The following is a 48,889-nucleotide window of genomic DNA, read 5'->3' on the forward strand; positions in this document are numbered from 1 at the left end:
GCTCCCTCGCTTCATCTCATGCGCGCCAGCAAGCCCTTGGCATCAGTCATCTAGGCGCGTCACCTGCCAGTTCGTGCGTCCTTCAGCGGTGTGACTAATGTGTCGCGCGCCAGGCATATGCGTCCTGCCACGGGGGACCCGACCCTCCACTGAACGGGATGCATGGACCTTTGTCCTGGCAGAGCACGGTCCGGGCGAGTGGGTATGCGAGCAATCTGGTGATGCGCGAGCTGGACGAGACTGCCGCCGGCGGCCCGATTGGGGCCCGCCTGGCCACCTGGCGCCGCCACCGGGAACTGACTCGGGATGACCTTGCCTCCCGCACCGGCCTGGGGCTCGATTACCTCGCCGGACTGGAGACCGGCCGGGGGTGGGTGGACCGCCGTGGCCCACTGGCGGTACTGGCCAACGCCTTGCGGCTGGATGTCGCGGACCTGACCGGACAGCCCTACCCGCCACACGGTCAGGAGCACGCGGCGGTGCGGGCGGTCGCCTTCCACCTGCGGCGCAGCCTGGTCCGCCGGCAACCACCCACGGCCCCCGGCGTGCTGCTGGAGGAACTGGCGGAACGGACCCGGGCCGCCACACGGGCCGATACCGCGGGCGACGAGCATCATCTCGCGCTCGCGCTGCCGGAGTTGATCGAGGCGGCCGACCTCGCGCTGGCCACCGCTGCGGGGCCCGCGCGGGACGAGGCGGTGCGGCTGCGCGTGGACGCGCATGTGCTGGCCGCCGGGCTGCTGCGACGCCTGGGCTACAAGGACCTGGCGTGGATGCTGCTGCACCGGGCCCGTCCCGGCACCCGCGAACCGCTGCCGGTACTGGTCGAGGAGGTGCGGCTGCTGATCGACCTCGGCCTGCCGGAGTACGCGCTGGCCCGCGCCGAACGCGCCGAGGACGCCGGGGCCGACTGGGAGCTGCCGGCGCTGGCCGCCGTCGCCCAGGCCATGGCCGGACGCCGCCCGGAGGCCGAACGCCTCCTTACCACGGCCGCCGAACGGGCCGACGGCGCACGGGAGTCGGTCCTGGTAATCGCAGCCCGTGCCGCCGTCGCCGCAGAGGTGGGCGACGCGGCCGAAGCCGCCGACCATGCCCGCGCGGCGGATCATGCCGCACTCGACGGCGCCCCCCGCTCCAGTCTGCTGGTGGTCGCCGCGGCGGCCGAGGCCCGCCAGGACTGCGCCGACCAGGCCGCCGCCCGGCTCGTCGAGGCCGACGCGGCGGCACCCCTGCGGCTCCGGCTGGACCCCTTCGCCCGGGACCTGGTCGCGGCGCTCAACGACCGCACCACCGTTCACGCCTCGGCGGTGCGTGATCTGGCCGAGCGGGCCGGGCTGCGGTGATGCCGCCCGTCTGGCGGGAAAGACCCCTGGGGGCAACAGGCTCGCCCTACGCTACGGCTGAGGCATGGGAGTTGAGGCGGGGGCGATGAACGAAGAGCAGGCTCGGAGGATCGGCGAGCGTCTGCGGTCGGCGCGCCGCCAGCGCGGGATGAGTCTGCGCAACCTCGCGGGCATGGCCGGGGTGTCGGTCGGCTACCTGTCGATGGTGGAGAACGGCCAGCGGCTGCTGGACCGCTCCAGCCTCATCACCTCCTTCGCCGAGGTGTTGCAGATCGCCCCGTCCGAGCTGACGGGCCAGCCCTTCGCCCCAGTGGACCCGCACACCAGCGCGGCTCACGAGGCGATCCCCGCTCTGCGGCTGACGCTGATGGGCCTGACCATGGCCACCCCACCGGACCGTCGCCCGCCTCAGGTTCCGGCGGTGGTGCTGACCGAACGGGTGGCGAAGGCCAACCAGCTCTATCACGGGGCCGAATACGGCACCCTCGCCGCCGGTCTTCCGACGCTGCTGGCCGACCTGCACGCCGCCACCGAGGCCGCCGACGGCGCCGCCCGCCGCGAGCTGCTGAAACTGCTGGCGGACGCCTACCATCCGGCCTGCACCCTGCTGTTGAAGAACCTCGGCTACACCGACTTGGCGTTCATCGCGGTGACCCGTGCCGCCGAGGCGATCGGGGAGCTGGACGACCCGGTCTACTCCGCTCTGTCAGGCTTCTTCCACACCCATGTGCTGATGGCGGCCGGCAGTCCCACCCAGGCCCTGGCACAGGCCACCGCCGCCGCCAATACCCTCGAAGCGCACCTGACGAGCCCTGATGCCCATGCGCTGCTCGGCGAACTCCACCTGATCTCCGCCACCTCGCTGACCCAGGACCGGCAGCGACCCGGCAACACCCGCGCCGAGGATGTCTGCGGCCATCTGGCGGAGGCCGCCAAGCTGGCCGGCCGCACCGGCGAGACGCGGGCCTGGCACCTGAACTTCGGCCCCACCAACGTCGGCATCCACAAGGTGAGCCTGAACACCGACCTCGGTCAGCACGGAGCGGCCGTCACCGCCGGGAACGGGGTCCATCCCGAGACGCTGGCGGAGGCTCCCGGACGACAGGCCGCCTTCCACGCCGACCTGGGCCGGTCGCTGGCTCATCTGCGGGGCCAGGAGGCCCAGGGGGTCGCGGCGCTGCTGAAGGCCGAGGAGATCGCACCGCAGCGCATCCACGCCAACGCACCGGTGAGGAACACCGTCGAGTTCCTCACCGACCGGCAGTTGCCCGCCCACGCCGCGCGGGACCTGCGCGGTCTGGCCCACCGCATCGGCCTGCCGCTCTGACCGGCAACATCTCCCTGCCCCGGCTGAGCACATAGGTCCGTACGCGGTTGAGCACGTTGGTCTGTACGCAACACCCCGCACCCGAGCGGGCGTTCCCCACCGACCGACTCTGATACGGGCTCAGTGTCGTGGGTTCACCGTCGTGAACACCCTTGCGTGCTGGAGCGCTTACCTTCGGTCACGGTCCGGGCTGCTGCCGCTCGGAGAGAGGGTGAGCCCCGCGATGTCCAGCACTGTAATGCGCCACGACTTCCAGGTGATCTCCGAGGCTGAGTACGTCCCGCTGGCCCGCCGTGAGACCGCCAAGGTCCTTGCCGACTGGGGGATGTCCGAGGAGGTCGTGGGCACCGCCTGCCTGATCATCAGTGAGCTGGTGACGAACGTGGTGCGGCACGCGGCCGTGCTCTCGCCCACCGCCGCGGTCACCCTCGCTGTCGAGGAGCAGCCCGCGCTGGTGCTGGCCGTCGCGGATGCCCACCCGCTCAAGCCGAAGCCGCTGCCCGCCGCGCACGACCTCGGTGGCCGCGGCCTGTTCCTTGTCGACGCCTTGGTGAGGGAAGTCCACGGCAGAGCCGAGGTCCTCCCGGAGACCGCCACGGGCGGCAAGCGGATCACCATCCGTTTTCCCCTGGCCCCCGATGCGGCCTGATCCACAGCACGGCACCAGCATCAGGCGGCGGCTACAGAGCCGTTGACGACCTGCACCTCGTTTGCACACGAAACAAACCCGCTGTCGGTCACCGCTCCCCGAGCGGTTTCATCGAGCTCACGCCGGCGCCGACCAGCGCCGGTGTACCTGGCGACACTCACGGCCCCGAGGCCCCACGGCTCCACGAGACTCACCCGCTGCCGGACCGCCCGCGACGCGAGGACGACAGCGGTACCCGAACAGCACCCCGAAAACCCCAAGAGACAGGAGGTTCCGCGTGTTCATCGACATCCCGAGCGAACTCGAAGCCGCTCTGATCGACCTTCCTCTCCCTACGTGGGAACTGGACGGTTCGTTCCTGGCGAAGTCCACCATGGAGCGGTACCGGACCGAGTTGACGGCCAACCCGCGGTTCGAGGAGACCGCCGCGACACTGCGCCACGCGCTGACCAGGGAGGGCGGCGGATACGCCGTGCTGCGTCTGGGGAACCTCGCCAAGGCGCTGGGGACCGGCGACCGGTTCCGGCGGCTGGTGACTGGCTTCGCGGCCGAGGTGGCGGTCCCCTTCTCGCCCTTCCCGCGGTGGCCCCTGTGGAAGGACATCGGGGTCAAGGTCGACAAGGACCCCGGCAAGTCCAGCGGCATCGGGTACAACGCCTTCCACCTTGCTTCCGGGCAGGGTGCTTGGCCCTTCAGGGCCGGGGTGAATGCCCGCTCCCGCGTAGCGGGGCAGGAATAGCCGAATCGCCGTCAGGGCGATTCGGCATTTCGGAGGCGACGGCGTCGAGGCCGGCCTCAAGCAGGTGCAGCATCTCTGAGTTGAGGGACCGCCGGTCGGTGGCCGCTTGGCCGGTCAGCCGCTGGTGCAGTTCCTCGGGGAGGCGAAGCGTGAACTTGAGCATGCCGTCATTGTGCCGCTACTGTGACGGCATGTCACGTTTCCGGATGTACCCGACGAGCGCGCAGGCGAGCACCATGCTCGGCCACTGCGCGCACGCCCGGTACGTGTGGAACCTCGCCGTCGAGCAGCATTCGCACTGGTATAAGGGCCGAAAGGCCGCGCCCGGGTTCGCCGAGCAGTGCCGCCAGCTCACCGAGGCCCGGCATGACAACGAATGGCTGGCGGCCGGGAACGCCGATGTACAGCAGCAGGCCCTCAAGGACTTCGCCAAGGCCAAGGACGCCAAGTTCACCTCCGGCTTCGGTGAGCCGACCTGGCGGAAGAAGTTCATGCATGAAGGCTTCCGGGTCATCGGAACCGGCCGCGTTCCGGAGTTCGATGCGGACGGCTCGCCGAAGCTGAACCCGAAGACCGGCAAGCACGTCATGGGCCGCTCGGTTGTGGTGCAGAAGCTCAACCGGCGGTGGGCCCAGGTGAAGGTGCCCGGCTGTGGCTGGGTCAGGTTCCGGCTCAGCGTCAAGGGCAAGGGCGCCGTGCTGCCGGAGGCGAAGACATTCCGGGTCACCTTCAAGAACGGGCAGTGGCACATCGCGTTCGCCGTCATCCCCGAGCCGGTCGATGCGCCCGGCACGGGAGAGGTCATCGGCATCGACCGGGGCGTGAAGATCACAGCCGCCTTGTCGGACGGACGGAAGCTGAACTGCCCGCAGCTCACAGCGAAGGAACGGGCGCAGATCCGCAAGCACCAGCGCCGCGCCGCCCGCGCACCCAGGGGCAGCGACCGCAAGACGGCCGGGCACGCGAAGGTTGCCCGGCTCAGGGCGAAGGAGGCGAACCGGCGCAAGGACTGGTGCGAGAAGACCAGCACCATGCTCGCCCGCGCCTACGACCTGATCCGGTTCGAGAAGCTGAACATCAGGAATATGACCGCCTCCGCCAGGGGAACGGTCGAGCAGCCCGGAAAGAACGTACGCCAGAAGGCCGGGCTGAACCGGGCGATCCTCGCCCAGGGCTGGGGACTGCTCCGTCGGCGCACCGGACACAAGGCCCCCCGCCGGGTCGAAGACGTACCCGCACCCTTCACGTCCTTGCGGTGCAGTGCCTGCGGATGGATCGAGAAGAACTCGCGCAAGAGCCAAGCCGAGTTCGTCTGTGTGTCCTGTGGGTTCACCTGCAATGCGGATGAGAACGCCTCAATGAATGTCGCGGCAGGACAGGGCGGGATTCCCCGCCCCCGGCGATCAGCCGGTGCCGGAGGGGTGACAACGGCTACCGGCCGTTCGAACACCCGTGAACCTCAACCCACCCGGGTTGGAATCCCCCTCTTTTAAGAGGGGGAGGATGTCAAATGGACCTGGTGAACGCGAGCCTGCCGCCGGACTACACCACGCTCCTGTGCGTTCGCCCCGACCCGCTCGGCGGCGGCCTCAGCATCCTCTCCGACGCCCACGCGGCGGTGGCGCGGCTGTCGGAGGGCTGCCGCGCCCTGCTGGCCGAGTCGGCCTACCACTACGGGACCTTCTTCGACCTGTTCGGCGTGGGCGAGGAGTACAAGCCGTTCCCGATCCTGGACGGCTCCGACCCTGTCGAGGGGTTCGTCCGGTTCACCGCCAAGATGCTGGCGAGGTCCGAACTCAGCCAGGCGCACGCCGAATCCGCCAGGGAACTCGCCGAGGAACTTGTCCGGGGGCAGGTCTCCTTCATGCTCCAGCCCGGGGACTACCTCATCGTGGCCCAGCGCCGTTTCCTGCACGGCCGGGAAGCGCTCCACAGCGGTCAGGAGACCATCCCGGCCGCCGACCGCCGGTTGCTCCTCCAGTTGTTCCTGCGCGCGGGGGCCGGCGCCGGCTCGGCCGCGTAGCCGGCCGACGCCACCGGTGACCCTCCGAGTCCCGCTCCTGGGTCCAGCCCCCGAGCACGCAGCTCGGCTACGGGGCGGGGCCTGGTCGGGCACACCCAGAAACGGCTGCGTACCGGGTTCCCCGGGCCCGCGCGCGTTAGATGCGCGAGTTGCGCAGGGACTGCCAGACAGCGCCGGCCAGCGCCCGCGTCGCCTGCGGGACCGACAGATCCTCGTGCTCGCGGTACAGCGACCAGTTGTACTTGACCAAGGACATCTTGTTGGAGGACAGCGATCCCGTCTGGCCCGCTCGGTACACGGCGAGCGGTTCGGCCAGTCCGCGAGCGTCGGCGCCGTCTCGCATGATGCTCAGCCACAGCGCGTAGTCCTGGCGCTTGCGCATTTCCGGCATCAGCCGGGTGCCCAGGGCGTTGCGGTCGTACATGGCAGTGAGGGCGCCGATGTAGTCCCGGCGCAGCATCGCGCGGTAGTCCACGTGCCCGCGCGCGCGGATCACCCGCCCGTTGGGGACCCAGTCGATGCTCTCGCCGTCGTAGTCGGCGTCCATCTTGTAATAGCTGGTGAACGTCAGCGGCGCATCGCCCTCGGCGGCGAAGGCGAGCTGCTTCTCGGTTTTCTCCGGCAGCCACAGGTCGTCGGAGTCGAGGAACGCGACGTAGTCCCCGCGGGCCCGCTCGATCGCGAGGTTGCGGGCCCGGCCCGCACCGCCCCGCTCGGGCGCTGTCTTGGGCAGTACGCGCTCGTCCTGGGCGGCGAACTCCATCAGCAGGTCCATGGAGCTGTCGGAGGACTGGTCGTCGGTGACCAGCAGCTCTACGTCAGCGTGCGTCTGCGTGAGCACCGATCGGACGGCCGCGCCGAGGGTGGCTGCCGAGTTGTAGACGGGCATCACGACAGACACCAGGGGCACAGCACTTCTCCTTGCCAGACCAGGAACGACGGTCCATTCAAACACCGCAATCGAGTAGGAGCTGCCATGCAGATAGTTGTCGCTGGTCAGGGCTACGTAGGGCTTCCCCTGGCCGTACGCGCCGCAGAGGTGGGGCACCGTGTCGTCGGCTACGACGTGGACCCGCACCGCGTCCAGCAGCTCGCCGCCGGCCAGTCCTGCGTGCCCGACCTGACCTACATCGAGTCCTGCGCCCGGACACTGAGTGAGCACCTGCGCCACGGCGCGACGGTGGTCCTGGAGTCCACGAGCTATCCCGGCACCACCGAGGAGCTGCTGCTGCCGATCTTGGAAGAGACCTCGGGCCTCAAGGGCGGGGCAGACTTCCTGGCCGGCTTCAGCCCCGAGCGGATCGGAAACAAGCGGTGGTCGTTCGACGGGACGCCGAAGCTGGTGTCCGGAATCGACGCCAAATCGCTCGACGTGATCAAGGACTTCTACGACGGCATCTTCCAGACCACGGTGCCGGTGTCAGGGCCGAAGGTCGCCGAGCTGGCCAAGCTGCTGGAGAACACCTTCCGGTTCGTCAACATCTCCATGATCAACGAGATGGCGATGCTGGCCGATGCCCTCGGCGTGAACATCTGGGAGGCGATCGACGCCGCCGCGACCAAGCCGTTCGGATTCACGAAGTTCACCCCGGGGCCGGGGGTCGGCGGGCACTGCCTGCCCGTCGACCCGATGTTCCTCTCGTGGAAGGCCCAGCGGGAGCTTGGCATCCCGGTGTTTCGATACCGGCCTCGGGACTGGTGAGGTCGCGTCCTGTGATGATTCACGATGCCAGGACGTAGATAAGCTGTGAGACACCTCGGCGTTGAGACAGGTTGACAGATCGCATAAGGCCAAGTACGCGGTCACTGGCTCCGGTCTCAAGCTCCGCATCCACCCGCTGGCCGCAGCCCTTGCGCACGACCAGCTCGGCCGGCTCGACGGCTACCTCGTCGGCAGGGCCGAGATTGCCGACTACCTCACCGCCGAGTTCGCCCGCATCCCCGGCTTTGAGGTCACGCCGATGCCCGATGGGGTGGTCCCGTCCTGGTATGGGTTGACGCTCACCTACCACCCCGGCGAGCTCGACGGCTTGAGCGCTGAACGTTTCCACCAGGCCCTGATCGCCGAGGGCGCGACCGAGTTCGACCGGCCCGGCTCCACCTGTCCGATGAACCAACTGCCGCTCTACCAGCGCCCGGCGATGCTGTTCCCCAGCCACCCGCGCTCCCACCGCCACTACAAGGCCGGGGACTTTCCCGTCGCCGAGCATGCCTACGCGCACACGATCAAGCTCCCGGTCTGGCACCGTGAACAGGATTGTCCGCTGGCCGAGCAGTACGTCCGCGCGGCCTTCAAGGTGAGCGACCACCACACGGAGCTGTTGCAGTGACGTCCCCCTTCGCCGATCCTTCGTTCGCTCCGAGCTTGCTCTTCGACGCCAAGGAGGCCGGCGTCACCCGGTTCGTCGTCGCCGCGGCTATCACGGACGGGGACCGCGTTCTCCTCCTCCGTCGACCGGAAGACGACTTCATGCCGGGCCTGTGGGAGCTGCCGTCCGGGAAGGCCGAGCCGGGCGAGGAGTTCGAGAAGGCCCTGCTGCGAGAGACCTGCGAGGAGACGGGCCTGACGATCGACCAGGTAGCCGCATACGCAGGGCAGTTCGACTACACCTCAAAGAGCGGTGCCCTCACCCGCCAGCTCACCTTCGAGGTCACCGTCGAGAAGACCGCGCCGATCACCCTCACCGAACACGACGACCACACCTGGGCCGACCGCAGCGAACTGCCTGGCGTCAGCGACGCTGTCCAGGGACTGATCGCCCGCTGACCAGCCGGCCACCGACCATGCACAACGACAGCGACCTCATCACCCAGGTCCGCGCCGACGAGCTCTTCGCCGAAGAGGGGCTGAGGCCCGTGGCCGGGCGGCCCGGAGCGGACGCTGCTGCGCTCCTCCGGGCCGCCCGGACACAGGCACCCCGCCATACCCTCACCAAGCCCGCCCCCGGGCCCCCTTCGCGAACACCGGACTCGTCGCACCCGCCGGGGCTTCCCGCAGCGGCTCGGCGATCTCCTCCGCCGTCGGCCCCACCCGGGCCGCGATCCGGTCCAGCGACGTCAAGTCGAAGCCGTACACCCGCGCCGCGTTGCCGCCCGTCATCGCCGCCACCTCCTCGCGCGGCAGGCCCGCGTACGCGGCGCGCAACCCCTCCCTGGTGTGCGGATATGTGCCCTCGTCATGTGGGTAGTCGCTGCCCCACATGATCTTGTCGAGGCCGATGCGATGGCGTAGCGGCACCTCGTGCGGGCGCATGAAGCTGGCCCCGACGAAGCAGTTGTCGCGCCAGTAGGCGCTCGGTGCGCGCACCGCCAGGCCCGTGCCGAACTTGGCCTCGGCCGAGTCGAGTTGCCCACGGGGAATACCCAGCCGCCCGTGGTAGTAGTCGAGGGTATCCAGCACTGCGGGGATCCATCCGGCACCCTGCTCGGTGAGGACCAGGCGCAGGCCGGGGTGGCGTTGGAAGGCGCCGCCGAAGGCCAGGTGCCACAGGGCGCGGTGGGAGAACCAGGTGGTCTCCACCATGAAGACCGCCCGGGCGGCCGGTTCGCCGCCCAGCGGCGGGGAGGCGGAGCCGCCATGGTGGTTGACGGGGACGCCGAGTTCGGCACAGACCGCCCAGAGCGGATCGTAGACGGCGGAGTGCAGCTCGGGGAGGCCGCTGCCGGGCGGGGTGCCGGGCAGCAGGATGCCGCCGGTGAGCCCGGCGGCCTTGGCGCGCCGTACCTCGCGTACGGCCTCGTCCACGTCGTTGAGCAGGATCTGGGCGACCCCGGCCCGGCGGTCCGGCGCGAGCGAACAGAAGTCGGCGAGCCAGCGGTTGTGGGCGCGCAGGCCCGCCCAGCGCAGGGTGTGCTCCTCGTGGGTGGGCGCGGGGGCGAGGAGGGCGGCGCTGGGGAAGAAGGGCGGGATGGTGTTGGGGTAGACCACCTCGGCGACGATGCCGTCGGCCTCGAGTTCGGTGAGGCGGCGGTCGGAGTTCCAGTTGCGGTCGGCGGTGTCGGCCAGCAGGTCCTCGTACGGGTTGACGTAGGTGGCCGCCCAGGCGTCGAAGGCGTCGTGGTGCCGGTGCTCCAAGTAGGGCCGGTAGTCCAGGAGATCGGCCCCGGCATGGCAGTCCGCGGAGATGACGGTATATCGGGGGCTGCTCACGGCTCCGTCCCGATGCGCGGGAAGTCATGGCCGGTGAGCCAGTGCCTGCCGGTTTCGCGTGACCGGCCCCAGGACGCCTCCACCGCCGACTGGTCGGCGCTCTGGCCGAGTTCGGCCGGGGTGGGGCCGATGCGGCGGGCCAGCGGCGCCAGTGCGGCCGTGTCGAAGCCGAAGGCCTCGGCAGCGGACAGGCCCAGCATCCGGCGGGTTTCGGCGACCGGTATGTCGTGGAAGGTGTTGCGCAGCCACTCCCGGGTGGCGGGCCAAGTGCCCTCCGGATGGGGGAAGTCGGAGCCCCAGAGGATGTTGCCGACGCCGATCTCATAGCGCTGGGCCAGCTCGCGCCGCTTGGTGTTGGTGGCGCAGATGAAGACATTGCGGTCCAGGTACTCATGTGGCGGGCGGTCCAGCCCGGCGAAGGGCGAGAGCTTCTTGCCGCCGTGCGCACCGAGGTAGAGGCGGTCCATGAACCACAGCAGATTGGGCAGCCACCAGCAGCCGGACTCGGCGATGCCGAAGCGCAGCGCCGGGTGGCGTTCGAAGACTCCGGACCAGAGCAGGAACCACAGCGGCCGGGCGGGCCACCAGGTGACCTCGGTGACATAGATGCCGAGGTGATCGCCGTACTCGTGGCGGGGCGTGGCGCCGGAGTGGGTGAGCAGCGGCAGGCCCGCCTCGGCGGCGGCCGCCCACACCGGGTCGTAACTCCGGTCGTGGTAGGGCGCGTTGGCGCACCACATGGCCGGGATCAGCAACGCGCCGAGACCGGACTCCTTGGCGTGCTGGATCTCGGCGATGACCTCGGCCGGCTCGGCGGTGACCGGTAACAGTGCGACGCCGCAATGCCGCTCGGGGTGCTGCGCACAGAACTGGGCCAGCCAGCGGTTGTGCGCCCGGGCGCCCGCCATGCCCAGTTCGGGGTCGTGGTCGCCGGAGAGGCCGAGGCCGACCCCGAAGGGCGCGGCGGTCCGGCTGTCCACGGCGTCGGCGTCCGGGAAGACGACCTCGGCGGCCACTCCGTCCCCGTCCAGCTCCTTGATCCGCTGTGCCGGGTCCCAGCCGCCGCGCAGCCCCTCTTCGTGATCCTCGAACCACTTGGCGGCGAAGGCCTCGTTGCGCACGCCCAGCCGGGTCATCTCGGCGCGCCTGGCGGCTCGTTGGCCCAGGAAGTCGTCGAAGGCCCGGTGGAAGCGGCGCTCCAGATACGGGCGGTACTCCTCGGTGGGCAGCCCCGCGTGGCAGTCGGAGGAGATGACCAGATAGGGATCGTCGTGGGCGGTCATCGTGGGTCTCCTTCCGGCGGCCGGTCGAGGATCTGGCGCACATCGTCATAGCGCTGGTGGATGTAGGGGAGGAGAGCCCGGGCGCTCACCTTGGCGACGACGCGCCCCCGCTGCGCGGTCGTCCGCTCCCCCAGGGTGATCCGCACCAGGTGCCGCACCGGCAGGTCGGCGACCGGGTCGTACATCGACTCGCGCAGCACCACATCGCCGGTGACCGACTCCAGGCTGCGCACCTTCTCGGTGCGGGTGCAGTAGACGAGCAGCGGGTCGGCGTCAAAACCGTCCCCGTCCACGCCGGGCAGGAACTTGAAGTAGAAGTCGAGCCGTTCGCTCTCCGGCGGCAGCGGGAGCGTCCCGCCGACCGCGCCGCGCACCTCGACGAAGGCGATGCCGTGCCGGGCGAGGTGCGCTCGTACGACCAGGCCGTCGCGCCGGACGACGACCTCGCCCAGCTTCTTCGGCTCCCCGAACACCTCGCGCCCGCCGGTCAGTGCCCGCTCCTGGGTCATCGGCATCACCAGCGGATACCAGCCGTCGTGGCCGTCGTGCCGGGCGGCCACCGCCACCGAACCGGCGCCCAGCGGCTGTCCGTGCAGGCCGACCGTGCTGATGGCGGCCCTTACCAGGGGGCGGGCGGCGGGCTCGAGCGGCGGCGGCAGTACGGCCGCCACCGCGTCCGGGTCGCTCTCCCACAGCGCCACCACGCCCGTGGACCAGATGTCGGGCACCGCCGCTTCCCGCTCCGCCCGGATCTCGCCCGGGTCGTGAGGGCCGTACCGTACGCGTGTCATGCCGTACCTCCTTTGTCCCTGTAACAGGGTTACAGGGACTGACGGGTAGGGTAAAGAGGGCTGCACGGACCGGAGTTGGGGGTGGGTGGCGATGACCCGGGAGGAGGTGCTGGACGCCGCCGCCCGGCTGGTGCGCGAACACGGGCCGCGCGCGCTGACGATGCGTCGGCTGGCCGAGGAGCTGGGCGCCGCCGTCACCGCGATCTACTGGCATGTGGGCAACCGCGAGGCGCTGCTGGACGCCCTCGCCGAGCGCACTCTCCAGGAATTCGCCACCATCCACCCCACCGGGCGCACCCCTCGCGCCCGCATCATCTCCATCGCCCGGGCGCTCCGCCGGGAGTTGCGTGCCCGCCCTCATCTGATCGCGATGGTCCATGAACGCGGCCTCACCGAGCGGCTGTTCCTGCCCGCGCGGCAGGCCCTGATCCGCGAGGTCCACGCGGCCGGGCTGCGCGGAGCGCGGGCCGCGCAGGTCGTCCAGGCCGTGCAGTTCCAGGTGGTGGGGTATGTGCTGGTGGAGCGCGCGGCGGCCCGGGGGCCCGATCCGCTGCCCGTCGGTTCCGGGGAGGGCACGGGCGAGCGCGACCCTGCCCTGCAGCGCGCCCTGGCCCGACCGCCGGATCCCGGGCGGCTGTTCGAGGTGTCGGTGCGGGCACTGGTGGACGGGCTGCTGGGCGGCTGATCCACGGCGGACGATCCGGCGCCGGAGCGTATGCCATCCAATGTATTCAGATGTATTCTCGCCTGGTGACCGACACCACGATCAAGATCACCAGCGAGATCAGGGACCGGCTGCGGATACTGGCCGAGGAACGGGGCACCAGCACGCGCAGCCTGATGGAACGGCTGATCGCCGAGATTCCCACCGAGGCCGAGCGTGCGGAGCGCACCGCACGGGCTCTGGCCTATGTCCGCGCGAACCTGTGCCCGGACCTCACCGACGACGAGGTGCGGCAGGCTCAGCAGTGGCGGGCCGACATCGCAGCCGGTCGCACCGGGGATCGTAGGTGATCATTCTCGACCACACGGCGGTCCTGGCCCTGTGCCGAGGACATCGCCTGCTGTCCGGCCTCGCGGTCGTCGAGATGGATGATCCCGTCCAGCGGGCGTACGTTCCCGCACTGTGCTTGATCTCCGCGAGCCTTGAACTGCCCCGAGCGACGGCTCATCTCGGGGCGCTGCCGGGCCTCGAGTTCCTTCCGCTGGACTTCGCCGCTTCCGCGGCCGTCGAACAGGCCGTCTCCTCGGGCGTCGACTGGCGCCACGCGCACGCCGTCTGCGCGGCCGTCTCCGGCACCGTTGACGGACACGTACTCACCGCCGCACCCGAGGCGTACGACGGAACCGGAGTGTGGGTGGTCGACATCGGCAAACCCTGAGACAGGGGTGCATGGTGGACCGATGTCCACCTTCCGAGTGGTTCGGGGTTCCATGACGCCCTGCGGCTCGGTCCGGCGGGTCGCGGCCGTGAACTCCTGGCGCAGTCGGCCTGATCCGGGATCGGGGAGACGGTCCGATCACGCGCTGTCAGTGGCGGCCCGTAAGCTTTGTGACCATGCTCGAAGACCGCATCGCAGCCGCACCGCCCACTGAGTGGCCGGCCGCGTATCCCGAGGGATACGCGGTCGTCGACGTGGAGACCACCGGGCTCGCCCGGGACGACCGGATAGTGTCTGCCGCGGTGTACCGGCTGGACACCCGGGGCCGGGTGGAGGACCAGTGGTACACGCTGGTCAACCCCGAGCGTGACCCCGGGCCGGTGTGGATCCACGGCCTCACCTCCGAAGTCCTCGCCGGCGCACCGCTGTTCAAGGACATCGCCGAGGAGTTCGCCGACCGGCTGGCCGGGCGGGTGCTCGTCGCGCACAACGCGGCCTTCGACTGGTCGATGATCGCCCGTGAGTACGCCCGCGCGCGGGCCGAGGTCCCGGTGCGCCAGCGGCTGTGCACCATCGCGCTCTCCAAGGAGCTGGGGCTGCCGCTGCCCAACCACAAGCTGGAGTCCCTGGCCGCGCACTACGGCGTGGTGCAGCAGCGTGCGCACCATGCGCTGGACGATGCCCGGGTGCTCGCCGAGGCGTTCCGGCCCAGCCTGGAGCGGGCGGCCCGGGCGGGGCTTCGGCTGCCGCTGCTGGCCTGCCAGCCGCTGACCGAGTGGTCGGACGGCCCCTCGGCCACCCGTTCGGCGAGCATCGGCTATCAGCCTTCCTACCGGTCCGCCAGCTGGCGGCCCAGCCGCAGGCGGCCCGCCTGCCCCTATCCCAACCCCGGCCGCTATAAACCGGGTAATCAACTCATTCAGGGCATGCGGGTCGCATTCTCCGGTGACACCTCCATAGACCGGGAACTGCTGGAGGACCGGGCCATGGAGGCCGGGCTGCACATCGCGACCAGCGTCTCCCGCCTCACCAGCCTGCTGGTCACCAATGACCCCGGTTCTCTCACCTCCAAGGCCGCCAAGGCCCGTACCTTCGGGACACCGGTGGTCGACGAGGCCGCCTTCATACAGCTGCTCTCCCATGTGACCCCGGCGGCGGGGGGCGGCGCCTGAGGCGTGTCCCACCGGTCGGCGCGGGCGCCGGACACCCACCGGCCGGGGGGCGAGACCCACCAGGTACCGTCAGTCGCGTGTATCGCTTCCTGCTGACCCGGCAGTGGGTGATCCTCACCCTGGTGGGGCTCGTCCTGATTCCGGTGATGATCAAATTGGGCTTCTGGCAATTGCATCGCCACGAATCCCGGGTCGCGCGCAACCACCAGATCGGCCGCCAGCTCTCCGCTGCTCCCGTGCCCGTCACCGAACTGAGCACGCCCGGCCACGATGTGCCGCACCAGGACGTCTGGCGCAAGATCACCGCCACCGGCACCTATGACACCAAGGGCGAGGTCGCGGTCCGCTACCGGACCGACGACTCGGGCACCTCGGGCTTCTTCGTCGTCACCCCGCTGGTGCTGGACAACGGCCAGGCGGTGCTCGTCAACCGGGGCTGGATCCCGGCCGACAGCGGCCAGATGAAGTTCCCGGAGGTCCCGGCCGCGCCGTCCGGCAGAGTCAGCCTGACCGGGCGGCTGCGAGCCGACGAGACGACCGGCAGCAGCGGCATCCGGGACATCAAGGGCCTGCCACCGCGCCTGGTGATGCTCATCAACAGCAAGCAGCAGGCCGAGAAGCTGCACCGTACGCTGCTCGGCGGCTATATCGAGCTCGCCTCCCCCACCTCCGACAACCAGCCCAAGGCGGTTTCGCCCCCGGACCACAGCAGCATCGGCAACCACATGGCATATGCGGTGCAATGGTGGCTTTTCTCCGCCTTCGTACCGATCGGCTGGCTCATCCTGGTCCGCCGCGAGCGCCGCGATCAGCCGGCGGCGGCCGCCGCACCTGCCGAGGCGGCGCAGGAGGACGCTCCCGCCCCTGCCGTTTCCGGCCAGTCCACGGCAGACTGACCACATGGATCTTGGACTCAAGGACCGGGTGTACGTACTGACCGGCGCGAGCCGCGGGCTGGGCAATGCCACCGCCCGTGAACTCGTCACCGACGGAGCCCGCGTGGTGATCTCCGGGCGGGACGAGAAGGCCACCTCCGCCGCGGCGGCCGAACTCGGCCCCCAGGCCCTGGGCATGGCCGCGGACAATGCGGACCCCGCCACGGCCGGGCGGCTGATCGCCACCGCCCGGGATGCCTTCGGGCGCTTCGACGGCATTCTCATCAGCGTGGGCGGCCCACCGGCAGGATCGGCGGCCGACAACGACGACGAGCAGTGGCGCACGGCCTTTGAAACCGTCTATCTCGGCGCGGTCCGGCTGGCCCGGACGGCCGCCGCGGAGCTCTCCGAGGGCGGAGTGATCGGCTTTGTGCTGTCGGCCTCCGTCCATGAGCCCATCCCCGGGCTGACGATCTCCAACGGCCTGCGCCCCGGTCTCGCCGGGTTCGCGAAGTCGCTCTCGCTGGAGCTGGGGCCGCGCGGCATCCGCGTCGTGGGCCTGCTGCCGAGCCGCATCGACACGGACCGGGTGCGTGAACTCGACTCCCTCTCCGGGGACGCGGAGGCGATGCGGGCGCACCACTCGGCACAGATCCCACTGGGGCGCTATGGCACTCCGGCGGAGTTCGGCAAGTGCGCCGCGTTTCTGCTGTCGCCCGCGGCCTCCTATCTGACGGGTGTGATGCTGCCCGTCGACGGCGGTGCGCGGCACGGCTTTTGACGGACGGTCAGAGCACGCCCGAGCGGGCTTGCCGGAGTCCGGTGCGGTACCGCACCCTCCGAAGGGCGCGGAGTGCTCAGCCGACCCGCTCCGCGCGATGCCGCACCACCCGCAGCCGCACCACCGCCGGCAGCCGCTCGAGCCCCACCGAACTCCGTGCGTGCTCGAGCACCTCCGCACTCAGTGAGCGCAGCGCGGACGCGGGAGCCGCATGCGGGGCCAGGGTCAGCGTCACCCTGGCCTCGGGGGCCGTACCCCGCCCGGTCAGCACCACCTGCGCATGGTCGACCCCGGGCAGCGAGGCGGCCTCGGCGGTCAGCGCCTCCTCGAGCGCCGGGCCGCGCACCAGCACCACCCCTGCTCCGTCGTCACCACCCACGGTCACATCACGCGGCCTGCGCCGCCCCAGCTGGGCCGGCAGCCACCACAGAGCGAGCAGCATCAGCACGGCGAACACCGCGATCACCACCGGCCACCACCAGCCCCGGTCCCGCCACTTGCGCCGGTCGGCGGCGCTGAGCAGCACATCGTCGGGCCCGGCGAAGGGCCACCCGGAGGGCAGCGAGAAGTGCCAGCGCCGCTGCAGGTCCAGCGCCCCGACCAGCACGGCGGCGCCAAGAGCCACCAGCACCGCACCGGTCAGCCCGAGCAGCGCCCGGTTGACGGTCTTCAGCACCGTGCGCTCACCCGCCTCACCGCCGCGCCGCGCGGTGCACCCGCACCGCCAGGACCGGCTGCCGGGCGAGCCCCAACTCCCGTACCCCTTCGGCCAGTACGGCATCCACATCGGCGCGCACCTCGGCCAGGTCCCGGAAGTGCGACCGGGCGCGGATGCGGATCACCCGGCGGCCGGCGTCGGCCCGTACGGACTGCACTCCGGAGACCTCCATCACCCGGTCCCGGAGCACCAGCGCCGCGGCCCTGCGGTCGAGACCGGCCCGGGTCCCGGGCGTCTCGCGCCGCATCGGCAGCACTCCGCGCAGTCCCGGTGTGACGGCCAGCGCGATCAGCCAGAGGCCCAGCAGCAGGGCGGCCACCGCGGCGCCGATGATCCAGGCATCGCCCAGCGGACGGGTGGCCAGTTCCTGGGCGAGCCGGCGGCGCCAGCTCATGGCGGGCCACCCGGCCCGTACCGCCGCCACGTCATAGAGGAAGGCCGCGGCGGCGCCCAGCACGGCGGCCGCGAGCAGGGCGGCCGGCGCCCGCCGGGCCGACCAGAAGCGGCCGGGCCGTTCCGGTGCCGCCTGTCGGGGTCCCGCCTCCTTCGGCGCGCCCGCCTTCTCCGGGGCGCCCTCTTTCCCCGGGGCCTCCTTCCCCAGGGGTGTGGGACCGTCGTTCATCGCACCCGCTCCGCGCTTGCGCGGTCCGTGTGCGGCGAGTGCAGCCGCTCCACCGTGATCACCACCTCCGGCACCGCCATGCCCGCCAACGCCCTTACCCGTTCGATGACTTGGCGGCGCACCTCGCGGCACTTGGCGCCGATGTCGGCCGGATAGCCGAGCTCCAGAAAGAGACGTACCCGCGCGGAGTCCTCGCGCACGACCACGGACGCATGCGGTGGCGCATGGCTCTCCCGGGCCGTGTCGGCGAGCGCCTCGCGCGCCGCCTGGGCGGCGATCTTCGCCACCACACGGTCCGCGATACGGGTCGCCCCGCGCTCGGCCGACGCCACGGTGCGCCCGCCGCCCATCACCTACCGCCGCCGTCCGTCGCGGTCCCGGCCGCGGTCCCGCGGCCGGAAGAAGTCACCGGGCTCCAGGTCCCCGTCGAGAAACCGGCCGGCCACAAACCCGATGGCGCCCAACGCCGCCACCAGCAGAAAGGCCCCGAAGCCGCCGAAGTACCCGGCGAACCCGAGCGCCATGCCGGCGATCAAGCCGACCACGGCCATACTCATCGTGCGCTCCTCCACGGTCCGGCCCCGGCCCGGTCACTGGATCCTCGGTGCCGGTTCTTCCTCTTCCTCGTCCGGCAGCTTGACGTCGCTGACGGCGATGTTGACCTCGACGACCTCCAGGCCCGTCATGCGTTCCACCGCCGTGATGACGTTCTCCCGCACCGCGCGGGCCACATCGGCGATGGCCACCCCGTAGTCCACGACGATCTCCAGATCGAGCGCGGTCTGGACCTCGCCGACCTCCGCCTTCACTCCACGGGTCAGGGACCTGCCACCGGGCACCCGGTCACGCACGGCGCCGAAGGTGCGCGCGAGGCCACTGCCCATGGCGTGCACGCCGAGCACCTCACGGGCCGCCAGTCCGGCGATCTTCTCCACCACACCGTCGGCGATGGTGGTACGGCCACGGTCGGCCGCTGCGACGGGCGCTTCCTTGGCCGGGCCGTCCGGGCCCGCGGCGCCTTCGGTCCGGTTCCGCTGCGGGGTGTCGGTCATCGTCGATCGCCTCTCTTCCCGGGGAAGGAAAACGCACCGGTCCTTTTGCCACCTTAGGGGGTGTCCGATGGGTCGGCACGGGCTCGGGGAAGCCGACCGGGCGTGCGGACGGCGCCGTGACGCTACTCCCCCAGCCCCGCCAGATCCCGCAACCGCCGTGCCTGCGCAGCCCGCTCGGCGGCCCGCTGGGCCTCATACGTCCGGCCGGGGGCACCCCGCAGCAGGGCCTTGGTCTCGACCACCGCGTCCCGCGGCGCGGCCAGCAGTGCGGCGGTCAAGTCGTCGGTGGCCGCGGCGAGTTCGGCGACCGGGACCACCACATTGGCCAGCCCGATCCGCTCGGCCTCGGTCGCGTGCACAAAGCGGCCGGTGGCGCAGATCTCCAGGGCCCGGGCATAGCCGACCAGCCCGACCAGGGGATGGGTTCCGGTGAGATCGGGGACCAGTCCCAGGCTGGTCTCGCGCATCGCGAACTGCGCATCGTCCGCGCACACCCGCAGGTCGCAGGCGAGGGCGAGCTGGAAGCCCGCACCGATGGCATGGCCCTGCACCGCGGCTATGGAGACGATGTCGGTGCGCCGCCACCAGGTGAACGCCTCCTGATACGCGGCGATTTCCGCGTCCAGCGCCTCGTCCGAACCGCGTGCCAGGTCGAGGAACGAGGATTCACCGGGAAAGCCCTCGGGCGTGAAGGCCTGCCGGTCGAGGCCCGCGGAGAAGGACTTGCCTTCACCGCTCAGCACCACCACCCGCACGCTCCCCGGCAGCAGCCGCCCGGCCTCGGTGAGTGCCCGCCACAGGGCGGGCGACTGGGCGTTGCGCTTGGCGGGGTTGGTGAGGGTGATCGCGGCAACCGCGTCATCCACGGTGAGCCGTACGCCGTCCTGGTCGAGCAGGGCCCTGGGGCCGGTCATGGGAGCCTCCGAAATCGGCTGCAGTCACTCTTGGTTGACTGCACAGTAACCACCCGGCCGACTGCTCGGCCGACCGGGTGGCACTGCCCACGCTCACTGCCCGGCAGGTGCGCGGTGTCAGGCCGAGGCGGCCTTCTTGCCGCGCGTGGCCCCACCGCGACCCCGCAGGATCACGCCGGATTCGCTGAGCATCCGGTGGACAAAGCCATAGGAGCGGCCGGTCTCTTCGGCCAGCGCCCTGATGCTCGCACCGGAGTCGTACTTCTTCTTCAGGTCTGCCGCGAGCTTTTCGCGCGCGGCGCCGGTCACCCGGCTGCCCTTCTTCAGAGTCTCGGCCACCCGTGCCTCCTCATGGGAGATGCGCCTCTTGGCTCTCATGATCACCCCTAGCCGGGATCCTGGCCACCCATTCGGCAAGGTCGATGACAGAAGGTTTCCGCTCCCCCGGCCCGGCAGCACGCCCGGAACAACCGATTCCGCCGGGTTGGGTCCGTACGGCCGTACGGGTGGCGGAGCGAAGTGGCAGGTCAGGCGCGACCCCGGAGGCGCGGTGGCGAAGGGTGGCCGGGTGCCGGTGGGGTGCGTGCGCCGGAGCGTTCCGCCACTCCGGGGTATGAGCCCTTCTCACTCAGATGATGGATCACGCATCGGCCGAATGATCGGGATCGCACTGATCAAGCACGCCATTCGCGGCAAGGGCGGCGGGGCAACGGGCTCAGGCGAGGGTGACCAGGTCCGCGTAGTCCGGGCCCCACAGGTCCTCGACGCCATCCGGGAGCAGGATGATGCGCTCGGGTTCGAGCGCATCCACGGCGCCCTCGTCGTGCGTCACCAGCACCACGGCACCGGTGAAGGTGCGCAGCGCGCCGAGGATCTCCTCCCGGCTGGCGGGGTCGAGGTTGTTGGTGGGCTCGTCCAGCAGCAGGACATTGGCGGACGAGACGACCAGGGTGGCCAGGGCGAGCCGGGTCTTCTCCCCGCCGGAGAGCACTCCGGCGGGCTTGTCGACGTCGTCACCCGAGAACAGGAAGGAGCCCAGGACCTTGCGCACCTCGACCAGGCCGAGGTCGGGCGCGGCGGAGCGCATGTTCTCCAGGACGGTGCGCTCGGGGTCGAGCGTCTCGTGCTCCTGCGCGTAGTAACCGAGCTTGAGCCCGTGGCCGGGGGAGACCTTGCCGGTGTCGGGCTGCTCGGCACCGGCGAGCAGCCGCAGCAGGGTGGTCTTTCCGGCGCCGTTGAGGCCGAGGATGACGACCCGGGAGCCCTTGTCGATGGCCAGGTCGACGTCGGTGAAGATCTCCAGCGAGCCATAGGACTTGGACAGGCCCTCGGCCATCAGCGGGGTCTTGCCGCAGGGCGCGGGGTCGGGGAAGCGGAGCTTGGCGACCTTGTCGGAGACCCGCTCGGCCTCCAGGCCGGCCAGCAGCTTCTCGGCACGGCGGGCCATGTTCTGGGCGGCGACGGTCTTGGTCGCCTTGGCCCGCATCTTGTCGGCCTGGGTGTTGAGGGCGGCGGCCTTCTTCTCGGCGTTCTGCCGCTCGCGCTTGCGGCGCTTCTCGTCGGCCTCGCGCTGCTGCTGGTAGAGCCGCCAGCCCATGTTGTAGACGTCGATCAGCGAGCGGTTGGCGTCGAGGTAGAAGACCTTGTTGACGACGGTCTCTACGAGGTCGACATCGTGGGAGATCACCACGAAGCCGCCGCGGTAGGTCTTGAGGTAGTCGCGCAGCCAGGCGATGGAGTCGGCGTCCAGGTGGTTGGTGGGCTCGTCCAGCAGCAGGGTGTCGGCGTCGGAGAAGAGGATCCGGGCCAGCTCGACCCGGCGGCGCTGGCCGCCGGAGAGGGTGTGCAGGGGCTGGGCGAGGATACGGTCGGGCAGGCCGAGGCTGGCGGCGATGGTCGCCGCCTCCGCCTCGGCGGCGTAGCCGCCCTTGGTGAGGAACTCCGTCTCCAGGCGCTCGTACTTCTTCATCGCCTTTTCGCGGGTGGCGCCCTTGCCGTTCGCCATCCGGTCTTCGTTCTCGCGCATCTTGCGCAGAACGGAGTCCAGACCGCGGGCGGAGAGGATACGGTCTCGGGCGAGCACATCGAGGTCGCCGGTGCGCGGGTCCTGCGGGAGGTAGCCGACCTCGCCGGAACGGGTGATCGTTCCGGCGGCGGGGATGCCCTCGCCGGCCAGGCACTTGGTGAGGGTGGTCTTGCCCGCGCCGTTGCGGCCGACGAGGCCGATGCGGTCGCCCTTGGCGATGCGGAAGCTGGCGGACTCGATGAGGACGCGTGCGCCGGCGCGCAGCTCAAGGCCGGAGGCGGTGATCAAGGGAACTACTCCTGGGCAGGGTGGACGGCGGTGTGGGGACGGTGCGAGAGCACGGCCGCGCGGCGTGCCGGCGGCACGGGCGGGTGGCGGGCGGTGCCGTCTAATCCGCGAGGAGAGAAGCCATGAAGACGATTCTAACCGCGTGCCGCAACCGATTTTCCGGGGTCGGTGGCCGACCCGGGGGCTGCGGGGCCTTTCTCCTTATAAGGCGCACAGCTCCATAAAGGCGCACATCAGAGCATTCGCGGATACTCGGGATGAAAGGCGGTGGGCGGATGCAGTTCGACGATGACGCGGATCTGGACACTTCCCAGGTGCGGGACGAGCGGGGGAGCCGGATTCCGGGCGGCGGGCTGACCGTCGGCGGCGGGATCGTGGGGCTGCTGATCCTGGTGGCGGGCCTGTTCTTCGGCATCGGCCCGCAGGAGCTCGGGCTCAGCTCGGGGCAGCAGAGTCCGCAGGCCGGGGCGAGCACGGCCGCGCAGGTCGCCCAGAGTTGCAAGAAGGGCAAGGACGCCAACACCCGGGAGGACTGCCGGATCGTCGGTGTGGTCAACAGCGCCCAGTCGTTCTGGAGCCAGGAGTTCGCACGCCGCGGCAAGACCTACAGCCCCGCCCGGACCAAGCTGTTCACCGGCCGGACGAACACCGCCTGCGGGGCCGCCTCCTCGGCCGTCGGGCCGTTCTACTGCCCGGGCGACCACCTGGTCTATCTGGATCTTGGGTTCTTCCAGGAGCTGCGGAGCAAGTTCGGGGCGCACGGCGGGCCGTTCGCGGAGGCCTATGTGGTGGCCCACGAGTACGGGCACCACATCCAGAACCTGCAGGGCACGCTCGCCCGTTCACAGGACCGCAGGACGGGGGCGGACAGCAATTCGGTCAAGGTCGAGCTGCAGGCCGACTGCTATGCGGGGGTGTGGGCGCACCATGCGACCAGGACACCGGAGAAGTCCACCGGCCGGCCGCTGCTCAAGCAGCTGACGCAGGCGGACATCGACGACGGCCTGTCCGCGGCGAAGGCCGTCGGGGACGACCGCATCCAGGAGAAGTTCCAGGGGAAGGTCACTCCCGAGAGCTGGACGCATGGCTCGGCCGCGCAGCGGCAGCAGTGGTTCACCACCGGGTTCCGGACCGGGGACGTGGCCGCCTGCAACACCTTCCGTTAGAGCATTCGCCGGACGGGCCGGTTCGCCGGCCCGTCCGGCGGCCTCAGTTCCCGCCCCGGTGCACCTGGAACGCGGCCCGGCGCATCGCCTTGGCGAGGGCCGGGTCGGGGTGCGCCGCGGCCAGGGCGACGAGCACCTGCACGGTGCGCGGGTGGCCCACCGCCCGTACCTCCTCCAGCAGGCCGGGCACCGTGCCCTGCACGGCCGAGTCGAGGTGGCGGACCAGCAGCCGGCTCTCGCCGTGGTCGGCGACGGCGGCGGCGGTGTCCACCCACAGCCAGGTCGCCTCTTCCCGGGTGAGCACCTCCGAAGCGTCCTCCGGGTCGTGCCCGGCCTGCTCGGCCAGCCACAGCAGGGCGTACGGGCGCAGGCAGGACTCGTCGACGGCTGCGCGCACGGCGGGTTCGGCGGGCGCGCCCACCGCTCGCAGCGCCTCGAAGGCGAGGCCCCGGACGAGGGCGTCGTCGCCCCGGGCGGCGTCCAGCAGCTCGCCGACGGCGCTGCGCACCGGGCGGGCGGCGAACCAGGCCCGGTACTCGGCGCGGGCGGTGCCGGGGGTGAGGTCGGCGCAGCCGCGCAGCATGGCCTCGGCGGCGAGTTCGATGTTGCCGGCCGGGCTCTGGGCGGCCACACAGATCTGTTCGAGCTTGACCCACACCGCCCAGTTGCCCAGCGGGGTCAGCACCGCATCGGCCCGGGGGCCGGTGCCGCCCCGCATCATCAGGGCTCCGACCGAGGAGAGTCCCTCGAGTGCCCAGCCGAGCAGCTCGACGAGCGGGTCGCGGCCGTCGGTGGCGGGCGTGACGGGGGCCGGTGCCGGGGTGCCGTACGGGATTTCGCAGCGCTCGGCGCGGATCTCGGCGACGCGCTGTTGCAGCAGGTCGAGCAGCATCGCGACGGAGACCGGCCCCGCCGACAGGTGCATGACGGACAGCAGCTGCGGGGCCGCCTCGACCACCTCGGCGGCGATCGTCGAGTCGGTGCCGGCGGGTTCGGGGTGGGCCAGGGACCAGGCGTCGAAGAGGGCCACCCAGCCGCGCAGCACGGCGCTGTCGTCCCGCTCCCAGGCGGTGAGGCGCCAGCCGGGCCGGGCGGTTTCGCCGTGCAGTTCGAGGAGCCCGGCGAGGCGTGCCCGGTCCCAGTCGGAGCGCACCTGATGGGCCGTCAGTCCCAGGGCGGCGGCGGCCCGCTGGACCGCCTCGGCGCTCAGCCCGCCGGCCGTGCCGGGCCGTAGCGTGGTCCCGCGGGCGGACTCGTCGGCCGCCCAGCGGGCCAGCCGGACCGCGCCGGTGAGTCCGTTTCTCGCCTGCCGGGCGAGTTCCGGGCGGGCCGGTGTGCCGGCCGGTGGGCGGGGGGCTGGACGGGAACCCCGGTTCGCCACGGCCCTGCGGGCGGCGGCGATCGGCTGTCGGGGGACGAGTCTGAGCCGGGAGTCGCGCGGTGTACGGGACGTCACAAGGGCAGTCTTGCCGTTCACGCTCCGAAAACCCAATCGGAATCAACGATGCAGCCGCTTAGGGGGTGTCCGATGGGTCGGTGCGGGCCCTGCGGTGTCTGGTGCGGTGCATCGCAAGGCGGAGCATCTCCCGCGTACTGGGCGATGGGGGTCCCCCCATGCCCGTTCAGGGCTATGGGGGAGGGTGATGCGACAACGCGGCGAGGCGCCGTGCCTGGGGGCACCCCCAGCGTTAGCTGGGGGAGCGCCGCAGGGCCCGTGCCGACCCATCGGACACCCCCTAACCCCCTGGTGGGAACCTACATAAGCGGTGTCAGGAAGCGACGGAGGGCCTCTTCGTAGCCCCTTGGGTCGGCGTTCCACATGGCCGCATGCGGAGCCTCGCGCACCGTGCGCAGGGTGATGAGGTCCGGGCGGCGCGCGGCGAGCTCGCGGGAGTGCCGCCAGGGCGCGATGGTGTCGTCGGGCCCGTGCAGGATCAGGGTGGGCACGGAGAGTCTGCCGGGGTCGGTGGCCGCCGACAGCCGGTCCGGGTCGAGGCCGGCCCGGCGCCGGGCGGTGCGCACCGCCCAGGGAAGCAGCGCCCGGGGCACCCGCTGCCGGGCCAGGGCGCGCAGGGCGGCCGGCCAGTCGAGTACCGGGGAGTCGAGGACGAGGCCGCTGACGCGGTGGCTCAGCGCGGACTCCCGGGCGGCGAGCAGCGCCATGGTGGCACCGGTGGACCAGCCGTGCAGGATCACCCGCCGGGCGCCGCCGCGTACGGCGTGGCCGATGGCGGCGTCCAGGTCGTGCCACTCCTCGGCGCCGAGCCGCCCGATGCCGTCCATGGCGGTGGGGGCGCCGGGGTCGCCCCGGTAGGCGGGGGCGAGCACGGGGAGCCGCATCCGGTGCAGGAAGGGCATGACGGCCAGGGCGTGTTCCCGGGTGGTGCCCAGGCCGTGCACCGCGATGACCCAGGTGTCGCGGGCGCCGGGCAGGAACCAGGCGGGCAGCGGCCCGAGTTCGCCCTCGACGTCCACATCGGTGTGGTCCAGCCCGAGGGCGTCCCGGGGGTCGCCCGAGTGGACCTGTGGGGTGAGCCAGGTGCGGGCGCCCTCGGCCAGGGCGCCGTGGCTGACGCGTTCGAGGTGTCGTACGACCCGGTCGTGCGGGTGTGAGACGTCCGCGACCACCGGTCCCACGATGGCGTGCAGGTCGCGCCCGGCGAGGCCATAGGTGCCGGGGCGCACCGAGGCGGGGGTGCGGCTGAGGGTGACGGTGGTGGCGTTGGTGGCGTGCACGGTGAGCCTGGGTTCGCCGGGCAGCGGCCGGTCGGGCGGGATCTTCAGCGCGGCATCACCGGCGTACCGCCCGGCGGCCAGCGCGGCCGCCCCGGCACCGATCACGGTGGCTGCGGTCGTGGCCGCCTTGCGCAGGAGCATCGGCTCCAGTGTCGGCGGGGCCGGTGCGGGGAGCCAGCGGGCGGGGGTCGGGCGGGTGACGCCCTGCCGTCAGGTCCGCTGTCCGTAGCCGCGCAGTTTCCCGGTGGCCTCGTCGAGTTGGGCGGTGGTCAGCAGGGCGGGGCGGCGGCCGGGGAGGCCGGAGGCGGTGAGCCAGACCCTGCACATCCACTCCAGCTGGGCGGTGCGGTCATAGGCCTGGTCGAGGGTGGCGCCATGGGTGAGGAGGCCGTGGTTGCGCAGCAGGCAGCCGGTGCGGCCGTCGAGTGCCCGGAGCGCGGCCGCGGCGAGTTCTTCGGTGCCGTAGAGGGCGTAGGGCGCGACCCGGACCGGGCCGCCGAGGGTGCCCGCCAGGTAGTGGATCAGCGGCAGTTCGGTGACCAGGGTGGAGACGGCGGTCGCATGGACGGCGTGGGTGTGCACGATGGCGGCGGCGCCGGTGGCGCGGTAGACGGCGAGGTGCAGCGGCAGCTCGCTGGTGGGGGTGAGTTCGCCGAGGAGTTGTCGGCCGTCGAGGCCGACGCCGGTGATGTCGGCCGGGCCGAGCCGGTCGTAGGGGACCCCGCTGGGCGTGACGAGGATCATGTCGCCGACACGGGCGGATACATTGCCCGAGGTGCCCACCACCAGCCCGTCGGCGACCGTGCGCCGGGCCGTGGCCAGGACATCGGCCCAGGTGGTGCGGATCTCTTCGGACTGTGCCGGGTCTGTCATCGGTTTCCGCCTCCGGTTCGCGTCATCGTCGAGCCCGCTTCAGTTCACCTTCCGTTCACCCGGAGTCCCTACGGTCGCCGCGTACTGACCACCGGACTGATTGCCTGGGTGAATGGAACACATCACGCTTCTCATCGGGATCGTGATCGTCACGGCCTTGGTGTTCGACTTTACGAACGGCTTCCACGACACGGCCAACGCAATGGCCACCACCATTTCCACCGGGGCCCTCAAGCCCAGGACCGCGGTGGCGATGTCGGCAGTGCTCAACCTCGTCGGCGCGTTCCTCTCCGTGGAGGTCGCCAAGACGATCTCCGGAGGCATCATCGACGAAAGCGCCGGGATCAGACCAGAGGTGATTTTCGCCGGACTGGTCGGCGCGATCGTCTGGAATCTGCTGACCTGGCTGGCGGGCCTGCCCTCCAGTTCCTCGCATGCGCTCTTCGGCGGCCTGATCGGCGCGACGCTGGTCTCGGTCGGCACCCATGGCGTGCACGGCGATGCCGTCGTCATGAAGGTCCTCATCCCGGCGGTGGCCGCCCCGATCGTGGCCGGAGTGGCCGCCACGGCCGCGACCCGGCTCACCTACCGGCTGGCGAGGGGGCGGGACGAGCGGGAGACCGCCAAGGGCTACCGCGCCGGACAGATCGCCTCGGCCGCGCTGGTCTCCCTCGCGCACGGCACCAACGACGCCCAGAAGACCATGGGTGTGATCACCCTCGCGCTGGTCACCGGTGGCGTCGTCGCCCCGCACTCCGACCCGCCGCTGTGGGTCATCGTCTCGGCCGGCCTGGCCATCGCGCTCGGTACCTACCTGGGCGGCTGGCGCATCATCCAGACGCTCGGCAAGGGCCTCACCGACATCCGGCCGGCGCAGGGCTTCGCCGCCCAGACCGGTGCCGCGACCGTGATCCTCGCCTCCTCGCACATCGGCTTCGCGCTCTCCACCACCCAGGTCTGCTCCGGTTCCGTGCTGGGCGCCGGGCTCGGCCGCAAGGGCGGTGTGGTGCGCTGGTCCACCGCGGGCCGCATGGTCATCGCCTGGTGCCTGACCCTGCCCGCCGCGGGCCTGGTGGCCGGCGGCGCGGCACTCCTCGCGGACCAGGGGAACTGGGGCGTGGCCACGGTGGCCGTGCTCGGCCTGGCCGTATCCGGCGCCATCTGGCTGGCCTCCCGCCGCAGGCCGGTGACGCACGACAACGTCAACTCGGCGGAGGCACCGGCGGAGCCGGTGGGGGTGGTGACGGCCGCGCTGCAGACCGTCGCCCCGCCGCCGACCGGTTCCGCCACCGCAGTGGAACCATCCGCCATCGTGACGGCGAGCTGAACGGAGGATCTTGATGCACATCAACTGGGCAGCTCTCGGGCAGGTCTTCGGCGTCAGCCTGGTGGCCACGGTGGCGCTGGTGGGCGTCTTCACCCTGGGCATCGTGGGCGCATCCGCGCAGGGTGCGGGCTCAACGGCGCGGCGCAGTGGCGCATATGCGTGTTACGCGCTGTGCGCGGCGGCGGTGGGGTACGGGATCTACCTGATCGTGGGCTGAGGTTGGGGCACTTGCGCTCATCCTTGCGTCCCGCCGGCCTGTGCAGTGACGGAAGCCGCATCGTGTGGTTCCGGAGCAGTGGCGGAACTGCCGGCCCGGCGGGGTCGAGAGGCCGGGCCGGAGCCGGCCAATCCGACGACGAGTGCCACGACCGCGAGCGCGGCGGCGCTCCACAGCAGTGGAGCGATGCCGGCCGCTTCCATGACGATGCCGCCGAGGAAGGCGCCCAGCGCGATGGCAGCGGTGAACACCCCCACATAAAGCCCGGTGATGTGTTCGATGCGGTGGGGTGCGGACTGGGTCATCCAGTTTTGCCCGGCCACCGACAGCCCGCCATAGGCCAGACCCCACAGGGCGATGCCGACTCCGGTGATGCCGGTGACGGTGGAGAAGAGCGCGAGCAGCACGATCGCCAAGCCGACGCCGACGGTCAGACCCAGCAGCGTGACCCGGGCGCGGCGTCCCGCCAGGGCGCCGGCGGCGAAGTTGCCGACCAGCCCGAAGACGCCGTAGACCAGCAGGAACACTGCGATGGCCGAAGGCGTCAATCCGGTGCGCTCTTCGAGGACGGGGCGCACATAGGTGTAGGCGGCGAAGTGCGCGCTGACGAGGAACACGATCAGCACCAGACCAACGGTCACCGGCGCGGAGCGCAGCAGCGGCTCGCGACCGGTCCGGTCGTCCGTGCCGGCCGGTGCGATCGGACGGGGAAGGCGAGGCAGCGCCAGGATCAGCCCGACGGCGAGGACCACCGCGGCAACGGACAATGAGGCGAACGCGGCACGCCAACCGAAGACGTTGCCGGCGAGCGTGCCCAAGGGCACACCGATGACCGAGGCTGCCGCGACCCCGCTGACGGAAAGGGTCACCGCCAGCGCGGCGTTCCGGGGCGCCACGAGCCGCGGTGCAACCGCGGAGGCCAATCCCCACACCGCCCCCATCCCGATCCCGATGATGGCCCGGGAGGCGACGAGCACGCCGAAGCCGTTCGCCATGGCGGTCAGCACATTGCCGACGGCCAGCACCACCATCGCCACGGCCAGCACCACGCGCCGATCGAGCAGGCCCAGCACACGCGGGACCGTCGGGGCGACGACGGTGGTCACCAGGCCGGTGATCGTCAGGCTGGACCCCGCCATACCCTGGCTGATCCGCAGGCCGTCGGCCATCGGGGTCAGCACGCCGACCGGCAGCATCTCCGATGTCACGACCACAAACGTGCTCAAGGACACCACGGCAACCGCCACCCACTGCCGGGGCGCAGTGCGAGCCGAATCGGAGCCGGAGTCCTTGCCCGGCGAGTACGTAACCATGGCGCCAGCCAAACAGCACGTCGGAGGGCGAACAACAGCGATCTTCTGAAGGGTCGATCACGTAGGATTATCGATGGCCGGTCGGAAGGGGAGCCATGAACCAGGTCCAGGTCCAGGAGATCGAGTGCCTGCTCGCGCTGGCCGAGGAGTTGCACTTCGGCCGGACGGCCGCACGCCTGGGCTGCGCCCAAAGTCGTGTCAGCCAACTCGTCGCCGCCCTCGAACGACGCGTCGGCGTGCGACTCGTCGAGCGCACCAGCCGACGCGTGGAGCTGACCCGGCTGGGTGCTCAGTTCGTCGACGAGGTACGCCCTGCCTACGAGGCATTGGTCTCCGTGTTCGCCCAGGCTCAGGAGCGCGCCGGCCGCGGTGCCCTGTGCCAGTTGCGCATCGGCTTCAGCGGCAGCGTCTACGAAGAGGTCACCGAGTCCTTCCGTCGGCTTCGCACCCACCACGGGGTGACGATGGCGCTGAGCGAGATCCCGCTGGGTTCGCCCTTCTCGGCCGTACTCGACGGGCGACTCGACGCCGCCGTGGTCGACCTCCCGGTCAGGGAGGCCGCACTGACCATCGGAGTTCGTTTCCCTCCGCAGGACCGGCTGCTCGCCATCGCCGCTTCCCACCCGCTGGCCGGCACCGACCAGGTGCATGTCGAGGAACTGGCAAACCTGGACATCCTCCACCCGGCCGGAGACGCCCCTGACTACTGGATGGCCGCCCGCGTGCCACGCTCCACACCCACAGGAGCACCCATCCGCTCGACCACGGGCATCACCACCGTCCAAGAGGGCCTCGCCCTCGTGGCTTCCGGCTACCACGCGATGCTGGTCTGCCGCCCCCTGGCCGAACGCAGCACCCGCAGCGACGTGCGCTACCTCCCCATCGATGGCTGCGACGAGCCATCACAGATGTGCCTGATCTGGCGCACCGACCGCACCACCCCCCAACTGGCCGCACTTGCCCGGCTCCTCCGCGAGGAGTTCACCCGGGCGGAGACCTCCAAGCACCTTCACGGGCAACACCGTGACTCCGTGACGATCTCCTGATCGATGCGAGAGATGAGCTAGGACGCATCGCGGCGCGCCGCGCCCCACTCCCACGGCTCCGGCTGGGCCGACAAGAAGAAACCGGACCGGCTGCCAGCCACCTATCACCGTACCCACGACATCCGGCACTTCCACGGCTGCTACTCCCTGTGCGACGACCAGCTCTGGGGTGTGACCCGCCGCCGCAAAGGCGGCGACCACTCCCTGGCCGCCCCGACGGGGCCCCCACTACGTGATCATGGACAACCTGTCGGCGAACAAGACACCGAGGATCCGGGTCTGGGCCAGGAAAAACAAGGTCGAGTCGTGCCTGACACCGACAAACGCGTCGTGGGCCAACCCGATCGAGGCCCAGTTCGGACCACTGCGCACCTTCGCCTTGAGCAACTCCGATCACTCCAACCACACCGTGCTCGCCCGGAAGCTCCAGGAGTACCTGCGATGGCGCAACGCCAACGCCCGCCACCCCGACGTGCTGACCGCCCAACGCAAAGAACGCGCCCGCATCCGCAGCGAACGCCGACAACGCTGGGGCGGCCCCCGGTCCAAGGCGGCGTAACCAGAACCCACATCTTCTACTGGTCAACGCTCCCCTCACTCCTGCATCGTGGCAGTGTGAGACCGCTCGCCAAACGGAGGCGCAATGGCCGAAGAGGCTCCAACCCGGGTAGGACTCCGCGTCGAGGATGTGACCGAGGCGGCCACGTTCTATCAGGGGCTCGGGTTCGAGCAGACCGGATCGATATCCAATCCCGACGGCCGGACGGTCATGGCGATCCTCAGACGCGGTGACCTCCAGCTGCTCGTCGATGCCCTGGTCGGCATGCCGTTTCCCGACAGCGACCGTGAACGCATGACGAGAACCAGCCCGCGGGGCCTCGGCGTGGTCATCGGCATCGAGGTGGCCGACGTCGACGCGACCGCGGACTACTGCCGCTCAGCCGGATGCCAGATCACCACCGGCCCAGCCGACGCACCATGGGGCGAACGCTACGTCGAATGCCTAGATCCGTACGAGTACGCATGGAAGTTCTTCCAGCTGCTCCCGGACCCGCCACCAGACAGCTTGAGCGCCGCTCACAACAACTGGTTCGCCTGAACCGCACCTGAGCCAGCCTCCACCCGCCACACAACAGGGCGTCCCCCAGCCAACATTCGTGGTCAGCGCACTAGCAGGTCCATGCACCCTCAACGAGCTTTGCGTCGCTGAAACTGCCCTCGGCGACACGGCGGGATGTCTCCTCCCACTCGCGGATCACTCTGCGCTTTCCGTCCGGAATGAAGGGCCAATCGGCGCGAGTAACCAGCCTACCCGCATAAGCGGGCTCCCAGGAGACGGCATGGAAGCGGCCAATGTCGGGCAACTGGGTCGCGAGGATGTGAAGCGTGCGACAGTGATACCACTTCCCAATAGCTGTGATCCTCAACCCGGATGCCAGAGCTTCACGCAGGAACGGCAGAGCAAATTCCACATTCTGCCAAGTGTTGGCAGATCTGTCTTCGTAGCGGATGGCGGCATCGGGAACACCGCGTTCAATCAGAAGCCTACGGAACTCACGTGCTTCCACAATGCCATTATGGCGGTTGACACCGCCGGTCGCGATGATCAGCGGCGCCAGTCCACAACGGTACCGCTCAGCCACAATCTCAACGGGCCGAATTTGATTGGTCCCGAAGATGAAGTGGGCGGTTGGCTGGTCCCTCGACGGAGGCGCTTCGATGTCCACGAATGCCGTGATGTCGCTGATCTGCTCGATGCTGAGATCCTGGTCATTCATTCATGATCCTCGGAGGGCGTAGGCGGCTGAGGGTGGTGCCCTGTTAGGTGGCTGCTCACCTCCAGGTAGCGGGCACGAAACCCCGCAGCCTGACGGGCGTTGGCGAATTCGCTTTCGAGCACCTGATCGAGTTTGCCGGCGAGCACTGCGGTCGGCCACACAGGGCGGCTGCCGGCAAGGGCGGTACGCCCGGCAGAAACAGCCTCGTCAAGGTTTCCGGTCCCGGCTTGAGCGAGCCCCAGGATCAGCAAAGTACGCGCGTAACCAGACGGATACTCAGCGGGTTGGCGCACCTCGGGCTGGTAAAGAGTTTGAATTACCCGATTCGTCGCAGACACGGCTTCCTGGAAGCGGCCTACCAACATCAAAGACGTTGCAGTGTATGGCGGATCCTCCGCCAAGGCGATGGAGAAGACCCCAGTCACCTTGGCGCCAGAAGGAAGTTTCATCGTCGCCTTCGCGGCGTGGCGCCTGGCTTCTTCCATGCGGTCAGCGTCACCGGCCATTGCTGCCGCACGCATTTCCTGCGCGGCCAGCTTGGCATGAATCACCGTACCCATCGGGGTGGCATTCCGGCCTTGGGCAGCCAGCGTCATCGACCGACGCGGTTGCCCTTGATAGAAGGCGATCACAGACCTCGTCAATGTGGCCCATCCCGCCAGTTCGGGATGGATTGCCTCCCGGCTTCGGCGTTCAGCATCTGCACACCAGAGATGCGCCGACGCGTGTGCTCCCATGTCACATGCCGCGATGCCGAGCAAGCAGGACAACCAGCCGATAGCGAGGGTTAGATCTTTGCGCTGTCGTACAGCTCCGGCACTGCCAAGGGTTCCATTGACGTATGACCTGACCGTGAGGACTTCATCGTATACATCCTCAGGAGGAACAGCACACAGCATCGAAGCATAGTGGTCGGTTAGTTCACCAAGGCTGTCTGAAACCGCGCCAGGGCTACCATCGCTCACAGCGTCGAGAGCTTGGATGACACGCTGCCCCCGAGCGAACTGTACGACTGCCGCTGGAGACGCTGTCAGCGCGGCGGCAGTTGTGGAGACGAATGCGCGTCGGTCCACAGATATCGCCTCCCTGTGCTGTGTTGTGCTGGGACAGTCGGTTCCGAGAGTTCCGTCAATGTCACGCGGGGAATCCTCCCATGGCCTTTTTGGCAAGCCGAGCATTTCCCCAGGGATACCGAAGCCATCGGCCACACGCTCGATGACCTCCTGTCCCCGGATACCACGGACACCCCGGATGATGTCGCTGACCCGTGAACTGCTCATCTTGCCGACCGCCGAGGCCATCACCGAATGGCTGGAGCCGGTACGCCGGTTGACGAGGCGGAAGATCTCCTGAAAGTCCCGGCCGGCACAGGCGCGCCGCATCGCATCGCTTTTCAGCAGGGCATCGGGAATCTTCAGTGCATATCCTCTGGGCTTGGACTCGCGTTCGTCCATGGGCCACCTATGAGCAGGGCCGGAAGTGGTCTGCTCCCAGCGTAGCCCCGGGCGCGGAACGGGGTTCCCCAACCGAGCTTGTGGGGTTCCCCGTTCACTGTTCCCTCCGGCGTCCGGCCTGGCTGAAGCTCTTCAGACGACACACCGTCCGTGCCAGACAGCACGGACCCCGCCACCACTTGGAACGGCCGGGGCAGGCACGACCTGAAGGAGCAGACCGACTATGAGGTGCCTACAACGAGCAATCGAACAGGTGGATGGAACCCTGTCCGGGCCTCGCACACCGCAGTGCTGCAACGAGCGGCCCACGCCTGAGGAGTTGGTGAAGCGTGCGGACAACCTGACCGACGCCATCAGGCGACACCTGCGGAGGGTGACGGCTTGACGCGCGCCACCTACCGGTTCCGTGACTACACAATCCGGCCGGACCTTCGACCAGATGCGGAACCCATCACGTCCACCATGCAGTGCAGGACATGCTGCCAGGGCGGTCCTCGGAGTGAGGATTTCGAAGACGCCACCGCCTGGGCGGTCTCACACCTCAGGGCCAATCCCGAACATCTGGATTTCCGGGAGGTCATTACTCGGCCGCACCGATTCGAAGCGGGAGTGTGGAACTGATGGAAGGACCGTGGGAACAGCAACGCCCGAAGGGCAACGAGCCACGTAACCCGCTGGTCGAGATCGTTGGCAGGAACGCGCCTCGGCAAAAACAGGAGCGCGCTGATACCGGCCGTACACATACGAATGTCCAGGACGGTGGCAGGTCGCCCGACTGGACTCGGGAACGGTCGGGGATGACGTACTGACCGTGCACAAGGTGCGCGACGGAAAGTCGGACTGCGGAGTTGCCGGCAAGGTGGACGAGTGGCAACGAGCGATCAATTGCCCTGCCTGTCTGGGCACTTCCGTAGCGCTACAAGCCCCCGCCTCGGTTGTGCCCGCCTATGGGTCACCCATGTCGTGAGCCAGGCCGACGGGGCGGTTCTGTAACGGCGCGGAGACCGCCTCCTGTCAGGGTCTGTGGTGGCGCGACGCCGCCACGCGGGCCCCGGTCCGGCCGCGCGAGCACTGAGCGGGACACGTATCACCCCGCCCGAATGTGAATCCCGAGCGCAGACGGGCGGGGCTTTCGCACGCTGAAACGCTGGGCCCGGACCCCCGCCCACCCGGCGAAGAACAAGAAGTCATCGCCTTCCGTGCCCACGACCCGTGGGAGCTCGCCCGCCTCGCCCTCGCGAGCGGGAGACCGAGGACGGGGCCGATCCACCGGTTGGCATCGCTCATCCAGGCGCTCGCCCAGCACAACTCGAAGCCGAGGGTCAGCAGGGCCTTGCCGTGTTAGGGGTTGAGCCACACCGTCTCCGGTCGCCTGTACGGCAGTGGACTTCCGGCTGCCGAGGAACTTGGCGCCTCGGCCGCGTTGCGGACGGCCGTGATCGCTGCCGCTGGAGAACCGGCTCCTGCTTGTGGTCGCCTACTGGCGGACGAACTTGACGCTGCGTCAACTGACGGCGCCGTTCGACGTCTCGAAGTCCACGGTGGACCGGATCGTCAACCAGGCTGGCTCACTGCCCGCATGAAGCGGCGTGAGAGGTTCCATTGGACCAGTGCGAGGATCTCCCACTCCCAAAGTGGGGCGTATTCGCGCCTAGTACATCTGAATTCCCACTTAGGTGTTGTAACAGTTGATCATTCACCGAAATGCCAGAAGTCTCGTCTCATCGAGAATAACGATGAGACCGCGTCTTGATCAACGCCCCGCGCAGGCCCTACAGTCACCCATCAGCTCGTCAAGGCACCTTCCCGCCAATTGCGTGCCAGAGAACATGTGCACGCGGTCATCGAGTACAGGAGATTTCTCATGCCGAACAGCCTGCTGGACACCCGTCCCGAATCCTTGGACATCACCGACCTGGACTTCGATGTAAACGTTCCGGAAACGGACTTCGCCGACACCAAGCACATGGCCGCTTCCTTCGGATGCCCCCACACCACCACCCTCAGGACCATGAACGCGCACTCTCGCTGCGTCTACTGCTGACACTCAGTAGTGCCGGCATTCCGGGGGCGGCATCTGCCGCCCCCGGCTCGCGCCCGGCCGCACCGGCCGATACAGGGGAATTCAATTTGCAGTACGACCATTACGAGGCTGTCGGGCCGCTGTTCATTCGCATGGCAAGTGCTCCACGCTCCCGCTACGTCTCCAATGAGACCGCGGACTCCCGGACCCGCATCCGTGAACTCGCCGCCGATCCGCTGTTGCGCGAAGCAGTGCAAGTCGCCAGCAGCAGCCTCGCCGACGTTCTGGACCGGCTCGACTCCGGTGCCGAACTCGGCCCCAAGGGCCTGGCGAAAACCGCTCTGTCCCTCACCCGTTATGCCTTGCGCCACTGCGGCCGACCGACCCCGTTCGGACTGTTCGCCGGAGTGGCCGTCGCCCAGCTCGGCCCGGCCGCCCGAGTCGAGATCATGGGCCCCGGCCGGAAGACAGCCCGTCTCGACGGGCCCTGGCTGGACGACCGCATCCGACAGTGGCTCCAACTGCCAGACGTTCGCCGCCGAGTTGACGTCGTGGTCAATGACCTCTGCCGCCCCCGGGGCGGGCGGCTGATACTGGCCGCCGGAGAGCGTGACCCCTCGGTGCGCCGCACCGCGCTGGTCGCCTGGGTATGCGAAGCCGCCGCCACGCCGACTCCGTATGACCAGCTGCTGGAGAAGGCCATAGCCACCTTTCCCGAGGTGCCTGCCGAGCGCATCGACAGCGCTCTGGCACAACTGCTCCAGCACGGCTTCCTGCTCAGCTCCATAGGTGAGCCCGACCTCGATGGCCGGACCTTGGCCCGCGTGGAGGCGGCCATCGCTCCGGTGCAGGACGCGGTGCAGGACCTGCACCGCATCCAGGCGGCCCTACGGACGTATGAGCAAACATCTCCCGGCGAAGGAGGCGAAGCATGGCGCCGAGCGATCGGAGCGTTCGGCCTCGCCGACAACACGGGGAACCCTCCTGTCCAGGTCGACCTACGGCTGGACGCAGACATACGACTGCCCGAAGCAGTCGTCGAAGAGGCCCGGCGCTATGCCTCGGCGATGTGGGCCATCTCGCCGGACTGGGCGGCCTTTCCTCACATCAGGAACTATCGCGACGCTTTCATCAATCGATACGGCATGACGGGGCTCGTCCCGCTCGGTGAGCTCGTGGATCCTCATCGAGGCCTGGGATTCCCCGAAGGCTACCGGGGCCGTTCCGGGCCTCCGCCCACGCCGGGCCCCACGGATGCCGCCACCGAGGCGCGACGGTCGCTGACCGCCGAGCTGGTACAGGATGCCCTGCAATCCGACGACGCCGAACTCCGGCTGACTCCCGAGGTGTTGTCCCGACTGGCGGTGGACGACCTGCCGGAATCGGCGTGGGAGGACATGCCTCCGCAGTCAATCGAACTGTGTTTCCAGCTCTTGGCGGACAGCACTTCCGCGCTGGACCGGGGAGAGTTCAGGCTGGTCACGGGCCCGCACTCCGGTTCCCTGACCGCCGGAGCGACGGTCGGCCGATTCGCGGAGCTCACCGGCTCCACCGACGAACTCGCCCGGCTGCTGGGCAGACTCGGCAACGGCCGGACCCTTCCCGCACAGGTCGTCTTCCGCCCACACGACCCCAGCGCCCTCAATCCCCTTCGGGTGCCCCGACTCCTGCCCCACCACATCCCCGTGGGGGTGTACTCCGACCCCGATCGGCCGGGCCACATCGACTGGCGGCAACTCCTCGTGGGCGTCGATGCCTCGGGAATGCGACTGGTCGACCACCGCAGCGGGCGCACCGTCCTGCCCGTGGTCCCACATCTTGTCAATCCGCAGCGGCTCGCGCCCCCCGCGGCCCGCCTGCTGATCGACTTCGGTCTGGCCCGCACTCGGGTCTGGACCGGCTGGGACTGGTGCGGACTGGAGGTTCTTCCCTTCCTGCCCCGAGTCACGCTCGGCCGGGTCACACTCTGTCCCCGGCGATGGAAGCCGGACCGCCACCTGCGCGCGACTGCCACCGAGCCGGGCAACTGGGACCGTTCCCTGGCCGACTGGAGGAACCGCTACCGGGTACCGCGCCATGTGCAGATCGTCCGGCACGACCGCGGCTTCGCCATGGACCTCCACAACCCCCTGCACCGCGCCATGCTCCGTCATGAGGTCCGCACCGGCAGCCCCTTCCTCATCACCGAGGACCCAACAGCCGAAGGCGCAGGTCTCGGCTGGGCCCAAGGCCACCGGACCGAAGTGGTCATCCCGCTGATCCAACGCCCGCCGACCGACGTGCCGGCCTCTCCCAAGACCCCGGCACGGCCCGTCCGCGTCAGGACCGACATCCGCCATCTCCCCGGCGAGGACTGGCTCTACACCAAGCTCTATGCGACCGAGGACTCCCACAACGAACTCCTCGCCACACACCTCCCACCGCTGCTACGGGACATCGACGACCACATCGACCGGTGGTTCTTCATCCGCTACCGGGACCCGGAGGCCCACCTGCGCATCAGGTTCCACGGAGACCCGGAGGCTCTGCGCTGTCACGTCCTGCCCGAACTCTCCCGGCATGTCCGGGCGTTGCAGGACCGCGGCCTGATCCGCACGATGACTCTCGACGCCTACGAGCCGGAGGTCGCACGCTACGGCGGCCCCGAGGCGCTGCCCATCGCCGAGCACCTCTTCCACCTCGACAGCCGCTCGGTACTCGAGCAACTCGCCCTGCGCTCACGCGGTGCGCTGAACCTGCCGGACGAAGTCCTGGCGGCCGCCAACCATGTGATGCTGCTGGAGTCACTGGGTGACTGGGACTGGTGTGCCTGGGTCGACCGAGTCTTCCCCAAAGGCCCCTCCCACACCGCCTTCCAGCAACACCGTTCACTGGCCCGGGACATCATCCGACCGGCACGGCAGCGGCCGTGGCCGAGCGCTTCGCCGCCGCGCACGGCCTGGCCGCCATGTGGACCAACGCCCCCGAGAGCCGTGCCTATGGCGAATCGGCCCTCGCCGACGACGTCAATCCCCTCCTCGGGCTGCTGCACATGCAGCACAACCGGCTGCTCGGCATCAGCCACGACCGTGAGGACCGGGGTTACGCGATCCTGCGCGGCATCGCACGCGAACACCTGGGACGACGCAGGCACATCGACCGGCGAAAGGACCACTGAGGTGCACAGCCCGCGCCATGGCACAGAGGCGTTGGAGACCGCTGCCCGGATACTGGACAAGCTCACCGACCCGGAGTCGGTGGCGGTCGGTACGGGTTACCCCGATTCCCCTGACAGCGAGGACAGCCGGCTCCTCTGGTCCGACCTTTCCCTCGCCTGTGGCTTCCCAGGCGTCTCACTGGCCTTCAGCGGCACCACGGACCGCCGACCCGAGCAAGTGACACATGCGCACACCTATTTGCAGCGGACCATGGCCGTGGTGGCCCAAGGCGGAATCCCTCCGGCCGGCCTGTATGGCAACATCAGCTCCGCCGCCTACTCCCTGCTGATCGCCCACCACGCCACCGGCGGTTACCGCTCGGCCCTCCACCGCCTCGATGCCTATCACCAGGCCCTGACATGTGAAGCACTCCCCCGGCTCTCCGACACACCCATCGCCTCCAACAGCGAGTTCGACGTCATCTCCGGCATCAGCGGCCTCGGCCGCCACCTGCTCGCCCGCAGTGACGCCTGCACGCCCGAACTCCGCTCGGTCCTCGCCCACTTGGTCGCCATGGCGGACGGCGACATCGCCCACCGCGGTCACCGGGTCCCCCGCTGGTGGACATGGGCCGCACCCAAGCAGGGCCAAGAGGCCGAACTGCCCGACGGACACCTCAACCTCGGCCTGTCCCACGGCATCTGCGGCCCACTCGCCCTGCTCTCCCTCGCCTGGCAAGCGGGCGTGATCGTCGACGGACAACGCGAGGCCATCGAAAGCATCCTGGGCATCCTGGAGACCTGGGCCATACCCGAAGGAGACGGCATCCGCTGGCCCAGCCTGCTCACCCTCGAGCAGTGGACCGCCGGCCCCGCCAACCTCGAACTCCCCTGGCCGCGCCCCTCCTGGTGCTACGGCGCCCCCGGCATGACCCGCGCCGTCCAGCTGGCGGCCCTCGCCCTGGACCGCTCGGACTGGCACGACCTCGCACACCGCTCCCTGCTTCCGCTGCTCACCCACCCCATCACCACCTGGGGAATGGAAGACGCGGGCCTGTGCCATGGCACAAGTGGACTGCTCCACCTCTTCGGCCTCCTCGGCCGGCACATCGACGACAACCGCATCGGCACCGTCCAGGACGAACTGGCGGCCCTCACCCTCGCCCGCTTCCACCCAGACCACCGCTTCGGCTTCCGCGCCGCCGTCAACAACGCGCCCCAAGGCGCAGACCTCCCCGGCTACCTCGACGGCGCCGCAGGCATCGCCCTCGCCCTGGACGCCTACGCCCATGGCGGCCACGCACACGCGCGTTGGGACATGGCGCTGCTGGTCGCCTGACCGGGCCCCGCCCGCCCGGCGAAGAACACACCCTCGGCAAGTTGACGGCCGCTCGCGGACCGTGGTGGACTTCCCGGAGCCAAACGGCGACAGCGCAGAGGAAGCCGGTGCGAATCCGGCGCGGTCCCGCCACTGTCACCGGGGAGTGCGAGCCACGCGCCTCCGGGAGCCAGGAGACTCTGGGTCGCCGGTCACGTCGAGCCAGGGCGCGGACCCTGAGTGAGGACACAGCACCATGCGCGGCTGCCGCCGACGACCACTGCCCAGCCGATCCCGCCATTCCTTCGAGGCGTTGACGGCGGTCTGACCCGGTGCGCGCCGATCACATCGGCTTCGGGTACGGCGTCACGCTCGGCTTTCTCGGTGACTTCGTCCTGGGTGACCCCCAACGCGGCCACCCGGTGGCCGCCTTCGGCCGGGCCGCGCACGCCGTCGAGCGGCGGCTGTGGCGCGACCACCGCGGCCCCGGCACCGTGCACACCCTGCTGTGCGCGGGCGGCGCCACACTGGGCGCCGCACTGCTGGCCCGTACCGTACGCACCTCCCGTACCGCGGACGCCGCGCTGACCGCCGCCGCCACCTGGGCCGTGCTGGGCGGTGCCTCGCTGGGCCGCGAGGCGCGGGCCATCGGCCAGGCGCTCGAGGCGGGCGACACGGCGGCCGCCCGGGAGCGGCTGCCCCATCTGTGCGGCCGCGACCCCCAGGCCCTGGACGAGCAGCAGATCGCCCGGGCCGTGGTCGAGTCGGTCGCCGAGAACACCTCCGACGCCGTGGTCGGCGCCCTGGTCTGGGGCGCCCTGGCCGGAACGCCCGGGCTGGTGGGCTTCCGCGCCGTCAACACCCTGGACGCGATGGTGGGTCACAAGTCGTCCCGTTACCGCCGGTTCGGCTGGGCCGCCGCCCGGCTCGACGACGTCGTCGGCTGGCCGGGCGCCCGGCTCACCGCCGCGCTCGCCACGCTCGCGGGCCCCCACCCGCGCCGCGCCTGGCGGGTGGCCCGCCGGGACGCGGCCCGTCATCCCAGCCCCAACGCCGGGCCGGTGGAGGCCGCCTTCGCCGGAGCCCTGGGCGTACGCCTCGGCGGCACCCTGGCCTACGCGGGCCGGGTGGAGCACCGCCCCGTCCTGGGCGCGGAGCTGCGCCCGGTCGCCGTCGCCGACATCGAGCGCGCGGTACGGCTCTCCCGGCGGGTGTCGCTGCTGGCCCTGGGGGTCGCCATGGCCGTCCGGACGGCCGTAAACAGGAGGACGGATGGCTGAGTCGGGCGGGGGCCTGCTGGTCGCGGGGACGACCTCGGACGCGGGCAAGAGCGTGGTGACCGCCGGCATCTGCCGGTGGCTGGCCCGCAAGGGCGTCAAGGTCGCGCCCTTCAAGGCCCAGAACATGTCGCTGAACTCCTTTGTGACCAGGGAGGGCGCCGAGATAGGCCGGGCCCAGGCGATGCAGGCGGCGGCGGCCCGGGTGGAACCGAGCGCGCTGATGAACCCCGTACTGCTCAAGCCCGGCGGGGACCGCAGCAGCCAGGTGGTGCTGATGGGCAAGCCGGTGGGCGAGTTGAGCGCCCGCGGCTACCACAGCGGGCGGCAGGAGCAGCTGTTCGGCACCGTGACCGAGTGTCTGGCCGAGCTGCGGCGCACCCATGACGCGGTGATCTGCGAGGGCGCCGGGAGCCCCGCCGAGATCAACCTCCGCCGTACCGACATCGTCAACATGGGCATCGCCCGGGCGGCCCGGCTGCCGGTCGTGGTGGTCGGCGACATCGACCGGGGCGGGGTGTTCGCCTCCTTCTTCGGCACCACCGCGCTGCTGTCCCGCCAGGACCAGGAGCTGATAGCGGGCTATCTGGTCAACAAGTTCCGGGGCGATGTGACCCTGCTGGAGCCGGGGTTGGAGATGCTGCGCGGACTGACCGGCCGCCGCACCTTCGGCGTGCTGCCGTTCGCCCACGGGCTGGGCATCGACGAGGAGGACGGACTCCGGGTCTCGCTGCGCGGCGCGGTGCGCGAATCGGTCGTCGCCCCGCCGCATGGCGGCGAGGTGCTGCGAGTGGCGGTCTGCGCGATACCGCTGATGTCCAACTTCACGGATGTGGACGCGCTGGCCGCCGAACCGGGCGTGGTCGTACGGTTCGTGGACCGCCCGGAGGAACTGGCGGACGCCGACCTGGTGGTGGTGCCGGGCACCCGGGGAACGGTACGCGCGCTCGGCTGGCTCCGTGACCGCGGACTCGCTCGGGCGCTGGCCCGGCGCGCCGCGGAGGGCCGCCCGGTGCTGGGCATCTGCGGCGGCTTCCAGCTGCTGGGCGAGCGGATCGAGGACGAGGTCGAGTCGCGGGCGGGGACGGTCGAGGGGCTGGGGCTGCTGCCGGTACGGGTGCGGTTCGCACCGGAGAAGACCCTGACCCGGCCGGTGGGCGAGGCACTGGGCGAGCGGGTGGAGGGGTACGAGATCCACCATGGCGTCGCCGAAGTCCTGGGCGGGGACGAGCAGTTCCTGGACGGCTGCCGGGTCGGCCCGGTATGGGGCACGCACTGGCACGGCTCGCTGGAGAGCGACGGCTTCCGGCGCGCGTTCCTGCGCCGGGTCGCGGACGCGGCGGGGCGGGCGTTCGTACCGGCACCCGGCACCAGCTTCGGCGCGCTGCGCGAGGAGCAGCTGGATCGCCTGGGCGATCTGATCGAGCAGCACGCGGATACGGATGCGCTGCTGCGGCTGATCGAGGACGGCGTCCCGTCCGGCGCCCCCTTCATACCGCCGGGGGCACCGTGAGCCTGGTAGCCCACACCCAACCTCGCCAAGGAGGCGCCCGCTGATGTCCTCACCCACCTACCCATTCACCGCGGTTGTCGGGATGGCGGACATGCGGCTGGGCCTGCTGCTCAACGCGATCTCCCCCGCCATCGGCGGCGTGCTGGTGCGCGGCGAGAAGGGCACCGCCAAGTCCACGGCCGTGCGGGCCGTTTCGGCGCTCCTGCCGGAGATCGACGTGGTCACGGACTGCAGGTTCTCCTGCGATCCGGCGGCTCCCGACCCGGCGTGCCCGGACGGGCCGCAGCACGGCGGCACCCACGACACCCGCCCCGCGCGTATGGTCGAACTGCCCGTCGGCGCCTCCGAGGACCGCCTGGTCGGCTCGCTCGACATCGAGCGGGCGCTGTCGGACGGCGTGAAGGCCTTTGAGCCGGGCCTGCTGGCGGACGCGCACCGAGGGGTGCTGTATGTCGACGAGGTCAACCTCCTGGGCGACCACATCGTGGACAGTCTGCTGGACGCCGCCGCCATGGGCGCCGCCCAGGTGGAACGCGAAGGCGTATCCGTACGCCACGCAAGCCGCTTCCTCCTCGTCGGCACCATGAACCCCGAGGAGGGTGAGCTCCGCCCCCAACTCCTCGACCGCTTCGGCCTCACCGTCGAGGTCGCCGCCTCCCGCGAGACCGACGAGCGCGTCGAGGTCGTCCGCCGTCGCCTCGCCTACGACGAGGACCCGGCGGCCTTCGCCGCCAAGTGGGCGCCGGAGGAAGACGCCTTGCGCGAGCGCATCGCCGCCGCGCGCGCCCTGCTGCCGGCCGTACGGCTCGGCGACGGCGCGCTGCGCCGGATCGCCGCCGTGTGCGCGGGCTTCGAAGTGGACGGCATGCGGGCCGACATCGTCACCGCACGCACCGCGACGGCGCTGGCCGCCTGGGCCGGACGCGGCGACGTCGGCACCGAGGACGTCCGCCAGGCCGCCCTGCTCGCCCTCCCCCACCGCCGCCGGCGCGCCCCCTTCGACGCCCCCGGTCTCGACGAGGACAAGCTGGACGAGATCCTCAGCCGGTTCGAGGACGAGGAATTCGAGGACGAGGAGAAGGGCGACGACCCGGAGCCGGACGGCCCCGGGCCCGACGGCCCCCACGACGACGGCCCCGGCAGCGGCGAACCCCCGCAGCAGGACGGCGGGCCCACCCCGGACCTCCCGGCGCAGCGCGAGGAATCCGCCCCCGGTGACCGGGAGACGGCGCCCCCGGCCGATCCGGCCTCCGCCGCAGCACCGGGCGGCGCAGCCGCCGAGGCCCCGCCCGTCGCCGCGGCGGAGCCGTTCCGCACCCGCAAGTTCGATGTCCCCGGCCTCGGCGAGGGCGCCGCCGGGCGGCGCTCCCGGGCCCGTACCGCGCACGGCCGCACCACCGGGGCGCGCCGCCCCCAAGGCACCCTGTCCAGGCTGCACTTGGCGGCGACCGTACAGGCCGCCGCCCCGCACCAGCGGGCCCGCGGCCGCAGCGGCCGGGGGCTGGTCGTCCGCCGTGACGACCTCCGCGAGTCGCTGCGCGAGGGCCGCGAGGGCAACCTGGTCCTGTTCGTCGTGGACGCCTCCGGCTCCATGGCCGCGCGCAAGCGGATGAGCGCCGTGAAGGGCGCGGTGCTCTCCCTCCTCCTCGATGCCTACCAACGCCGCGACAAAATCGGGATGATCACCTTCCGGGGTACCGGGGCACACCTCGCGCTGCCGCCGACGTCATCGGTGGACGCCGGCGCGGCGCGCCTGGAGAGGCTGCCGACGGGTGGCCGCACCCCCCTCGCCGCGGGTCTGCTGCAGGCACACGAGGTGCTGCGGGTGGAGCGGCTGCGCGACCCGTCGCGCCGTCCGCTGCTGGTCGTGGTGACCGACGGCCGCGCGACCGGCGGCCCGGAACCGCTGGCCCGGGCCTCCCGGGCGGCCCGGTTGCTGGCCGCGGAGGGCACCGCGTCGATCGTGGTGGACTGCGAGTCCGGCCCGGTGCGGCTCGGCCTGACGGCCGAGCTGGGGCGGGCCCTGCACGGCCCGGTGGTGACGCTGGACGAGCTGCGCGCGGACAATGTCTCCGCGCTGGTACGAACCGTACGCCCCACCAGGAAGGCCGCGTAATGCCCAAGGGACAGCCGTCCGTCGTGCCCGAGGACGGACTCACCACCCGACAGCGCCGCAACCGGCCGCTGGTCTTCGTCCACACCGGCATCGGCAAGGGGAAGTCCACCGCGGCCTTCGGCCTGGCACTGCGGGCCTGGAACCAGGGCTGGCCGGTCGGGGTGTTCCAGTTCGTCAAGTCCGCCAAGTGGCGGGTCGGCGAGGAGCGGGCACTGCGGGTGCTCGGCGACTCCGGCGAGGGCGGCACGGTCGCCTGGCACAAGATGGGCGAGGGCTGGTCCTGGGTCCAGCGCGACATCTCCTCCAGTGAGGAGGCGGCGCGCGAGGGCTGGCAGCAGGTCAAACGCGACCTGGCCGCGGAGACCTACCGGCTCTATGTACTCGACGAGTTCGCCTACCCGATGCACTGGGGCTGGGTCGACCCGGACGAGGTGATCTCGGTCTTGCGCGACCGTCCCGGCACCCAGCATGTGGTCATCACGGGCCGCAACGCCCCTGAGCAGCTGATCGACTTCGCCGATCTGGTCACCGACATGTCGAAGGTCAAGCACCCGATGGACACGGGTCAGAAGGGCCAGCGGGGCATCGAGTGGTGACCTCCGTACCACGTCTGGTCATCGCCGCCCCGGCCTCCGGCAGCGGCAAGACCACCATCGCCACCGGCCTGATGCGGGCGTTCGCGGACGCGGGGCTGGCGGTGTCCCCGCACAAGGTCGGCCCCGACTACATCGACCCGGGCTACCATGCGCTGGCGACGGGCCGCCCGGGCCGCAACCTCGACGCATACCTCTGCGGACCGGAGCAGATCGCTCCGCTCTTTCTGCACGGCGCGGCGGGCTGCGATCTCGCCATCGTGGAAGGCGTGATGGGCCTCTTCGACGGCGCGAGCGGCCAGGGCGAGCTGGCCTCCACCGCGCATATCGCGAAACTGCTGCGCGCGCCCGTCGTCCTGGTCGTGGACGCCTCCGCGCAATCCCGCTCGGTGGCGGCGCTGGTGCATGGCTTTGCGTCCTGGGACCCGGAGGTACGGGTCGCGGGCGTGATCCTCAACAAGGTCGGCTCGGACCGCCATGAGGCGCTGCTGCGCGAGGCGTTGGACGAATCCGGCGTACCGGTGCTGGGCGCCGTCCGGCGGGCTCCCGCGGTGCACACGCCCGGCCGCCACCTGGGCCTGGTCCCGGTCGCGGAGCGGCGCGCGGAGGCGCTCGACGCGGTGGCCGCCCAGGCGGAACGGGTGCGCGCGGGCTGCGACCTGGGGGCCCTGCTGGCCCTGGCGCGCAGCGCACCGCCGGTGCCGGGGGCAGCGTGGTCGCCGCCGGTCGCCGCCCCGGCCACCGCTCCGGTGATCGCGGTGGCCGGAGGCCCCGCCTTCACCTTCTCGTACCCGGAACACACGGAGTTGCTCACCGCGGCGGGTGCGGAGGTCGTCCCCGTTGACCCGCTGCACGACGAGGCACTCCCGCCGGGCACCTCCGGGCTGGTCATCGGGGGCGGCTTCCCCGAGGTGTACGCACCGGAGCTGTCCGCCAACGAGCCGCTGCGCGCGGCGGTTTCAGCGCTCGCGGCGAGCGGCGCGCCGGTCGTGGCGGAGTGCGCGGGGTTGCTGTACCTGTGCCGCTCGCTGGACGGCAAGCCGATGTGCGGCGTGCTGGACGCGGAGGCACGGATGTCGGAACGGCTGACGCTGGGCTACCGGGAGGCGGTGGCCCTCGCCGACAACTCCCTGGCGGCGGCGGGCACCCGGGTGCGCGGCCATGAGTTCCACCGCACGGTGACGCTCCCGGGTGCGGGCCCGTCCCCGGCCTGGGGTGTCACCCATCCGCAGCGCGGCGTGCAGGGCTTTGTGCACGGCGGCGTCCATGCGTCCTACCTCCACCTGCACTGGGCGGGTGCGCCGGAGTCGGCGCGGCGCGTGGTGGCGGGTGCGAAGGCGAGACGGCCAGCCGTGCGGGTGGGCGATTAGGGGGTGGCCGATCGCTCCGGCCTCCACCTCGGCGTCGGCGCCCGCCACGGCGTGACCGCCGACGAGGTGCTGGCCCTGGCCGAGGGTGCGCTGGCGGCCGCCGGTCCCGGCCGCGTCGTGGCCCTGGCGACTGTGCGGGCCAAGGCCGGTGAGCCCGGCATCGTCGCGGCGGCCGCCCGGCTGGGGGTGCCCGTGCGGGCTTACCCGGCGGCGGAGTTGGCCGGCCAGCGGGTGCCGCACCCGTCGGTGGCGACGCACGCCGCCACCGGTACGCCGAGTGTCGCCGAGGCGGCGGCGCTGCTGGCCGCCGGGCCGGGCGGGGTGCTTGTCGTGCCGAAGCGGAAGTCGGGCCGGGTCACGGTCGCCGTGGCCCGGGGCGGTACGGTCTGAGCATGCACATATCCCCCGAGCCCGATCTGCGCCACCACGGGGACGCCGAAGTGCGGGGTGCCAGATCCGAGTTGACCGACCTGGCGGTCAATGTGCGGCAGGGTACGCCGCCCAGCTGGCTGCGCGAGCGCATCGCCGCCTCGCTCGGGACGCTCGCCGCATACCCGGACGGCCGGGCGGCGCGGCGTGCGGTGGCGGCGCGGCATGGGCTGCCGGAGGAGCGGGTGCTGCTGACGGCCGGTGCCGCCGAGGCGTTCGTACTGCTCGCCCGGGCCCTGGACAGCCACCGGCCGGTGGTGGTGCATCCGCAGTTCACCGAGCCGGAGGCGGCTCTGCGCGACGCCGGGCACACCGTGCAGCGGGTGGTGCTCGACGCGGCGGACGGCTTCCGGCTGGATCCCCGCGCCGTGCCGGGCGACGCCGATCTTGTGGTGGTCGGCAATCCGACCAATCCGACGTCGGTACTGCATCCGGCGACCGCCCTGGCCCGGCTGGCCCGTCCGGGGCGGACCCTGGTCGTGGACGAGGCGTTCATGGACGCGGTACCCGGCGAGAGCGAGTCGCTCGCGGCCCGTACCGACCTGCCGGGGCTGATCGTGCTGCGCAGCCTCACCAAGACCTGGGGCCTGGCCGGACTGCGCATCGGCTATGTCCTGGCCTCCCCCGGCACGATCGCCCGGCTGGAACGGGCCCAGCCGCTGTGGCCGGTGTCCTCACCCGCACTCGCCGCGGCCGAGGCCTGCAGCGCGCCCCCGGCCCTCGCCGAGGCCGGACACGCCGCGCACCGCATCGCCGCCGACCGGGCCCATCTCCAGGCCCGGCTGGCCGAGTTCCCCGCCATCACCGGGTACGGCCCGGCCGCCGCCCCCTTCCTGCTGATCCGGCTGCCGGAGGCCACGGCCGTACGGACCCGGCTGCGCGGCCTGGGCTTCGCGGTCCGCCGCGGCGACACCTTCCCGGGCCTCGGCCCCGACTACCTCCGCCTGGCGGTCCGGGACCGCGCGACCACGGACCGCTTCGCGGAGGCGCTGGCGAAGGCGCTGGCCGAGGGCTAGGGGGTGTCCGATGGGTCGGTGCGGGCCCTGCGGTGTCTGGCGCGGTGCATCGC

At 70.8% G+C, this 48,889-nt stretch carries 48 protein-coding genes, 3 pseudogenes and 1 riboswitch; of the genes and pseudogenes, 32 read left to right on the plus strand and 19 right to left on the minus strand.

Annotated elements, in window-relative coordinates:
• The first annotated feature begins 158 nt into the window (after positions 1 to 158).
• The 4 genes from ABCR83_RS25335 to ABCR83_RS25350 all read left to right on the plus strand — a co-directional run bounded on the left by ABCR83_RS25335 (position 159) and on the right by ABCR83_RS25350 (position 4,058).
• Positions 159 to 1,343 (plus strand): helix-turn-helix domain-containing protein, encoded by a 1,185-nt coding sequence (locus ABCR83_RS25335; protein WP_462697493.1) that lies wholly within the window; start codon positions 159 to 161, stop codon positions 1,341 to 1,343.
• An 85-nt stretch (positions 1,344 to 1,428) separates the two neighbouring features.
• A complete protein-coding gene (locus ABCR83_RS25340; protein WP_462697494.1) occupies positions 1,429 to 2,670 on the plus strand; it encodes a helix-turn-helix domain-containing protein in 1,242 nt (413 codons plus the stop codon).
• Positions 2,671 to 2,893: 223 nt separating this feature from the next.
• Positions 2,894 to 3,319 carry an ATP-binding protein gene (locus ABCR83_RS25345; protein WP_462697495.1) on the plus strand — a complete coding sequence of 142 codons (426 nt, stop codon included), beginning with the start codon at positions 2,894 to 2,896 and terminating at the stop codon, positions 3,317 to 3,319.
• A 277-nt stretch (positions 3,320 to 3,596) separates the two neighbouring features.
• Positions 3,597 to 4,058, plus strand: a complete 462-nt coding sequence (locus ABCR83_RS25350; RefSeq protein WP_462697496.1) for a hypothetical protein — start codon at positions 3,597 to 3,599, stop codon at positions 4,056 to 4,058.
• Here ABCR83_RS25350 and ABCR83_RS25355 read toward each other — a convergent pair.
• Positions 4,012 to 4,221, minus strand: a complete 210-nt coding sequence (locus ABCR83_RS25355) for an Arc family DNA-binding protein (protein WP_462697497.1) — start codon at positions 4,219 to 4,221, stop codon at positions 4,012 to 4,014. The two genes, ABCR83_RS25350 and ABCR83_RS25355, sit on opposite strands and share 47 nt — an antisense overlap.
• Before the next feature lie 28 nt (positions 4,222 to 4,249).
• On the opposite strand from ABCR83_RS25355, the gene ABCR83_RS25360 reads away from it, so the two are divergent.
• Both ABCR83_RS25360 and ABCR83_RS25365 read left to right on the plus strand, forming a co-directional pair.
• Positions 4,250 to 5,551, plus strand: a complete 1,302-nt coding sequence (locus ABCR83_RS25360; protein ID WP_462697498.1) for an RNA-guided endonuclease InsQ/TnpB family protein — start codon at positions 4,250 to 4,252, stop codon at positions 5,549 to 5,551.
• Between the two features lie 17 nt (positions 5,552 to 5,568).
• Entirely contained in the window at positions 5,569 to 6,081 is a 513-nt protein-coding gene (locus ABCR83_RS25365) for a TauD/TfdA family dioxygenase (protein WP_462697499.1), read from the plus strand.
• 136 nt (positions 6,082 to 6,217) lie between these two features.
• Here ABCR83_RS25365 and ABCR83_RS25370 read toward each other — a convergent pair whose 3' ends face one another.
• A complete protein-coding gene (locus ABCR83_RS25370) occupies positions 6,218 to 6,991 on the minus strand; it encodes a glycosyltransferase family 2 protein (protein ID WP_450666911.1) in 774 nt (257 codons plus the stop codon).
• 66 nt (positions 6,992 to 7,057) lie between these two features.
• Between ABCR83_RS25370 and ABCR83_RS25375 the strand changes: the two are divergent.
• The 3 genes and pseudogenes from ABCR83_RS25375 to ABCR83_RS25385 form a co-directional block, all read left to right on the plus strand.
• A pseudogene (locus ABCR83_RS25375) lies at positions 7,058 to 7,747 on the plus strand (nucleotide sugar dehydrogenase); the annotation flags it as partial.
• A gap of 97 nt (positions 7,748 to 7,844) precedes the next feature.
• Positions 7,845 to 8,411, plus strand: a complete 567-nt coding sequence (locus tag ABCR83_RS25380) for a DegT/DnrJ/EryC1/StrS family aminotransferase (RefSeq protein ID WP_462697500.1) — start codon at positions 7,845 to 7,847, stop codon at positions 8,409 to 8,411.
• Positions 8,408 to 8,848 (plus strand): NUDIX domain-containing protein, encoded by a 441-nt coding sequence (locus ABCR83_RS25385; protein WP_462697501.1) that lies wholly within the window; start codon positions 8,408 to 8,410, stop codon positions 8,846 to 8,848. Before ABCR83_RS25380 ends, ABCR83_RS25385 begins: the two co-directional genes overlap by 4 nt.
• A gap of 162 nt (positions 8,849 to 9,010) precedes the next feature.
• Here ABCR83_RS25385 and ABCR83_RS25390 read toward each other — a convergent pair whose 3' ends face one another.
• From ABCR83_RS25390 to ABCR83_RS25400, 3 genes are read right to left on the minus strand one after another with little or no spacing between them, the layout of a single operon-like run.
• Positions 9,011 to 10,231, minus strand: a complete 1,221-nt coding sequence (locus ABCR83_RS25390; RefSeq protein ID WP_462697502.1) for an amidohydrolase family protein — start codon at positions 10,229 to 10,231, stop codon at positions 9,011 to 9,013.
• Positions 10,228 to 11,514: an amidohydrolase family protein gene (locus ABCR83_RS25395; protein ID WP_462697503.1), complete on the minus strand. Its 1,287-nt coding sequence runs from the start codon at positions 11,512 to 11,514 to the stop codon at positions 10,228 to 10,230. The genes ABCR83_RS25390 and ABCR83_RS25395 overlap by 4 nt, the downstream gene beginning before the upstream one ends.
• Complete coding sequence (locus ABCR83_RS25400) at positions 11,511 to 12,305, minus strand: acetoacetate decarboxylase family protein (protein ID WP_462697504.1); 795 nt, start codon at positions 12,303 to 12,305, stop codon at positions 11,511 to 11,513. Before ABCR83_RS25400 ends, ABCR83_RS25395 begins: the two co-directional genes overlap by 4 nt.
• 91 nt (positions 12,306 to 12,396) lie before the next feature.
• Between ABCR83_RS25400 and ABCR83_RS25405 the strand changes: the two genes are divergently transcribed.
• The 6 genes from ABCR83_RS25405 to ABCR83_RS25430 all read left to right on the plus strand — a co-directional run bounded on the left by ABCR83_RS25405 (position 12,397) and on the right by ABCR83_RS25430 (position 16,515).
• Complete coding sequence (locus ABCR83_RS25405; protein WP_462697505.1) at positions 12,397 to 12,990, plus strand: TetR/AcrR family transcriptional regulator; 594 nt, start codon at positions 12,397 to 12,399, stop codon at positions 12,988 to 12,990.
• 65 nt (positions 12,991 to 13,055) lie between these two features.
• On the plus strand, positions 13,056 to 13,319 hold the full coding sequence (locus ABCR83_RS25410; protein ID WP_462697506.1) for a hypothetical protein: 264 nt from the start codon (positions 13,056 to 13,058) through the stop codon (positions 13,317 to 13,319).
• Entirely contained in the window at positions 13,316 to 13,687 is a 372-nt protein-coding gene (locus ABCR83_RS25415; RefSeq protein ID WP_462697507.1) for a PIN domain-containing protein, read from the plus strand. Before ABCR83_RS25410 ends, ABCR83_RS25415 begins: the two co-directional genes overlap by 4 nt.
• Positions 13,688 to 13,863: 176 nt before the next feature.
• A complete protein-coding gene (locus tag ABCR83_RS25420) occupies positions 13,864 to 14,859 on the plus strand; it encodes a DEDDh family exonuclease (RefSeq protein ID WP_462697508.1) in 996 nt (331 codons plus the stop codon).
• 77 nt (positions 14,860 to 14,936) lie between these two features.
• Positions 14,937 to 15,755, plus strand: a complete 819-nt coding sequence (locus ABCR83_RS25425) for an SURF1 family cytochrome oxidase biogenesis protein (RefSeq protein ID WP_462697509.1) — start codon at positions 14,937 to 14,939, stop codon at positions 15,753 to 15,755.
• Positions 15,756 to 15,759: 4 nt separating this feature from the next.
• Positions 15,760 to 16,515 carry an SDR family oxidoreductase gene (locus tag ABCR83_RS25430; protein WP_462697510.1) on the plus strand — a complete coding sequence of 252 codons (756 nt, stop codon included), beginning with the start codon at positions 15,760 to 15,762 and terminating at the stop codon, positions 16,513 to 16,515.
• A gap of 76 nt (positions 16,516 to 16,591) precedes the next feature.
• On the opposite strand, the gene amaP is transcribed toward ABCR83_RS25430, so the two are convergent.
• The 8 genes from amaP to abc-f form a co-directional block, all read right to left on the minus strand.
• Complete coding sequence (amaP, locus tag ABCR83_RS25435) at positions 16,592 to 17,191, minus strand: alkaline shock response membrane anchor protein AmaP (RefSeq protein ID WP_462697511.1); 600 nt, start codon at positions 17,189 to 17,191, stop codon at positions 16,592 to 16,594.
• 16 nt (positions 17,192 to 17,207) lie between these two features.
• Positions 17,208 to 17,855 carry a DUF6286 domain-containing protein gene (locus tag ABCR83_RS25440; protein WP_462697512.1) on the minus strand — a complete coding sequence of 216 codons (648 nt, stop codon included), beginning with the start codon at positions 17,853 to 17,855 and terminating at the stop codon, positions 17,208 to 17,210.
• The gene (locus tag ABCR83_RS25445) at positions 17,852 to 18,205 is read right to left on the minus strand and encodes an Asp23/Gls24 family envelope stress response protein (RefSeq protein ID WP_462697513.1); all 354 of its coding nucleotides are present in this window, start codon (positions 18,203 to 18,205) and stop codon (positions 17,852 to 17,854) included. Before ABCR83_RS25445 ends, ABCR83_RS25440 begins: the two co-directional genes overlap by 4 nt.
• A gap of 3 nt (positions 18,206 to 18,208) precedes the next feature.
• Positions 18,209 to 18,412, minus strand: coding sequence for a hypothetical protein (locus tag ABCR83_RS25450; protein WP_462697514.1), 204 nt, complete (start codon positions 18,410 to 18,412; stop codon positions 18,209 to 18,211).
• Positions 18,413 to 18,445: 33 nt separating this feature from the next.
• Positions 18,446 to 18,907 carry an Asp23/Gls24 family envelope stress response protein gene (locus ABCR83_RS25455; RefSeq protein WP_462697515.1) on the minus strand — a complete coding sequence of 154 codons (462 nt, stop codon included), beginning with the start codon at positions 18,905 to 18,907 and terminating at the stop codon, positions 18,446 to 18,448.
• 122 nt (positions 18,908 to 19,029) lie between these two features.
• Positions 19,030 to 19,821, minus strand: coding sequence for an enoyl-CoA hydratase/isomerase family protein (locus ABCR83_RS25460; RefSeq protein WP_462697516.1), 792 nt, complete (start codon positions 19,819 to 19,821; stop codon positions 19,030 to 19,032).
• Between the two features lie 117 nt (positions 19,822 to 19,938).
• Complete coding sequence (locus tag ABCR83_RS25465) at positions 19,939 to 20,160, minus strand: helix-turn-helix domain-containing protein (protein WP_030366669.1); 222 nt, start codon at positions 20,158 to 20,160, stop codon at positions 19,939 to 19,941.
• A 376-nt stretch (positions 20,161 to 20,536) separates the two neighbouring features.
• The gene (gene abc-f, locus ABCR83_RS25470) at positions 20,537 to 22,135 is read right to left on the minus strand and encodes a ribosomal protection-like ABC-F family protein (protein ID WP_462697517.1); all 1,599 of its coding nucleotides are present in this window, start codon (positions 22,133 to 22,135) and stop codon (positions 20,537 to 20,539) included.
• Between the two features lie 275 nt (positions 22,136 to 22,410).
• Here abc-f and ypfJ point away from each other — a divergent pair, with 275 nt between their 5' ends.
• Complete coding sequence (ypfJ, locus tag ABCR83_RS25475) at positions 22,411 to 23,301, plus strand: KPN_02809 family neutral zinc metallopeptidase (protein ID WP_462697518.1); 891 nt, start codon at positions 22,411 to 22,413, stop codon at positions 23,299 to 23,301.
• A gap of 43 nt (positions 23,302 to 23,344) precedes the next feature.
• On the opposite strand, the gene ABCR83_RS25480 is transcribed toward ypfJ, so the two are convergent.
• From ABCR83_RS25480 to ABCR83_RS25490, 3 genes are all read right to left on the minus strand, one after another.
• A complete protein-coding gene (locus tag ABCR83_RS25480) occupies positions 23,345 to 24,757 on the minus strand; it encodes a hypothetical protein (RefSeq protein WP_462697519.1) in 1,413 nt (470 codons plus the stop codon).
• Positions 24,758 to 25,056: 299 nt separating this feature from the next.
• Positions 25,057 to 26,178: an alpha/beta hydrolase gene (locus tag ABCR83_RS25485; protein WP_462697520.1), complete on the minus strand. Its 1,122-nt coding sequence runs from the start codon at positions 26,176 to 26,178 to the stop codon at positions 25,057 to 25,059.
• 69 nt (positions 26,179 to 26,247) lie between these two features.
• Complete coding sequence (locus ABCR83_RS25490; RefSeq protein ID WP_462697521.1) at positions 26,248 to 26,910, minus strand: class II aldolase/adducin family protein; 663 nt, start codon at positions 26,908 to 26,910, stop codon at positions 26,248 to 26,250.
• Positions 26,911 to 27,022: 112 nt separating this feature from the next.
• On the opposite strand from ABCR83_RS25490, the gene ABCR83_RS25495 reads away from it, so the two are divergent.
• A complete protein-coding gene (locus ABCR83_RS25495; protein WP_462697522.1) occupies positions 27,023 to 28,237 on the plus strand; it encodes an anion permease in 1,215 nt (404 codons plus the stop codon).
• A 13-nt stretch (positions 28,238 to 28,250) separates the two neighbouring features.
• Positions 28,251 to 28,454, plus strand: coding sequence for a hypothetical protein (locus tag ABCR83_RS25500; RefSeq protein WP_462697523.1), 204 nt, complete (start codon positions 28,251 to 28,253; stop codon positions 28,452 to 28,454).
• A gap of 17 nt (positions 28,455 to 28,471) precedes the next feature.
• Here ABCR83_RS25500 and ABCR83_RS25505 read toward each other — a convergent pair whose 3' ends face one another.
• Complete coding sequence (locus ABCR83_RS25505) at positions 28,472 to 29,701, minus strand: MFS transporter (protein WP_462697524.1); 1,230 nt, start codon at positions 29,699 to 29,701, stop codon at positions 28,472 to 28,474.
• A gap of 161 nt (positions 29,702 to 29,862) precedes the next feature.
• Here ABCR83_RS25505 and ABCR83_RS25510 point away from each other — a divergent pair, with 161 nt between their 5' ends.
• The 3 genes and pseudogenes from ABCR83_RS25510 (at position 29,863) to ABCR83_RS25520 (ending at position 31,912) form a co-directional block, all read left to right on the plus strand.
• Entirely contained in the window at positions 29,863 to 30,813 is a 951-nt protein-coding gene (locus ABCR83_RS25510; protein ID WP_462697525.1) for a LysR family transcriptional regulator, read from the plus strand.
• A gap of 54 nt (positions 30,814 to 30,867) precedes the next feature.
• Positions 30,868 to 31,372 (plus strand): annotated as a pseudogene (locus tag ABCR83_RS25515) (IS630 family transposase); the annotation flags it as partial.
• Positions 31,373 to 31,456: 84 nt separating this feature from the next.
• Entirely contained in the window at positions 31,457 to 31,912 is a 456-nt protein-coding gene (locus ABCR83_RS25520; RefSeq protein WP_462697526.1) for a VOC family protein, read from the plus strand.
• A gap of 70 nt (positions 31,913 to 31,982) precedes the next feature.
• Here the strand turns inward: ABCR83_RS25520 and ABCR83_RS25525 are convergent, their stop codons facing one another.
• A complete protein-coding gene (locus ABCR83_RS25525; protein WP_462697527.1) occupies positions 31,983 to 32,591 on the minus strand; it encodes a YdcF family protein in 609 nt (202 codons plus the stop codon).
• Positions 32,588 to 34,045, minus strand: coding sequence for a hypothetical protein (locus ABCR83_RS25530; protein WP_462697528.1), 1,458 nt, complete (start codon positions 34,043 to 34,045; stop codon positions 32,588 to 32,590). Before ABCR83_RS25530 ends, ABCR83_RS25525 begins: the two co-directional genes overlap by 4 nt.
• Positions 34,046 to 34,426: 381 nt before the next feature.
• Here ABCR83_RS25530 and ABCR83_RS25535 point away from each other — a divergent pair, with 381 nt between their 5' ends.
• From ABCR83_RS25535 to cobC, 11 genes and pseudogenes are all read left to right on the plus strand, one after another.
• Complete coding sequence (locus ABCR83_RS25535) at positions 34,427 to 34,666, plus strand: DUF7848 domain-containing protein (protein WP_462697529.1); 240 nt, start codon at positions 34,427 to 34,429, stop codon at positions 34,664 to 34,666.
• Between the two features lie 818 nt (positions 34,667 to 35,484).
• Positions 35,485 to 35,625 (plus strand): annotated as a pseudogene (locus tag ABCR83_RS25540) (helix-turn-helix domain-containing protein); the annotation flags it as partial.
• A 284-nt stretch (positions 35,626 to 35,909) separates the two neighbouring features.
• Positions 35,910 to 36,089: a hypothetical protein gene (locus ABCR83_RS25545; protein ID WP_462697530.1), complete on the plus strand. Its 180-nt coding sequence runs from the start codon at positions 35,910 to 35,912 to the stop codon at positions 36,087 to 36,089.
• Between the two features lie 131 nt (positions 36,090 to 36,220).
• Positions 36,221 to 40,543, plus strand: coding sequence for a thiopeptide-type bacteriocin biosynthesis protein (locus ABCR83_RS25550; protein WP_462697531.1), 4,323 nt, complete (start codon positions 36,221 to 36,223; stop codon positions 40,541 to 40,543).
• A 97-nt stretch (positions 40,544 to 40,640) separates the two neighbouring features.
• Positions 40,641 to 40,723: riboswitch (cobalamin riboswitch) on the plus strand.
• A 131-nt stretch (positions 40,724 to 40,854) separates the two neighbouring features.
• Positions 40,855 to 41,802 (plus strand): cobalamin biosynthesis protein, encoded by a 948-nt coding sequence (locus ABCR83_RS25555; protein WP_462697532.1) that lies wholly within the window; start codon positions 40,855 to 40,857, stop codon positions 41,800 to 41,802.
• Complete coding sequence (locus ABCR83_RS25560; protein WP_462697533.1) at positions 41,795 to 43,312, plus strand: cobyric acid synthase; 1,518 nt, start codon at positions 41,795 to 41,797, stop codon at positions 43,310 to 43,312. Before ABCR83_RS25555 ends, ABCR83_RS25560 begins: the two co-directional genes overlap by 8 nt.
• A gap of 43 nt (positions 43,313 to 43,355) precedes the next feature.
• Entirely contained in the window at positions 43,356 to 45,428 is a 2,073-nt protein-coding gene (locus ABCR83_RS25565; RefSeq protein ID WP_462697534.1) for a putative cobaltochelatase, read from the plus strand.
• Positions 45,428 to 46,024 carry a cob(I)yrinic acid a,c-diamide adenosyltransferase gene (cobO, locus tag ABCR83_RS25570; RefSeq protein ID WP_462697535.1) on the plus strand — a complete coding sequence of 199 codons (597 nt, stop codon included), beginning with the start codon at positions 45,428 to 45,430 and terminating at the stop codon, positions 46,022 to 46,024. Before ABCR83_RS25565 ends, cobO begins: the two co-directional genes overlap by 1 nt.
• Positions 46,021 to 47,391 carry a cobyrinate a,c-diamide synthase gene (locus tag ABCR83_RS25575; protein ID WP_462697536.1) on the plus strand — a complete coding sequence of 457 codons (1,371 nt, stop codon included), beginning with the start codon at positions 46,021 to 46,023 and terminating at the stop codon, positions 47,389 to 47,391. The genes cobO and ABCR83_RS25575 overlap by 4 nt, the downstream gene beginning before the upstream one ends.
• 3 nt (positions 47,392 to 47,394) lie before the next feature.
• Positions 47,395 to 47,781, plus strand: a complete 387-nt coding sequence (locus ABCR83_RS25580) for a cobalamin biosynthesis protein (protein WP_462697537.1) — start codon at positions 47,395 to 47,397, stop codon at positions 47,779 to 47,781.
• Between the two features lie 2 nt (positions 47,782 to 47,783).
• A complete protein-coding gene (gene cobC, locus ABCR83_RS25585) occupies positions 47,784 to 48,836 on the plus strand; it encodes an Rv2231c family pyridoxal phosphate-dependent protein CobC (protein WP_462697538.1) in 1,053 nt (350 codons plus the stop codon).
• Positions 48,837 to 48,889 lie beyond the last annotated feature (53 nt).

Source organism: Streptomyces xingningensis, from assembly GCF_054957865.1.

Excerpts from the sequence above, each read along its gene's own strand:
- ABCR83_RS25335 (WP_462697493.1), top strand. The coding sequence starts at position 159 with ATGCATGGACCTTTGTCCTGGCAGAGCACGGTCCGGGCGAGTGGGTAT.
- ABCR83_RS25340 (WP_462697494.1), top strand. The coding sequence starts at position 1,429 with ATGAACGAAGAGCAGGCTCGGAGGATCGGCGAGCGTCTGCGGTCGGCG.
- ABCR83_RS25345 (WP_462697495.1), top strand. The coding sequence starts at position 2,894 with ATGTCCAGCACTGTAATGCGCCACGACTTCCAGGTGATCTCCGAGGCT.
- ABCR83_RS25355 (WP_462697497.1), bottom strand. The coding sequence starts at position 4,221 with ATGCTCAAGTTCACGCTTCGCCTCCCCGAGGAACTGCACCAGCGGCTG.
- ABCR83_RS25360 (WP_462697498.1), top strand. The coding sequence starts at position 4,250 with ATGTCACGTTTCCGGATGTACCCGACGAGCGCGCAGGCGAGCACCATG.
- ABCR83_RS25365 (WP_462697499.1), top strand. The coding sequence starts at position 5,569 with ATGGACCTGGTGAACGCGAGCCTGCCGCCGGACTACACCACGCTCCTG.
- ABCR83_RS25395 (WP_462697503.1), bottom strand. The coding sequence starts at position 11,514 with ATGACCGCCCACGACGATCCCTATCTGGTCATCTCCTCCGACTGCCAC.
- ABCR83_RS25400 (WP_462697504.1), bottom strand. The coding sequence starts at position 12,305 with ATGACACGCGTACGGTACGGCCCTCACGACCCGGGCGAGATCCGGGCG.
- ABCR83_RS25405 (WP_462697505.1), top strand. The coding sequence starts at position 12,397 with ATGACCCGGGAGGAGGTGCTGGACGCCGCCGCCCGGCTGGTGCGCGAA.
- ABCR83_RS25420 (WP_462697508.1), top strand. The coding sequence starts at position 13,864 with ATGCTCGAAGACCGCATCGCAGCCGCACCGCCCACTGAGTGGCCGGCC.
- ABCR83_RS25430 (WP_462697510.1), top strand. The coding sequence starts at position 15,760 with ATGGATCTTGGACTCAAGGACCGGGTGTACGTACTGACCGGCGCGAGC.
- ABCR83_RS25440 (WP_462697512.1), bottom strand. The coding sequence starts at position 17,855 with ATGAACGACGGTCCCACACCCCTGGGGAAGGAGGCCCCGGGGAAAGAG.
- ABCR83_RS25445 (WP_462697513.1), bottom strand. The coding sequence starts at position 18,205 with ATGGGCGGCGGGCGCACCGTGGCGTCGGCCGAGCGCGGGGCGACCCGT.
- ABCR83_RS25450 (WP_462697514.1), bottom strand. The coding sequence starts at position 18,412 with ATGAGTATGGCCGTGGTCGGCTTGATCGCCGGCATGGCGCTCGGGTTC.
- ABCR83_RS25455 (WP_462697515.1), bottom strand. The coding sequence starts at position 18,907 with ATGACCGACACCCCGCAGCGGAACCGGACCGAAGGCGCCGCGGGCCCG.
- ABCR83_RS25460 (WP_462697516.1), bottom strand. The coding sequence starts at position 19,821 with ATGACCGGCCCCAGGGCCCTGCTCGACCAGGACGGCGTACGGCTCACC.
- ypfJ (WP_462697518.1), top strand. The coding sequence starts at position 22,411 with ATGCAGTTCGACGATGACGCGGATCTGGACACTTCCCAGGTGCGGGAC.
- ABCR83_RS25485 (WP_462697520.1), bottom strand. The coding sequence starts at position 26,178 with ATGCTCCTGCGCAAGGCGGCCACGACCGCAGCCACCGTGATCGGTGCC.
- ABCR83_RS25490 (WP_462697521.1), bottom strand. The coding sequence starts at position 26,910 with ATGACAGACCCGGCACAGTCCGAAGAGATCCGCACCACCTGGGCCGAT.
- ABCR83_RS25495 (WP_462697522.1), top strand. The coding sequence starts at position 27,023 with ATGGAACACATCACGCTTCTCATCGGGATCGTGATCGTCACGGCCTTG.
- ABCR83_RS25500 (WP_462697523.1), top strand. The coding sequence starts at position 28,251 with ATGCACATCAACTGGGCAGCTCTCGGGCAGGTCTTCGGCGTCAGCCTG.
- ABCR83_RS25510 (WP_462697525.1), top strand. The coding sequence starts at position 29,863 with ATGAACCAGGTCCAGGTCCAGGAGATCGAGTGCCTGCTCGCGCTGGCC.
- ABCR83_RS25520 (WP_462697526.1), top strand. The coding sequence starts at position 31,457 with ATGGCCGAAGAGGCTCCAACCCGGGTAGGACTCCGCGTCGAGGATGTG.
- ABCR83_RS25525 (WP_462697527.1), bottom strand. The coding sequence starts at position 32,591 with ATGAATGACCAGGATCTCAGCATCGAGCAGATCAGCGACATCACGGCA.
- ABCR83_RS25530 (WP_462697528.1), bottom strand. The coding sequence starts at position 34,045 with ATGGACGAACGCGAGTCCAAGCCCAGAGGATATGCACTGAAGATTCCC.
- ABCR83_RS25545 (WP_462697530.1), top strand. The coding sequence starts at position 35,910 with ATGCCGAACAGCCTGCTGGACACCCGTCCCGAATCCTTGGACATCACC.
- ABCR83_RS25550 (WP_462697531.1), top strand. The coding sequence starts at position 36,221 with ATGGCAAGTGCTCCACGCTCCCGCTACGTCTCCAATGAGACCGCGGAC.
- ABCR83_RS25560 (WP_462697533.1), top strand. The coding sequence starts at position 41,795 with ATGGCTGAGTCGGGCGGGGGCCTGCTGGTCGCGGGGACGACCTCGGAC.
- ABCR83_RS25565 (WP_462697534.1), top strand. The coding sequence starts at position 43,356 with ATGTCCTCACCCACCTACCCATTCACCGCGGTTGTCGGGATGGCGGAC.
- cobO (WP_462697535.1), top strand. The coding sequence starts at position 45,428 with ATGCCCAAGGGACAGCCGTCCGTCGTGCCCGAGGACGGACTCACCACC.
- cobC (WP_462697538.1), top strand. The coding sequence starts at position 47,784 with ATGCACATATCCCCCGAGCCCGATCTGCGCCACCACGGGGACGCCGAA.